This is a genomic window from Pseudomonas entomophila, from assembly GCF_013523165.1.
In the GTDB taxonomy this organism is placed as follows: domain Bacteria; phylum Pseudomonadota; class Gammaproteobacteria; order Pseudomonadales; family Pseudomonadaceae; genus Aquipseudomonas; species Aquipseudomonas entomophila_A.
Window position 1 is genome coordinate 1 of the sequence record NZ_JAAMQI010000002.1, and the last position, 56,555, is coordinate 56,555.

Consider the following 56,555-nt stretch of genomic DNA (forward strand, 5'->3'; position numbering starts at 1 on the left):
GGGCAGGGCATTGCAAGGCAGGCAGTGCCTCTGTGGCTCGGTCCCGTTTGCCCGACCCGCCATGGCACCTGCCCCTGCGGTTCCAGCCAGCTCGATCGTAGCGAGCAGACAACCACGGTCCTGTGTTCCCCTCCCTCCATCCGCCTTGTCCGTTCCCGATTGCGCTTTTGTGCTGCTCGCTGCGCATTGCTTGCCGCTCACCCTTTGCAGCGTGCAACTGATCCCTGTCTTGGCCCTCGATTCTCTTCCAGTCCCGCCCCCCTCGATTTCATCTTTTTTAAAAAAAATTCAACAGGGGTGTTGACTTAGCGTCGGTACCTGCGTAAATTTCGCGGCCTCAGCGAAGCAAACGCAACAAGCGGGTGATTAGCTCAGCCGGGAGAGCATCTGCCTTACAAGCAGAGGGTCGGCGGTTCGATCCCGTCATCACCCACCACTTCACTGAGATTGTTCCTGACCCAGCCGATTCGCAAGATGACGCTATTGAGAGGAACCGGACGCAAGTCCACATGCGCAGCGGTAGTTCAGTCGGTTAGAATACCGGCCTGTCACGCCGGGGGTCGCGGGTTCGAGTCCCGTCCGCTGCGCCACTTTTTATCCAGATGGGTGCTTGCACCGGTCTGAGGCCAGAAGTCCAGGTAGAAGGTTTACCGAAGCTTCCAGGCCAGATCCCAGTTTCAATCGGGCGCAAGCCTGAGCGATACGCAGCGGTAGTTCAGTCGGTTAGAATACCGGCCTGTCACGCCGGGGGTCGCGGGTTCGAGTCCCGTCCGCTGCGCCATATCCGCTTCGAGGTCACTGAACGCCTTGAAGCACAGAAAAAGCGACCTTCGGGTCGCTTTTTTTGTTTCTGCCCGCAGCCACCGCCCGACGGGTGATCAGACTCGCGCTTGACGACGTTCATGGACGAATGGTTTCAGCAGGTGCGCGATGTCATGCACAATACCCGTCCGCCTTGTCCCGGAATCCGTAATGTCTGGAAAACCGCTCTTCAGTACGCTTGGGTTGGCTTTGCTGCTGGCAGGCCTGGCAGGCTGCGCCTCGAAAAAATCCGCCATCTACGAACATGAGCATTTCGACGACTCGGGCACCTTTTCGCGTGCCTTCTCGGTCAACGAGGCCAGCTCCTGCGAAGCGGCACGGCGGGCACTGCTGAGCCAGGGCTACATCATCACCAGCAGCAACGCCAACCAGGTCGCCGGCAACAAGAGCTTCCAGCAGAACAGCGAGAACCACCTGCAGATCAGCTTCAACATCACCTGTGCGCCGGACAGCGGCGACACCGGGGGCTCCACCCTGTTCGCCAATGCCCTGCAGGATCGCTACAGCCTGAAGAAGTCCAATACCTCGGCCAGCCTCGGGGTGGGGGTGCTGGGGTCGGTCTCGATGCCAATCGGCTCGAGCGACGACTCGATGGTCAAGGTGGCCAGCGAGACCGTCACCGCGCCGCAGTTCTACGAGCGCTACTTCGCCCTGGTGGAAAGCTACCTGCCCAAGCCGCGCAAGGCCGTCGCCAAGACGGCGCCCGACAAGCCGTCTGCGCCAGCGCCGTCGCTCGGCCTGCCAGGCTCGAACCCAAGCCTGAACCCAGGTGCGACCTCTCTGGCGCCTGAACCCTCGACGTCCGTCCCCCCGATCACGCCCGTCGAGGCGCCTCAGGCCAGCGCCACGCCGTCCACGCCCAGCGAGACCGGCACGGCGCCTGTCGAGGCACCTGCCGTCGATTCGAGCACGCAGGCCGTTCAGGGCACGCCAGAGACCCCAGGCGCCGCGCCAGCCGCGTCCGACACCTCGAGCACTCAACCCGTGTCCATGCCTGCGCAAGAAGACCCGCAGGGATCGCAACCGATGGCGCCACCTGCCGACGCCGCGCCGATTCACGTCGAGGTTCAGGAGCCGGAGGTTCCAGCGACGGTGCCCCTGGCGTCCCCTCCAGTCGATACGAGCGCGCCGTCTTCCTGAAAGGGTCTGATACAGGCAAGCCAGACAGCCTGTCGAACCTCTGCGCTTTTCATCGCTCCTAACACTGTCACGGCTTTTTCATCATCGCGTTGTAGCGTGATGTTATGAAGCCGACGTGTGAAACGATCAGGAGCCAGACCCATGGATGATTATCAGGAAGAGTTGCTCGAGTCCCGCGCTGTCGAATGGGACACCGCCGAACTGGCCGAAGACGCCACCGAGCTCTAGGCGGTGGGCGTCGCACACCGCAGCTGGCGACGGTAGTCGCCCGGTGTGTGGCCGGTCCAGCGCTTGAACGCACGCTGGAACGCCTCGGCCGAGGCGAACCCCAGCAGGTAGGCGATTTCGCCAAAGCTCGACGTGGTGTCGCGGATGTAGGCTTCGGCCAGATCGCGCCGTGTGTCGTTCAGCAGTGCGCGAAATCGAGTGCCCTCGCTGGCCAGCCGACGCCGTACGGTCCAGGCCGGCAGCTGCAGGTGCCGGGCGACGGTCTCCAGGTCCGGCTCTCGCCCACCGCTGAGCAAGGGCCCGAGGCAGCGGATGACGTGCTCCGACACACTGCGCAGGCGCGTGCGCTGTTCGAGTTCAGCCTCGCACAGCTGCACCAGGTGCTGCCACGTGCCCGGGCAATGCCAGGCATTGGGCAGGTCCAGCAGCGCCTGGCTCAGGTGCAGCCGATTGCCGGGCGCGGCGAAGCGCACGTTCGAGCTGCACAGGTCCGCGTAATGCGCAGCGTAGCCTGGCGCCTCGAAAGCGATTTCCAGCCGATCGGCCTGCACAGGTACCGTCACCAGGCCACTGAGCTGCGCCAGCCAGCCGCTCAGGACCGAATCGACCACGAACCGGTTGTAGTCGTTGTACGGGTCGATGGCGTAGAAGCACAACCAGGCGCCCTGTGCATCGGGCTGGTAGGACGACTGCCCGCGGTAGTTGACGGCGTACAACGGTTCGAAGCGCAGCAGGGTGCGGGCAGCCTCGCCCAGGGTCGGCGCCTGGGCCGCCGCCATGCCCGCCAGACCGGCCTGGGGCAGGCGGCTCAGCCGACCCATGTGCAGGCCCAGGGCGGGCTCACCGCTCAGTGAGAGGGCGGCATGCCCCAGGTGCATGTAGCGAGGGATCGACAGCCGCGCGCCGGGCTGTGCCAGACGCGCGTCGCTCACGCCATAGCGCTGCAGCAAGGCCTTGGCATCGTGCCCCCGCTGCGTCAAGGCCTCGGCCAGGGGCAAGGTGAAGGCGACCGACAGGTCGCCCAGACGCACCCGTGGGGTCGGCATGCGCTACAGCCAGACGTTCAGCAGACGCGCGCCAGCGTGCGGCGGGCCGCTGAGCAGCTGGTCGCCAACCCCGGCGAAGCCTTGCCCATCGCTGCCCATCTCCCAGAACTGCCCGCGCAGAAAGACCGTCATGCGCGTCGTCTGGTGGGCGGGTACGCCGAGCAGTGTCTGCCAGGCGGCCTGCTCGCTGACCGTGCCGGGCTGCACGGGCAGCTGGGCACTCAGCGGCTGATGCCGGTTGCCACGCCAGGGGGCCATCCAGCGGTTGCGCCCGCCGAGAAAGGCAGGGTTGGCGACCAGGTCGACCGACTGCGCGGCGAGTTGCCGATGATTCTGAGGGTACCAGCTGTCGCTACCGACCAGGATGCCCAAGGTGCCTGCCGGTGTGGCGAAGGTGTGCAGCGGTGCCTGGTGTTCACCCTGGATGAAGCGCCGCACTTCGCCATCGGGAAAGCGCTGGCGTTGCGGCTGCCCCAGCACCGCCCCCGTGGCATCGAACACCACGCTGCAGTTGAACAGGGCGCCCGTGCCGGGGTACAGCGTCCCCTGTTCGGCGTAGGGGGCCGGCAGCACGATCGAGCCGGCCACCAGGGTCACGCCGAACTCCTTGGCCAGCCCACCGAACAAGGCCTGATAATCGGCCGCCATCTGTCCGGCCTTCATGCGCAGGTGCGCATCGCCCCGGCGGTCCTCGCCTTCGGCCATCAGCACGGCCAGGCCGTAGCGCACGGGGTTGCTGATTTCGAGCCACTGCAGGGCTTCACGGCGCCGAGGCACCTGGTACAGCTCGTTCTTCTCGCCGCGCGCCCACAGCCACGTACCCACGTGTTCCGGCAAGACCACCACGGTCTTGGGCGTCAGCATGCCCAGTGCCCGGGCGTGTTCGAGGTAGGCGGCCAGCTTGCGGTGCAGGCGTTGCAGGTTCTGGTAGTCGACCGGGTAGAGCAGCGGCTCGATCCCCAGCAGATTGCCCCGTTCACTGGGGGTGCCATGATCGAGGGCGACGGTGATGCGCAGGTCGGACAGGTAATGACCTTCCGGACGCTGCAGTGTCCAGACGCCGTAACTGCCCAGGGCGAGGAAGAGTGTCAGTACGAACGCACCGACCAGGAATTTACGCATGTGCACGTCACTGAAAGAAGCGATGCCGTACCCCGCTCGTTGCCAACCGATCGGCCTTCGAGGTCGATGACGGACGGCAGGACGCGCGCAGGTCAGCCTGGTGGCTCACCATACCATTGCACAAGGGGTCGGGTCATGCCTCTGCCTGCCGTGCGCGTCACGAACGCATCGGCATCAATCGGCCCAGGGCCAGGTCGAGACAAGGGTGCGCTCGTCAAGGCACGGCTGACGGCGTGCAGGCAGGGTCAGTCGCGTGCAGGGACGAGCGGCGCAGCGAAGCCGCCGGTCAGGAGCTGCCGCGGGTCGGCAACGGCCAGTTGATCGCCGATCAGCGTATTGAAATCCTGCATGGACCAGGGCTTGGGCAGGAAGTCGACATTCGGAGGGAGCGGGGACGCCAGCTTGTTGTGGTAGCCGCTCATGACCACGATGTTCAGGCCAGGCGTCTGTTGTCGAGCCAGGCATGCGAGTTCGAGCCCGTCGAGCTTGCCAGGGGTGCGCACGTCGGTGAGCAGCAACGCCCAGGTCTGGCGGGTGAGCATGGCTGCGCCTTCATCGGCTGTAGCGACGGCCGTCACGTCGGCGCCCAGGTCTTCCAGGGCCATGACGATGAGTTCTCGAAGACTGGGTTCGTCTTCGATCAGCAACACGGTCGGTGAAGCGTTCATAGTGATCAGTGATTCCATGTTGCATCGAGCGCGGAGCGCTTCTCCCACGAATAACGGCATGCGGACTCCTCGCTTGCTGAAACGGCGTAGCGCCGCGGAGCGCGCTTGCAAACGAGTCAGACACCCGTTGCCGACATTAGATTCCCTGACTCGGCGTTTGGCGACCAACAAAGTTTTCCGATCGGGCCGATAGAGACTGTCGTGCAGGGCCGTGACCCTCAGTCGACGCGTGCCGTGCGGCTTAAGTTGTATCGCCTTTCGTACGGGACGACGATCGGTCGTCGTACACGGGTTTATCGTGCCTTGAAACAGGGGTGCGAGTCGTTCAGAGCATGGGCCGAGACGGTCCTGGAACAGGCCACGCCAGGACCGACGCCGATAATCCCGTGGCGACCGCTGCCGGGCCTCGACAGGCCTGGCGCCGGCTGGAGCGAGACAACAAAAACAACCGCAAAGGGGCTCAGATGGCTACGCAACCGAACGACGAGGCCATGGGCCTTGGGGTGACCGACCCTTCCAACACCGCCGAGGCCCGACAGGACCGCTCGCTCGAAGGCCGCCTCGACGGCTGGGTGTTCGGCGTGACCAGTGTCATCGCCGTGGCGTTCATCCTGTGGGGTTTCCTCAATCAGGCCAACCTCGCCGCCAGCGCCTCCACGGCCCAGTCCTGGGTCATCGTGAACTTCGGCTGGTTCTTCGTGCTCACCTCGACCTTGATCGTGGTCTTCGTGCTGTGGCTGGCCGCCAGCCGATACGGGCGAATCCCGCTCGGTTGCGACGGCGAACCTCCGGAGTTTCGTACCATTTCCTGGGTGGCCATGATGTTCAGCGCCGGCATGGGCATCGGCCTGATGTTCTTCGGCGTGGCCGAGCCGCTCTCGCATTACGTCAACCCGCCACCCGGCACGGTGGCAGGCCAGTCCAACGAGGCGTTGCAGGTGGCGATGGCCACCACGCTGTTCCACTGGACGCTGCACCCCTGGGCCATGTACGCCATCGTCGGGCTGGTGATCGCCTACGGCACCTTCCGCCGTGGCCGTTCGCAGCTGATTTCCGCCGCGTTCCGCCCGCTGATCGGCCGGCATGCCAACGGGCCGGCCGGGCGCATGATCGACATGATGGCCATCTTCGCCACGCTGTTCGGTTCGGCCGCGTCGCTGGGCCTGGGCGCCCTGCAGATCGCCGGTGGGCTCGAGTACAACGGCTGGATCGAGCACCCTGGCAAGCTGTTGCACATCCTGATCATCGCCGGGCTGACGGTGGCCTTCGTGGCGTCGGCGGTCTCCGGCATCGGCAAGGGCATCCAGTGGCTGTCCAACACCAACATGGTGCTGGCCCTGGTCCTGGCGCTGTTCGTGTTCATGGTCGGGCCGACCTTGCTGATGCTCAACCTGCTGCCGACCTCGATCGGCATCTACGTCAAGTTGCTGCCCGAAATGATGGCGCGCACCACCGCCAGCGGCGGCGCGCAGATGGGTGACTGGCTGGCCGGGTGGACGGTGTTCTACTGGGCCTGGTGGGTGTCCTGGACGCCCTTCGTCGGCATGTTCATCGCCCGCATCAGCCGCGGCCGCACCATTCGACAGTTCGTCAGCGGTGTGCTGCTGGTGCCCAGCCTGGTCAGCCTGATCTGGTTCGCCATCTTCGGCGGCGCCAGCATCGATGCGCTGCGCGAGGGCGCCTTCCAGCTCACCAACGGCGCAGTCAACAGCAACCATGCGTTGTACGAGTTGCTGGCCACGTACCCCTGGGCCTCGGCCACCTCGGTGCTGGTGATGATCCTGGTGGCCATCTTCTTCGTCTCGGGGGCCGACGCTGCCTCGCTGGTCATGGGCACGCTGTCCGAGCACGGCACCACCGAACCCTCGCGGCGCACGGTGATCTTCTGGGGCGGGCTGACCGGTACCGTCGCGGCGATCATGCTGGCGATCGGCGATCCGTCCGATCCGGGTGCGGCGCTGACCGGGCTGCAGAACCTCACCATCGTGGTGGCGCTGCCGTTCGTCATCGTGATGGTCCTGCTGTGCCTGGCCCTGTACCGCGACCTGCGCAAGGACCCGATGATGCTGCGGCACCTGCGCGGCAGCGAGCTGATCGAGAAGGCGGTGCTGTACGGCGCAGTGAAGCACGGCGAGGAGTTCCACATCGTGGTCAAGGAAACCAAGGTCACCCCGGCGCCTGCTCCGGTCGAGCCACCAGCGCCACTCTCGGAGCACTGACCGGTACCCTCTCCACGCACACTGTTCGAAATGATCATAAAGTTGTCACTTTCGGTCATTGAGGCGCGTGCGTGGGGTGGGTAATGTCGGCACATGACGACGGGCCCGACCCATAAGGCGCCTGCGTTCCGTGTTCGCCGACTCTGGAGATGCCCGATGGCCGCCGCCCCTTACCCCCACCTGCTGGCCCCGCTGGACCTGGGCTTCACGACCCTGCGCAACCGTACCCTGATGGGCTCCATGCACACCGGGCTCGAGGAGCGCCCGGAGGGTTTCGAGCGCATGGCCGCGTATTTCGCCGAACGGGCCCGCGGCGGTGTGGGCCTGATGGTGACCGGGGGCATCGCGCCGAACGAAGAAGGCGCGGTGTACGCCGGGGCCGCCAAGCTCACCACCGAGCAAGAGGCCGAACGCCACCGTGTGGTGACCGAGGCCGTGCATGAGGCGGGCGGCAAGATCTGCCTGCAGATCCTGCATGCCGGGCGCTACGCCTACAGCCCCAAGCAGGTCGCACCCAGTGCCATCCGTGCGCCGATCAATCCGTTCACGCCCCATGCGCTGGACGAGCAGGGCATCGAGAAACAGATCGCCGATTTCGTTCGCTGCGCCGAGCTGGCGCAGCAGGCCGGTTACGACGGCGTCGAGATCATGGGGTCGGAAGGCTACTTCATCAACCAGTTCCTGGTTGCCCAGACCAACCAGCGCGACGACCGCTGGGGCGGCAGCTATGCCAATCGCATGCGCCTGGCGGTGGAGATCGTGCGCCGCGTGCGTGAAGCGGTCGGCGTGCGCTTCATCCTGATCTTCCGCCTGTCGATGCTCGACCTGGTGCAGCAGGGCAGCGACTGGGACGAAGTGGTGACGCTGGCCAAGGCCATCGAGCAGGCCGGCGCTACCTTGATCAACACCGGCATCGGCTGGCACGAGGCGCGCATTCCGACCATCGCCACCAAGGTCCCGCGCGCGGCGTTCACCCAGGTCACCGCCAAGTTGCGCGGCGAGGTGAGCATCCCCCTGATCACCACCAACCGGATCAACACGCCCGAGGTGGCCGAGGCCGTGCTGGCGGCGGGCGACGCCGACATGGTGTCCATGGCGCGACCGTTTCTGGCCGACCCCGAGTTCGTCAACAAGGCCGCCGCCGGCCTGGCGTCGCGCATCAACACCTGCATCGGCTGCAACCAGGCCTGCCTGGACCACACCTTCGCCGGCAAGCTGACCAGTTGCCTGGTCAACCCGCGGGCTTGTCATGAAACCGAGCTCACCTACGGGCCGGCCCTGGTGCCGCGTCGCATCGCCGTGGTGGGCGCCGGCCCGGCAGGCCTGGCCTGCGCCAGCGTGGCTGCCGAGCGCGGGCATCAGGTGACCTTGTTCGACGCGGCGCCCGAGATCGGCGGCCAGTTCAACGTGGCCAAGCGGGTGCCGGGCAAGGAGGAGTTCGCCGAGACCCTGCGCTATTTCGACCACCGCCTGCGCGACCTTGACGTGCAGGTACGCTTGGGGCAGCGGGTCGACGCCGAGACGCTGCTGGCCGGCGCGTACGACGAGGTGGTCCTGGCCACCGGGATCACCCCCCGCGTACCGGCGATTCCGGGGATCGATCACCCCAAGGTGCTGAGCTACCTGGACGTGCTGCGTGAGCGCCGTCCGGTCGGGCAGCGCGTCGCGGTGATCGGAGCCGGCGGCATCGGGTTCGACACCAGCGAGTACCTGGTGCACGCCGGGCCTGCCACCAGCCTGGACCGCGAGGCGTTCTGGGCCGAGTGGGGCATCGACACCCGGCTCGAAGCCCGTGGCGGGGTAGCGGGCGTGACGCCCCGGCCGGCACCGGCGGCGCGTGAGGTGTACCTGTTGCAGCGCAGCGCATCCAAGGTCGGCGATGGCCTGGGCAAGACCACCGGGTGGATCCACCGGGCCGGTCTGAAGCAGCGCGGGGTGCACATGCTCAACAGCGTGGACTACCTGAAGATCGACGATGCCGGGCTGCACGTGCGCATCGCCGGCGGCGAGCCCCAGGTGCTCGAGGTCGACCACGTGGTGATCTGTGCCGGTCAGGAGCCGCTGCGCGACCTGCACGCAGCGCTGGTCGGCGCCGGGCAGTCGACCCACCTGATCGGTGGCGCGGACGTCGCGGCCGAGCTCGACGCCAAGCGGGCCATCAACCAGGCGTCGAGGTTGGCGGCGACGTTGTGAGTAGCGAGGGCAGGGGATCGCTCGAAGCAGATGGCGGTCGCTTGCTACACTCACGCGCTTTTCGCCCTCTCGATGCGCATGGACACTGACTGCTTCGAACTGCCGCAAGCGCCCCTGCACCCCTTGAACCTGCCCTGGCTCGCCACTGCCGGGGTCCAGGTCGCGGTCTTGCGCCTGGATCTCGTCGATCCGCTGATCACCGGCAACAAGGGCTTCAAGCTGCACCACCACCTGCGCCAGGCGCGCCGTGCCGGGGCACCTGGGTTGCTGAGCCTGGGCGGCGCTCACTCCAATCATCTGCACGCCCTGGCGGCGGCGGGCAAGCGCTTCGGCTTCGCCACCGCCGGCCTGCTGCGTGGCCAGGACCAAGACACCCCGACGGTGCGCGACCTCCAGGCGTTCGGCATGCACCTGCATTGGCTGGGGCATGGCGGCTATCGCGCCCGACACGAGGCTGGCTTCTGGCACCCCTGGCAGGCGCACTATCCCGGTTGGCACTGCATCCCCGAAGGCGGTGGGAGCGCGTTGGGCATGGGCGGCTGCGCGGTGCTGCTGGAGCACGTTCGCGCACAACTGCCCCGGCTGGGTTGGGACGATCATGACGCCTGGTGGCTGGCGGTTGGTACCGGCACCACGCTTGCCGGTCTGGTGCAGGCCGAGCGGGGACGTCACCGGGTGCACGGCGCCTTGGCCGTGCCGGCCCGTTACGGCGTGGCGCGAGACGTTCAGGCGTTGGTGGGGGAGGATGGGTATCGCCTGCACGAGGCCTGCGGGGCCGGGTTCGGCCAGGTCGACCAGGCGTTGCGGCAGTTCATGGACGACTGCGAGCGTGACAGCGGCGTGCCTCTGGAAGGGGTGTACACCGGCAAGGCGTTGCTGGCGTTGCAGCGTGAGGTCCAAGCCGGTGGCTTCGCCCCGGGCACGCGCGTGGTGTTCGTGCACACCGGGGGGTTGCAGGGACGGCGGGGGTATGAGGCGTAGGCGTACGTTTCGAGCATTTGCACCGTTGGTTTTGTGGGCCTGTAGGGCCAGGGCTCTCAACGTCCTTGCCCAACACGAGGTGGACCCCCTCGCTGATCTGGCATGATGGTTCATCCCTCCCTGTGGGAGCGGGCTTGCCCGCGATGCAGGCGGTGATGGGCCGGACGCTATCGCGGGCAAGCCCGCTCCCACAGGATGGATTGCGTGGTTCAGGATTTTGTGGGCCCTGCGGGCCCAATCGCGGCACGGGGGCCGCTCCCACAGGTGACCGCGATTGCCTGTGCCACAGCGGCGGGTGAGCGGCCCCAGCCGGGGCGCCGGACCGGCCGCGATCGGGCCCGCAGGGCCCGTGAAATCCGCCCACCCCATGCATCAGTCAAACCTGTGCCAATGCGGCCCAACGGACCAGCGCCTCCATCACCTGCTACGCAATCCCGCTGCCGCCTGGTTCGGCCAATCCTGCGCCACTAGAAACACACGCTCGGCCTCGACCCAGTGCCCGGCGTCATCCATCACCAGCCGCACCAGCAGGCGTGCTTCGGCATCGGGCGGCAACGCCTCTAGCCAAGCCTCGAACGGCGGCATCGCCGCCAGGTCCGTTGCCTCGACACGAAAAGGCGCCAGCCAGCGCTCGCGTGGCAGCACCTGCCACGCACCGGTGCCCGCCGCCAAACGGTAGGCGGCGAAATCGCCCTGGCGCACCCAATGGCCTTGCAGGTGCGCCGGGTTGCTGCCCGTCGGCGGGCTCGCCTGGCCCGGCCAACGGTAGAACAGGTAACCACCCAGCCACAGGTGCGACCGCGCCGCCCCGATACCCAGGGCCTCCAGCGCCGTACGGCTTTCGGGGCGGGAAGCCATCGGCAGTTGATGCCCGACCAGGTGATCGAGCTTGCTGCCGAGCCGGTCGCGACATCCAGGCCCGAGCCACCGCTGCGCATCGCGGCCGTCCTCGGTCGTCGGTCCCAGGTAGAACTTGATCGCCAGTTCCAGGTGGTGCACACCCTCGCGGTCGCGCAGCAGCAGGTCCAGCTCGCCCAGGGTCTGCCGACCTTGGCGGATGGGCAGGTTGGCCGCCAGCACCTCGACCCCCGGCGCCTGGCGCAGGGCGAACTGCCAGAGCCCTTCGTAGTACACCCCCAGGCGCCGACTGCTGGCCTGCGCCAGCCAGGCCAGCAGCGGTCGGCTATCCTCATCGAGCCGCTTCAGCCAATGGACCAACCCCTCAGGGTCGCGCGCCCAGTCGCTGCCGGCCAGCGGGTGGCGCTGCGAGGCCGGGGCCTCGCGCAGCAGCGCCGGGGCGACGAGCGCCCAGGCCAGGTCGCGGACCACCGGTTGGCGCAAGGCGAGGGGCAGGGCAGCGTGGTGGGCGAAGGGCGTCATGCTGCGAGCATAGCCGGTTTGCCGCTGGCCGGCGCTTTCGACCATAATTCCAGGCACCCGGCGCCTGGCGCCCTTTCACCTGTCGCACAGTCTTGCAGGAGTTCCATGGAGCAGTTTCGCAATATCGGTATCATCGGGCGCCTCGGCAGTTCGCAGGTGCTCGACACCATCCGCCGGCTGAAGACCTTCCTGGTCGAACGCCACCTGCACGTGATCCTCGAAGACACCATCGCCGAAGTGTTGCCCGGCCATGGCCTGCAGACGTCCAGCCGCAAGATGCTCGGCGAGGTCTGCGACCTGGTGATCGTGGTCGGCGGTGACGGCAGCCTGCTCGGCGCCGCCCGTGCCCTGGCCCGCCACAACACACCGGTGCTCGGGATCAACCGCGGCAGCCTGGGCTTTCTGACCGACATCCGCCCGGACGAGCTGGAAGTGAAGGTCGCCGAAGTGCTCGACGGCCACTACCTGGTCGAGAACCGCTTCCTGCTGCAAGCCGAGGCACGCCGCCATGGCGAGGCCATCGGCCAGGGGGATGCGCTCAACGACGTGGTCCTGCACCCCGGCAAGTCGACCCGGATGATCGAGTTCGAGATCTACATCGACGGCCAGTTCGTCTGCAGCCAGAAGGCCGACGGGCTGATCGTCGCCACGCCGACCGGCTCGACCGCCTACGCCCTGTCGGCCGGCGGGCCGATCATGCACCCCAAGCTCGACGCCATCGTCATCGTGCCGATGTACCCGCACACCTTGTCGGGCCGCCCGATCGTGGTCGACGGCAACAGCGAGCTGAAGATCGTCGTCGCCAAGGACATGCAGATCTACCCCCAGGTGTCCTGCGACGGCCAGAACCACTTCACCTGCGCGCCCGGCGACACCATCACGGTCAACAAGAAGTCGCAGAAGCTGCGCCTGATCCACCCGCTGGACCACAACTACTACGAGGTGTGCCGCACCAAGCTGGGCTGGGGCAGCCGTCTGGGCGGCAGGGGCGACTGATGCTCGATCCGGCGCGCGGTTTCGACATCATCGGCGACGTCCATGGCTGTGCCCTGACGCTCGCCCACCTGCTCGACACCCTGGGCTACCAGAAGCGCAGCGGGGTGTGGCGGCATCCACGTCGGCAGGCCCTGTTCCTGGGCGACATCGTCGACCGTGGCCCGCGGATCCGCGAGGCTCTGCACCTGGTGCACGCCATGGTCGAGGCCGGGCAGGCGCACTGCATCATGGGCAACCATGAATACAACGCCCTGGGCTGGGTCACACCTGCGCTGCCGGGCAGCGGCAAGACGTACGTGCGCGAGCACACGCCGCGACACGCCCGCCTGATCGACGACACCTTGAGCCAGTTCGCCCAGCATCCGGGCGAGTGGCAGGCGTTCGTCCAGTGGTTCCAGCAGCTGCCCCTGTTCCTCGACGCAGGCCGCTTCCGCCTGGTGCATGCCTGCTGGGACGCCGCGCTGATCGAGCGACTGCGCACGCAGTACCCCGACGGACGGGTGGACGAGCACTTCATCCAGGCTTCCTCGGTGCCTGGCAGCTTCGCCGCCACGGTGTGCAATCGGTTGCTGCGCGGCACCGACATGCGCCTGCCGGACGGCCTGACGCTGACCGGTGGCGATGGCCTGACCCGTGCCTTCTTCCGCACCAAGTTCTGGGAAGACGACCCGCAGACCTATGGTGACATCGTGTTCCAGCCCGATGCCTTGCCTGACGAGGTGGCCCGCACGCCCTTGGACACCACGCAGAAAAACGCCCTGCTGCGCTACGGCGCGGACGAGCCGCTGCTGTTCGTCGGCCATTACTGGCGCAGTGGCCGGCCGGCGATGATCCGGCCCAACCTGGCCTGCCTGGATTACAGCGCCGTGCTCTACGGCAAGCTGGTGGCCTACCGCCTGGACGCGGAAACCTGCATCGACCCGCGCAAGTTCGTCTGGGTCGATGTCGATCGCCCGCAGGGGACACGGTGAGCGCGGCGCAGGCCTTGCGCCTGCCCCTGGACGTCGACCTGTCCGGCTTCATCGACCTGTTGCGGCGTCTGCAGGTCCCGCACCGGGTCAGCCTGGAGGGCGAGGAGCAGGTGCTCTGGGTGCCCCAGGCCCAGGCCGATGACGTGCGCGGCCTGTACCAGCGGTTTCCCGACGGTCAGGCCGAGGTGCAAGTCCCGCTGACGCTCGAGGCCGAACCCCAGGCGCCGGCGCGGGGCAGTCTGGCCGAGCAGGCACGCGGCACCTGGATGTGCAGCCTGATCCTGATCGTCAGCCTGGTGGTGGCCATCGTTACCGGCCTGGGCGACAACCTGTCGACGATCCGTTGGCTGACGTTCCTCGGGTTCCAGGTGCAGGGCGACTACCTGCAGTTCACCTCGCTGGCGCAGGGGTTGGCCGAAGGGCAGTGGTGGCGGTTGATTTCACCGATCTTCCTGCACTTCGGTTTCCTGCACCTGTCGATGAACGCCCTGTGGTTCTGGGAGCTGGGCCGACGCATCGAGCAGCGTCAGGGGCCATGGGCGCTGCTGGGGCTGACCCTGGTCTTCGGCCTGGTGTCGAACCTGGCGCAGCACCTGGCCAGCGGCCCTACGCTGTTCGGTGGCCTGTCGGGCGTGCTGTTCGGGTTGCTCGGCTACCTCTGGCTGTTCCAGCGCCTGGCGCCGAACGACGCGTTCCGCCTGCCGCGTGGCACCTTGGCGAGCATGCTGATCTGGCTGCTGGTGTGCCTGTCCGGGGTGATCAGTGCCCTGGGCCTGGGCGCCATCGCCAATGCCGCCCACGTCGGCGGGCTGCTGGTCGGTTGCCTGGTCGGGCTCTTGGGCGGGGCGCTGGCTCGGCGTAGACTGTCGCACTGACTCAGGCTTTCTGGAGACGCCATGTCCACCTTTGCGCAAATGATCGAAAACATCACCCCGGAAATCTACGAAAGCCTGAAGACGGCCGTGGAGCTGGGCAAATGGTCCGATGGCCGGCGCCTGACCCAGGAGCAGAAAGAGCTGTCGATGCAGGCGCTGATCGCCTGGGAGCTGCAGAACCTGCCCGAGGACCAGCGCACCGGCTACATGGGCGTCCAGGAGTGCGCGTCGAAGTCCGCGCCCATCCCCAACATCCTGTTCAAGTCGGACTCGGTACATTGATCGAACTCGCTCGTGGCTCGTTGAGCAAGATGACGGTGCGCCTCGACGCGCCCGTCGTGCAGTACCATTTTCGCCTGGGCGAGCAGGAGATCGCGGTCAACCCGCTGATCGGGCAACGGTTGCGCCTGGAGTACCTGGGCGCCATCCACTGCACCCATTGCGGGCGGCGGACCAAGACCAGCTTCAGCCAAGGCTACTGCTACCCGTGCATGACCCAGCTGGCGCAGTGCGATGTCTGCATCATGGCGCCGGAGCGTTGCCATTACGACGCCGGTACCTGCCGCGACCCGTCCTGGGGCGAGCGGTTCTGCATGACCGACCACGTGGTGTACCTGGCCAATTCCTCCGGCATCAAGGTCGGCATCACCCGCGCCACCCAATTGCCGACCCGCTGGCTCGACCAGGGGGCCAGCCAGGCGCTGCCGATCCTGCGCGTGGCCACCCGTCAGCAGTCGGGCCTGGTCGAAGACCTGCTGCGCACCCAGGTGTCGGACCGTACCAACTGGCGCGCGCTGCTCAAGGGCGAGGCCGAGGTGCTCGACCTGCCGGCCATTCGCGACCAGTTGCTCGCCACCTGCAGCGAAGGCCTGCGCGCCTTGCAGGACCGGTTCGGCCTGCAGGCCATCCAGCCGCTGCAAGACGCCGAGGTAGTGCAGATGCGGTACCCGGTCGAGGCCTACCCGACCAAGGTGGTCAGCTTCAACCTGGACAAGAACCCGGTGGTCGAAGGCACGCTGAAGGGCATCAAGGGCCAGTACCTGATCTTCGACACCGGTGTGATCAACATTCGCAAGTACACGGCCTACCAGCTGGCCGTGCTTCAGTAAAAGGACCGCCGCATGCCTACCGCACAACCGCACGTGATCTACCTCAAGGACTACCAGGCGCCCGACTACCTGATCGACGAGACGCACCTGACCTTCGAGCTGTTCGAAGACCACAGCCTGGTGCACGCGCAACTGGTCCTGCGCCGCAACCCGGCACGCGGGGCCGGGCTGCCGCCGCTGGTCCTGGACGGCCAGCAGCTGGAACTGCTGTCGGTGCAGCTCGACGATCGTCTGCTGGAGGCCGGCGAGTACCAGGTAGACGCCGACAGCCTGACCCTGCAACCGCGCGCCGAACGGTTCGTGCTCGACACCAGCGTGAAGATCCACCCGGAAACCAACACCGCGCTCGAAGGCCTGTACAAATCCGGCACGATGTTCTGCACCCAGTGCGAGGCCGAAGGCTTTCGCAAGATCACCTACTACCTCGATCGCCCGGATGTGATGAGCCGTTTCACCACCACGGTGATCGCCGAGCAGCAGCGTTACCCCATCCTGCTGTCCAACGGCAACCCGGTCGGTCATGGCCCGGCCGAGGACGGTCGTCACTGGGCGACCTGGGAAGACCCGTTCGTCAAGCCAGCCTACCTGTTCGCCCTGGTCGCCGGTGACCTCTGGTGCGTGGAGGACACCTTCACCCGCCAGTCTGGGCGCGACGTGGCCCTGCGCATCTATGTCGAGCCGGAGAACATCGACAAGTGCGACCACGCCATGGTCAGCCTGAAGAAGTCGATGCGCTGGGACGAGGAGGTGTATGGCCGCGAGTACGACCTGGACATCTTCATGATCGTCGCGGTCAACGACTTCAACATGGGCGCCATGGAAAACAAGGGCCTGAACATCTTCAACTCCAGCTGTGTGCTGGCCCGTGCCGAAACCGCCACCGATGCCGCCCACCAGCGGGTCGAGGCCGTGGTCGCGCACGAGTACTTCCACAACTGGTCGGGCAACCGCGTCACCTGCCGCGACTGGTTCCAGCTGTCGCTCAAGGAAGGCTTCACGGTGTTCCGCGACGCCGAGTTCAGCGCCGACATGAACTCGCGCACGGTCAAGCGCATCGAGGACGTCGCCTACCTGCGCACCCACCAGTTCGCCGAGGATGCCGGCCCCATGGCCCACCCGGTGCGCCCGGACAGCTTCATCGAGATCTCCAACTTCTACACCCTGACGGTGTACGAGAAGGGCGCCGAAGTCGTGCGCATGGTCAGCACGCTGCTGGGCGCCGAAGGCTTCCGCAAGGGCAGCGACCTGTACTTCGAGCGTCACGATGGGCAGGCGGTGACCTGCGACGACTTCATCCAGGCCATGCAGGACGCCAACGGGGTCGACCTGACCCAGTTCAAGCGCTGGTACACCCAGGCCGGCACACCGCGCCTGGACGTCAGCGAGCACTACGACGCGGCGACCCAGCGCTACAGCCTGACCTTCCGCCAAGGCTACCCGCAGACGCCTGACAAGGCCGAGAAGCAGCCTTTCGTGATCCCGGTCGAGCTGGGCCTGCTGGATGCCGAGGGCCGTGACCTGCCACTGCGTTTGGTGGGCGAGCCCGAAGCGGTGCATGGCAGCCGCGTGCTGTCGGTGACCGAGGCCGAGCAGACCTTCACCTTCGAAGGCCTGGCGGCCAGGCCGCTGCCGTCGCTGCTGCGCGGCTTCAGCGCGCCGGTCAAGCTGAGCTTCCCGTACGATCGCGACCAGCTGATGTTCCTGATGCAGTACGACAGCGATGGGTTCAACCGCTGGGAGGCGGGGCAGCAGCTGTCGGTGCAGGTCTTGCAGGAACTGATCGGGCAGCATCAGCGTGGTGAAGCGCTGGCACTCGACCCGCGCCTGATTACCGCACTGGGCACCGTGCTCGGCAACACATCGCTGGACCCGGCCATGGTCGCCGAGATGCTGTCGCTGCCGGGCGAGGCCTACCTCACCGAGATCAGCCAGGTGGCCGACGTGGACGCCATTCACGCAGCCCGCGAGTTCGCCCGCCAGCAGATCGCCACGCAGCTGTTCGACGCCCTGTGGACGCGCTACCAGGCCAACCGCGAGGTGTCGCGCGTCACCGCGTACGTGGCGTCCGCCGAGCATTTCGCTCGTCGCAGCCTGCAGAACATCGCGTTGTCCTACCTGATGCTCAGCGGCAAGCCGCAGGTGCTGGAAGCGACGCTGGAGCAGTTCGACCAGTGCGACAACATGACCGAGCGCCTCACCGCCCTGGCCGTGCTGGTCAACTCGCCCTTCGAGACAGAGCGGGCCAAGGCGCTGGGCAGCTTCGCCGAGCACTTCAAGGACAACCCCCTGGTCATGGACCAATGGTTCAGCGTCCAGGCGGCGAGCACGCAGCCTGGCGGCCTGGCGCGGGTCAAGGCGTTGATGCAGCACCCGGCCTTCACCTTGAAGAACCCCAACAAGGTGCGGGCACTGATCGGCGCCTTCGCCGGGCAGAACCTGGTCAACTTCCATGCGGTCGATGGCTCGGGCTATCGCTTCCTGGCCGATCTGGTGATCGAGCTGAACGCCCTCAACCCGCAGATCGCCTCGCGGCTGCTGGCCCCGCTGACCCGCTGGCGCAAGTATGGCGAGCAGCGTCAGGTGCTTATGAAGGGTGAACTGGAGCGGATTCTCGCCTCCGGCGCGCTGTCCAGCGATGTGTACGAGGTGGTGAGCAAGAGCTTGGCATAGGGGCTGTTTGCCTATTCGCGGATGTTTTGCAGGCTCTGCGGGGCTTGCCAGCGACACGGCCAGGCCGCGCGCTGCCTGCCTCGCGGGCAGGCCCGTTTTCACGGGCTGGGCGGTGCGGCCCAGGTTTGCCTGATGTACGGAATGTGCTGATTTCGTGGGTCCTTCGGACCCAATCGCGGCACAGGGGCCGCTCCTACAGTGGGACCGCGATGATCTGCAACGCCGCGGTGTAACTACGGGTGTAGGAGCGGCCCCTGTGCCGCGATTGGGCCCGCAGGGCCCACAAAGCCCATCACCACGGTCCATGGATTGAAATGACAGCAGTTCGCAGAAACGTGCTGATTGCCCGTCGCGACGCAACGCCTGCCACAAGCATGACTCTGCCAGCAATAGGGCCAGGGCATATGCCGCCTGTATCGCGGGCAAGTCCGCTCCCGCAAGGTTCACGTATCCTTCCAATTCATTTGGATAAAAATCCTTTTGCTCAGGCTCGGACGATTTTTCAGTCACGCCGCTCCAGCCCCTCCCATCCCCCCACACAACCCATTACACTGCGCATCCGTGACACTATTTGTCGCATTACCATAACCTTTGGTAAAACCGCGTATGGCGCTGTAACAAGTTGTCGCTTGACGACAAGGTCAGCCGCCTAGCAGTCCCTACAATCCCCCCAACGCTCGCCGACCCAGGCCAGCGGTCCGCTTCAGGAGACTCCGATGTCCGTTGAGCAAGCCCCGGTGCACCGTGCCGATTTTGACCAGGTGATGGTCCCCAATTACGCGCCCGCCGGGTTCATTCCGGTGCGGGGCGAGGGCTCGCGTGTCTGGGACCAGTCGGGGCGCGAGCTGATCGACTTCGCCGGTGGCATTGCGGTCAACGCGCTCGGACATGCCCATCCGGCTTTGGTCAAGGCGCTGACCGACCAGGCCGGCAAGCTGTGGCACGTGTCCAACGTCTTCACCAACGAGCCGGCCCTGCGCCTGGCGCGCAAGCTGGTCGACGCGACCTTCGCCGACCGGGCGTTCTTCTGCAACTCCGGCGCCGAGGCCAACGAGGCCGCTTTCAAGCTTGCCCGGCGTGTGGCCCATGACCGTTTCGGCCCCGAGAAGCACGAGATCATCGCCACCCTCAACAGCTTCCACGGGCGCACCTTGTTCACCGTGAGCGTCGGCGGGCAACCGAAGTACTCCGATGGCTTCGGCCCGAAGATCACCGGGATCAGCCATGTGCCGTACAACGACCTGGAGGCCTTGAAAGCGCAGATCTCCGACAAGACCTGCGCGGTGGTCATCGAGCCGATCCAGGGCGAGAGCGGCGTGGTACCGGCCGACCAGGCCTACCTCGAAGGCGCGCGGGCCCTGTGCGACCAGCACGATGCCCTGTTGATCTTCGACGAAGTGCAGACCGGCGTCGGCCGCACCGGCTCGCTGTACGCCTACCAGCACTATGGCGTGACGCCGGACATCCTCACCAGCGCCAAGAGCCTGGGTGGCGGTTTCCCGATCGGGGCCATGCTCACCACCGAGGCGCTGGCCAGCCATTTGACGGTCGGTACCCATGGCACCACCTACGGGGGCAACGCGCTCGGGTGCGCCGTGGCCTGCGCGGTGCTGGACGTGATCAATACGCCCCAGGCGCTGGCGGCGATCCGGGCCAAGCACGACCGGTTCAGCACGCGCCTGGCGCAGATCGGCCAGCACCATGGTCTGTTCGGTCAGGTGCGCGGGCTGGGCCTGCTGATCGGTTGCGTCCTGGCCGAGCCGTGGAAAGGCAAGGCCAAGCAGGTTGTGGATGCCGCTGAGGCCGAAGGCCTGATGGTCCTGCAAGCCGGCCCCGACGTGGTGCGTCTCGCGCCGAGCCTGGTGATCGATGACGCCGACATCGACGAAGGCCTGGACCGTTTCGAGCGCGCGGTCGCCACCTTGACCCAGCGTTGAGCGACAGGCGCCGTCGTCCCCGGCGGGGCGGCGGCGACCGAATTCATACGGCGGTGACCGACAGGTGGCCGCCACTTCCCGCGCCGCTGCCGGCGACGCGTGTTTTCAAAGGAGTGACACCATGCTGGTGATGCGCCCTGCGCAGATGGCTGACCTGAACGACGTGCAGCGCATGGCCGCCGACAGCCCGGTGGGTGTCACCTCGTTGCCCGACGACGCGACCCGGCTGGGCGACAAGATCGCCGCGTCGGAAGCCTCGTTCGCCGCCGAGGTCAGCTTCAATGGCGAGGAGAGCTATTTCTTCGTGCTCGAGGACACCGCCACCGGTACGCTGGCCGGCTGTTCGGCGATCGTCGCCTCGGCCGGTTACTCCGAGCCGTTCTACAGCTTTCGCAACGAGACGTTCATGCACGCCTCGCGCGAGCTGAAGATCCACAACAAGATCCATGTGCTGTCGCTGTGCCACGACCTGACCGGCAACAGCCTGCTGACCAGTTTCTACGTGGTGCCCGAGCACGTCGACTCGGCCTGGGCCGAGCTCAACTCGCGAGGGCGGCTGTTGTTCATGGCCGACCACCCCGAGCGGTTCGCCGAGTCGGTGGTGACCGAGATCGTCGGGCACAGCGACGAGCAGGGCCAGTCACCGTTCTGGGATGCCATCGGGCGCCACTTCTTCGACATGCATTATGCCGAGGCCGAACGCCTCTGCGGGCTCAAGAGCCGCACGTTCCTGGCCGAGCTGATGCCCCATTACCCGATCTACGTCCCGTTGCTGCCCGACGAAGCCCAGGAAGCCATGGGCCTGGTGCACCCGCGGGCGCAGGTCACCTTCGACATCCTCATGCGCGAAGGTTTCGAGGCCGAGCATTACGTCGACATCTTCGACGGTGGCCCGACCCTGCATGCGCGGGTGTCGAGCATCCGTTCGATTGCCCAGAGCCAGTCGGTGCCGGTCGAGATCGCCGAGCAGGTGGTGGCGGGCAGCCGTGCCTACCTGGTCAGCAACGGCCAGTTGCAGACGTTTCGCGCCGTGTTGCTGAAGCTGGACTGGACGCCCGGTCAGCCGGTCACGCTCGACCGGCAGAGCGCCGACGCCCTGTTGCTCGACGCCGGCGCACACGTGCGCCTGGTGGCCGTCTGATGCCGGTGGCCGACGTGCCCCAGGCCGAGTTTCGCGGCAGCCGCCCAGCGCCGCCCAAGGAGAGAGCATGATCGTCCGTCCCGTACGCAGCAGCGACCTGCCGGCGCTGATCGAGTTGGCACGCAGCACCGGCAAGACCGGGCTGACCACCTTGCCGGCCAACGAGGAGCGCCTGGCCCAGCGCATCACCTGGGCCGAGAAGAGCTTCGCCGGGCAGGCCGAGCGCCCCGACACCGACTACCTGTTCGTGCTCGAGGACGACGAGGGCCTGGTGGTGGGCATCAGCGCCATCGCCGGTGGCGTCGGCCTGCGCGAGCCGTGCTACAACTTCCGGGTCGGCCTGACGGTCAGCGCGTCCCACGAGCTGAACATCTTTCGGGAAATCCCCACGCTGTTCCTGGCCAACGACCTGACCGGCAACGCCGAACTGTGCTCGCTGTTCCTGCACGGCGATCACCGCAGTGGCCTCAACGGACGGCTGCTGTCCAAGGCGCGCCTGCTGTTCATCGCCGAGTTCCCCGAGCTGTTCGGGCGCAAGGTCATGGCCGAGATGCGCGGGATCTGCGACGAGGCGGGCCGTTCGCCGTTCTGGGAAAGCCTGGGGCGGCACTTCTTCAAGATGGAGTTCAGCCAGGCCGACTACCTCACCGGCGTGGGCAACAAGTCGTTCATCGCCGAACTGATGCCGCGCTTTCCGCTGTACACCTGCTTCCTGTCGCCTGCGGCCCGCGACGTGATCGGCCAGGTGCACGCCGACACGCAGCCGGCGCTGAGCATCCTCAGCGGCGAGGGTTTCAACTACCAGGGGTATGTCGACATCTTCGACGCCGGGCCGGCGATCGAGTGCGAGACCGGCAAGATCCGCGCGGTGCGCGACAGCCAGACCCTGGTGCTGGCGATCGGCACGCCGGGCGACGATGCGCCGGTCTACCTGATCCACAACCGCAAGCGCGAAGCCTGTCGCATCGCTGCAGGGCCTGCCCGCCTGGCGGCCGGTACTCTGGTGGTCGATCCACTCACCGCCCGGCGCCTGCGCCTGGGGGCGGGTGACCATGTCCGTGCGGTGCCGTTGTCTTCGGGCCGGGAGTCGCCAGTGTGAAGGGCGCCGCTTCGCGCCTGGGGCGGGCCGTGGGCGAGGGCCTGCGATGAAGGCCCATGAAGTGAATTTCGATGGCCTGGTCGGGCCGACGCACAACTACGGTGGGCTGTCCCAGGGCAACGTCGCCTCGCAGCGCAACAGCCAGCAGGCATCCAACCCGCGTGAAGCGGCGCGCCAGGGGTTGGCGAAGATGAAGATGCTGATGGACCTGGGCTTCGTGCAGGGCGTTCTGGCGCCCCAGGAGCGCCCGGACATCGCCACCTTGCGGGGCCTTGGGTTCACCGGCAGCGACGCCGACGTGATCCGCCGCGCCGCGCGCGAGGCGATGCCCGTGCTGCTCGCCAGCTGTTCGGCCTCGAGCATGTGGGTCGCCAACGCCGCCACCGTCAGCCCCAGTGCCGACACGGCCGACGGGCGCGTGCACTTCACCGCGGCCAACCTCAATTGCAAGTACCACCGCAGCCTGGAGCACCCGACCACCAGCCGCCTCTTGGCGGCCATGTTCGCCGACCCGGCGCACTTCGCCCATCACCCGGCCTTGCCGGGGGTCATGCAGTTCGGCGACGAAGGCGCCGCCAACCACACCCGGCTGTGCCGCGACCCCGGCGAGCCGGGCCTGGAATTCTTCGTGTTCGGGCGCAGTGCGTTCGATGCGCGCTACCCGGCCCCGCAGCGCTACCCGGCCCGTCAGACCCTCGAAGCGTCGCAGGCGGTGGCCCGGCTGCACGGGCTGGACCCGGCGCGGGTAGTCTATGCCCAGCAGAACCCCGCCGTGATCGATCAGGGCGTGTTCCACAACGACGTGATCGCCGTGGGCAGTGGCGAGGTGCTGTTCCATCATCAGGACGCCTTCCTCGAGGGCGAGGCGGTGCTGGAGCAGCTGCGCGACGGCCTGGACCGTCTCGGCGGTGCATTGCGCGCCGTGCAAGTGCCACGCGCTGCCGTGCCGGTCGAGGACGCGGTGCGTTCTTACCTGTTCAATAGCCAGTTGCTGGGCCGCGCCGACGGGTCGATGCTGCTGCTGGTGCCCGAGGAGTGCCGTCACCACCCGCGCGTCTGGGCCTACCTGCAGCACCTGCTGGCCGAGGGCGGCCCGATCGCCGAGGTCAAGGTCATCGACCTCAAGCAGAGCATGCAGAACGGCGGTGGCCCGGCCTGCCTGCGGCTACGCGTCGCGCTCAAGGACACCGAGCTGGCGGCGGTCAACCCAGGGGTTATCATGACCCCGACGCTGCACGACACCTTGGTGCGCTGGGTCGACCGGCACTACCGCGACCGTTTGAGCGACGCCGACCTGGCCGACCCGGGCCTGCTGGACGAATGCCGTACCGCCCTCGACGAATTGACCCAGCTCCTGTGCCTGGGCAGCGTCTATCCTTTCCAATGTCACCCTTGAAGAGAGAACCCGATATGTCCGATGCCCTGCGCCTGATCCTCGAAGACGACGACGGCACCCAGTTGGAAACGTCCTGCACCCGCATGGCGGTGGTCTGGCAAGGCAAGGAGGTGTGGATCCAGCAGGACGGCCGTGGCCAGTTGCTGATCGGCGTGGACGTCGAGGAAGGCGACACCGAGTACGCCAACCTGCTGCTGCGTCCCATGGCCACCAACCTGGTCAGCCTGCAGCTGGAAATGGAACCGGCCGACCTGGGTGAGGAGGACGATCACGTCCACGGCCCGGACTGCGGTCACGCACACTGAGGGAGACCCGCCATGCTCGCCCTGGGCCGCCTGCTCGACCTGACGCTCGCCGACCATGAGCCGGCGGACAAGGTGCAGGTGACGGTCCAGGGCACACGGTTGCGCTGGTGGGGCAGCGGGGTGCTGGAAGTGCGCCCGCCCCAGGGCCAGGACAGTGGGTGTGACGTGCTGCTGTCGGCCGGCATCCACGGTCATCAGACGGCGCCGCCCGCGTTGCTCGATCGCCTGCTGCGGCGCATCGCCCATGGCCTGTTCATCCCGCAGGCACGCCTGTTGTTCGTGCTCGGCAACCCTGAAGCGATGCGGCGCGCCCAGCGCCATGCCGAGCAGGACCTCAACGGCCTGTTCAACGGGCGGCACGCCTCCACCAGCGGCATCGAGGCGTTGCGCGCTGCCGAGCTGGAGCAGCATGCCCGGGTGTTCTTCGGCGAGCCGGGGCGCCGACGCGCCCACTACGACCTGCACACGTTGGCGCGCGATGCCCGGTTCATGCCCTTTGCCGTCTGCGCGTTCACCCCGGCACGCGCGCCGTCGCGCCAGGCCTTGCTGCGCATGCAGGCTGCCGGCGTGCAGGCCGTGGTGTTGCAGGACAAACCGTCGTTCACCTTCAGTGCCTTCACCCGCGAACACCTGGCGGCCGAAGCCTTCACGCTCGAACTGGGCCGGGACGATGCCCTTGACCTTGACCCGATGGAAGAGCACCTGCGCCGGATGATCGACGCGGACGACGCCAGCCTGGGAGCAGGCGAGGCGACAGTGCCGCTGTTTCGCGTATCGCGGGAGATCGTCAAGCACAGCGAGCGGTTTCGCCTGCACCTGCCGCCTGACATCGAGCATTTCACTCCGGTGAGCCGCGGGACGCTGCTGGCCGAAGACCTGGCCAACGTACGCTGGGTGGTCGAGACGCACGGCGCACGGATCCTGTTCGCCAATGCCCAGGTGCGTCCAGGCGCGCGAGCGGGAATCCTGGTAGTGCCGGAGGCAGGCGAGTGGTTAGCGTGAGCGAGCGCTGTAACCGGAACAGGGCTGGCGTCCGCGCGGTGTCGCCGTGACCGGCCGCGTCAGGTGGGCCAGGTGCTCGGGCCGTCACGTGCCGGGCATGAGGTGACGCCCGGCCCTGTGCCACTCGCCCGTCGAGCACCGCCCTCCGTTCTGAAGGCCGGCCCCTGCGTGCCCACCTGCGACATTTTCCCCCACCCGTGCCCTCGCAAAGCGCCAGGCGAGGCGGGTATCGTATAAAACACACTGCATCACGCGTGCAGGACCGATATAATGCGGCCCTTTGCCTTGCCTCAAGGCCGCCGTTTCCGTGGAAGAATCTATGAAAAGCGCAGAAATCCGTGAAGCCTTCCTTCGCTTCTTCGAAGAGCAAGGGCATACCCGCGTCGCCTCCAGTTCGCTGATTCCGAACAACGACCCGACCTTGCTGTTCACCAACGCCGGCATGAACCAGTTCAAGGACTGCTTCCTGGGCCAGGAAAAGCGCGCCTACACCCGCGCCGTGAGCAGCCAGAAGTGCGTGCGTGCCGGGGGCAAGCACAACGACCTGGAAAACGTCGGCTACACCGCGCGCCACCACACGTTCTTCGAGATGCTCGGCAACTTCAGCTTCGGTGACTACTTCAAGCGTGATGCGATCACCTTCGCCTGGACCTTCCTGACCTCGGAACAGTGGCTGGGCCTGCCCAAGGACAAGCTGTGGGTCACCGTCTACGCCACCGACGACGAGGCCTACGACATCTGGACCCAGGAAATCGGCGTCCCGGCCGAGCGCATGGTGCGCATCGGCGACAACAAGGGCGCGCCGTATGCGTCCGACAACTTCTGGACCATGGGCGACACCGGCCCGTGCGGCCCGTGCACCGAGATCTTCTATGACCACGGTGCCGACATCTGGGGCGGCCCACCCGGCTCGCCCGAGGAAGACGGCGATCGCTACATCGAGATCTGGAACAACGTCTTCATGCAGTTCAACCGCACCGCCGACGGCGTGCTGCACCCGCTGCCCGCGCCATCGGTGGACACCGGCATGGGCCTGGAGCGCATCAGCGCCGTGCTGCAGCACGTGCACTCGAACTACGAGATCGACCTGTTCCAGAACCTGCTGGCCGCCGCTGCCCAGGCCATTGGCTGCAGCAACGATGCCCAGCCGTCGCTCAAGGTCGTGGCCGACCATATCCGCTCCTGCGGCTTCCTGATCGCCGACGGCGTGCTGCCGTCCAACGAAGGTCGCGGCTATGTGCTGCGCCGCATCATTCGCCGGGCATGCCGCCATGGCAACAAGCTCGGCGCCAAGGGCAGCTTCTTCTACCAGATCGTCGCCGCGCTGGTGGCCGAGATGGGCGAGGCCTTCCCCGAGCTCAAGAGCCAGCAGGCGCACATCGAGCGCGTCCTGAAGGCCGAGGAAGAGCAGTTCGCCAAGACCCTGGAGCAGGGCCTGCGCATCCTCGAGCAGGACCTGAGCCAGCTGCAGGGCGACGTGGTCCCGGGCGACGTGGTGTTCAAGCTGTACGACACCTACGGTTTCCCGATGGACCTGACCGCCGACATCGCCCGCGAGCGCAGCCTGACCATCGACGAAGCCGGCTTCGAGCAGGAAATGAACGCCCAGCGCGAGCGTGCGCGTTCGGCCAGCGCCTTCGGCATGGACTACAACAGCCTGGTCAAGGTCGACGTGGCCACCGAGTTCCTGGGGTATGCCGCCACCGAAGGCGAGGCCCGCGTGGTCGCGCTGTACAAGGACGGTGCCGCGGTCGAGCACCTGGGCGAAGGCGAGCAGGGCGTGGTCGTGCTCGACCGCACGCCGTTCTATGCCGAGTCCGGTGGCCAGATCGGCGACATGGGCTACCTGGAGGCAGGCGACGTGCGCTTCGACGTGCGTGACACCACCAAGACCGGCGGCGCCTTCCTGCACCACGGCGTGGTCGCCAGCGGCAGCCTGCAGGTCGGTGTCCAGGTCCAGACCTGGGTCGACGCCGACGTGCAGCAGGCCACCGCCTTGAACCACTCGGCCACCCACCTGCTGCACGCTGCGTTGCGCCAGGTGCTGGGCGATCACGTGCAGCAGAAAGGCTCGCTGGTCGACAGTCAGCGCCTGCGTTTCGACTTCAGTCACTTCGAGGCCATCAAGCCCGAGCAGCTCAAGGCGCTGGAAGACATCGTCAACCGCGAAGTGCGTCGCAACACCCCGGTCCTGACCGAAGAAACCGACGTCGAGACCGCCAAGCGCCGTGGCGCCATGGCCCTGTTCGGCGAGAAGTACGGTGACACCGTGCGCGTGCTGAGCATGGGCGGCGACTTCTCGGTCGAGCTGTGCGGCGGTATCCACGCCAAGCGCACCGGTGACATCAGCGTCTTCAAGATCGTCAGCGAAAGCGGCGTCGCCTCGGGCGTGCGTCGGATCGAGGCGGTCACCGGCGCCGCTGCGCTGGCGTGGTTGAACGCGGCCGAAGAGCAGGTCAAGGAAGTCGCGCAGCTGGTCAAGGGCAACCGTGACAACCTGATCGACAAGCTGTCGGCGGTGCTCGAGCGCAACCGTCAGCTGGAAAAGCAACTGGAACAACTGCAGGCCAAGGCCGCCAGCGCCGCCGGGGACGATCTCTCCAGTGCCGCGCAGGACGTCAAGGGCGCCAAGGTCCTGGCCGCACGCCTGGACGGGCAGGACGGCAAGGCCCTGCTGGCGCTGGTCGACCAGTTGAAGAACAAGCTCGGCCACGCAGTGATCCTGCTCGGCAGCGAGCACGAGGGCAAGGTCGTGCTGGTAGCCGGCGTGACCAAGGACCTCTCCAGCCAACTCAAGGCCGGTGAACTGATGAAGCAGGCCGCTGCGGCGGTGGGAGGCAAGGGCGGTGGTCGTCCGGACATGGCCCAGGGCGGTGGCGTCGACGTCGCGGCCCTCGACCAGGCCCTGGCCCTGGCCGTGCCTTTCGTCGAGCAAGGGCTTTGACCGACGCGGCCCGTCGGCAGCGACGGGCCGCGGCACCATGGATTGTTTATTGGGCGCCCTTCGTGGGCTGAGGCAGCTTTGAAATGGCGTTGATCGTACAGAAATTTGGCGGCACCTCTGTCGGATCCATCGAGCGGATCGAGCAGGTTGCCGACAAGGTCAAGAAATTCCGTGAGTCGGGCGACGACCTGGTGGTCGTGCTGTCGGCCATGAGCGGTGAAACCAACCGGTTGATCGAGCTGGCCAGACAGGTCACCGAGCACCCGGATCCGCGCGAACTCGATGTGATCGTGTCGACCGGCGAGCAGGTCACCATCGGCCTGCTGGCCATGGCGCTGAACAAGCGTGGCGTCCCGGCGGTGTCGTACACCGGTGCGCAGGTCCGCATCCTGACCGACAGTGCGCACAACAAGGCGCGCATCCTGCAGATCGACGACCAGAAGATCCGCGCCGACCTCAAGGCCGGGCGCGTGGTCGTGGTCGCCGGGTTCCAGGGGGTCGACGAGCAGGGCAACATCACCACGCTGGGCCGTGGCGGTTCGGACACCACCGGCGTGGCCCTGGCGGCGGCGCTGAAGGCCGACGAATGCCAGATCTACACCGACGTCGACGGCGTCTACACCACCGACCCGCGGGTCGTGGCGCAGGCGCGTCGTCTGGAGAAGATCACCTTCGAAGAGATGCTGGAAATGGCCAGCCTGGGTTCGAAGGTCCTGCAGATCCGCTCGGTGGAGTTCGCCGGCAAGTACAATGTCCCGCTGCGCGTGCTGCACAGCTTCAAGGAGGGTCCGGGGACCCTCATCACCATCGATGAAGAGGAATCCATGGAACAGCCGATCATTTCCGGTATCGCCTTCAACCGCGATGAAGCCAAGCTGACCATTCGTGGCGTACCGGACACCCCGGGCGTGGCGTTCAAGATCCTCGGCCCGATCAGCGCCTCGAACATCGAAGTGGACATGATCGTGCAAAATGTATCGCACGATAACACCACCGATTTCACCTTCACCGTGCACCGCAACGAGTACGAGAAGGCCCTGTCGGTGCTGCAGAACACGGCGCGCGAGATCGGCGCCCGCGAGACCACCGGCGACCTGAAGATCGCCAAGGTGTCCATCGTCGGCGTCGGCATGCGTTCGCACGCCGGTGTCGCCAGCCGCATGTTCGAAGCGCTGGCCAAGGAAAGCATCAACATCCAGATGATCTCCACCTCCGAGATCAAGGTCTCGGTGGTGATCGAGGAGAAGTACCTCGAGCTGGCGGTGCGTGCGCTGCACACGGCCTTCGAGCTGGACGCGCCATCGCGACAGAGTGAGTGAAGGACGGCCTCAAGGGGCGCGGCTTGCCGCGCCCTTCGTGTTTCTGGCCATCGGGGGCGACTCATCGCCCATGACGGCCATGTTTCGGCCATGGCGAGCCCCTGACCAGGGGCGGGCATGGCCACAGCGTCAAAGACTGTTATCCCTGAAATGATTTGCGTGAGGAAAGCGTATGTTGATTTTGACTCGTCGGTGCGCCGAGAGCTTGATCATTGGCGACGGTGAGATCACCGTGACCGTCCTGGGTGTCAAGGGCAACCAGGTACGTATCGGGGTCAGCGCACCCAAGGAAGTCGCCGTGCACCGTGAAGAAATCTACCTGAGAATCAAGAACGAGAAAGACGAAGAACCAACCCTTTAATTTTTCTCGGTTTTTTTTCGAAAAAGGGTTTGCAAACGGGGAGGGGTCTGGTTATTATACGCCCCGTGTTGCGGTGAGGTGGCCGAGTGGCCGAAGGCGCTCCCCTGCTAAGGGAGTATACCTCATAAGGGTATCGGGGGTTCGAATCCCCCCCTCACCGCCATTATTCGTGTAGGGCGCTTCATGCGGGTAAATGCTTAAGTCGTTGATGTATAACGAAAAAGTGATTGCCAAAAACGCACAGCGACCTATAATGCGCGGCAAGACACGGACCCATAGCTCAGCTGGATAGAGTACTCGGCTACGAACCGAGCGGTCAGAGGTTCGAATCCTCTTGGGTCCGCCATACAATGAAGCTGGTCTGCCAGTCAGATCAGCGTCATTATTACCAGTGGTAATCTGGTCTAAAACTACCGATCTGGACCCATAGCTCAGCTGGATAGAGTACTCGGCTACGAACCGAGCGGTCAGAGGTTCGAATCCTCTTGGGTCCGCCATACAAGATGATGCTGGTCGCTTGTCGATCAGCGTGATCCCACCAGTGGTAATCTGGTCTAAAACTACCGTATCGGACCCATAGCTCAGCTGGATAGAGTACTCGGCTACGAACCGAGCGGTCAGAGGTTCGAATCCTCTTGGGTCCGCCACATCCTGAAAAGCCCGCGCTTGTCGCGGGCTTTTTGCTGTCTGCGATACACGCATTCGCAAACGCCTGTTTTCTCCAACGCACGGCTTCTTGCCTACACGACAGATCATGCCCGTCGACAGAATCGATGGCACTGATCGACGTCTTTCCGGTCAGATCACTGACACGCAAACGATTGTTTCACCAAAAAATTTAGGCGATCTGGCTACGCAGTCCGTGTATGATTGCGCCCGTCAGCCCCGCCGGGGCTTGTGGACTCCCACCATGGACTTACCCAGTCGTTACTCACCCGATCCTTTCAGCCAGCTGAATCCGTCAGATTGATTATCCCGGCGTGCCCCACTGCTGGGAGTGGAGCACGCCTATGACCGAAGTAGAAGTCAAGAAAGCGCAGGAAAGCCTGCAGGACCGCCTGGCCCAGGTGGTCGAGCTGCTGCAGCGTCAGCGCGTCGTGGAAGACCTGACCCACCGTCAGGAAGGTCACCACCAGGACCGGGTGGAAAACCTCGTCCACCGGCAGAACCTCGTCGAGTTGCAACGCAAGCTCGATGACCTGCACCCCGCCGACATCGCCTACATCCTCGAAGCGCTGCCGTTGGAAGACCGCTTGACGGTCTGGCAGCTGGTGCGCTCGGACCGTGATGGCGACATCCTGCTCGAAGTCTCGGACGCGGTGCGTGAAAACCTGATCGCCGACATGGACAACCATGAGCTGCTGGCGGCAGCTCGCGAGATGGACGCCGACGAACTTGCTGACCTGGCTGCCGAGCTGCCGCGAGACGTCGTCCACGAGCTGATGGAAACCCTCGATGCGCAGCAGCGTGAGCGTGTTCGCTCGGCGTTGAGCTACGAGGAAGACCAGGTCGGTGCCTTGATGGACTTCGAGATGGTGACGATCCGTGAGGACGTCAGCCTCGAAGTGGTGCTGCGCTACCTGCGTCGTCTCAAGGAACTGCCTGGCCACACCGACAAACTCTTCGTCGTCGATCATGACGGCATCTTGCGCGGTGTCTTGCCGATCAAGCGGCTGTTGGTCACTGACCCCGAGCGTCAGGTCTCCGACGTCATGGCCAATGACCCGGTCAGCTTCGTGCCGGACGAAGACGCCTACGAGGCTGCCCAGGCGTTCGAGCGCTATGACCTGGTCTCGGCGCCAGTCGTCGACAAGAACGGGCGTCTGATCGGCCGATTGACCATCGACGAAATGGTCGACCTGATCCGTGAGGAAAGCGAGAGCGAAGTGCTCAACATGGCCGGTCTGCGCGAAGAAGAAGACATCTTCGCCTCGGTCTGGCGCTCGTTGCGCAACCGTTGGGCCTGGCTGGCCATCAACCTGATCACGGCCTTCCTCGCTTCGCGGGTCATCGGCCTGTTCGAAGGCTCGATCGAGAAACTGGTCGCGCTGGCCGCGCTGATGCCGATCGTGGCCGGTATCGGTGGCAACTCCGGCAACCAGACCATCACCATGATCGTCCGCGCCATGGCGTTGGACCAGGTCGCGCCTGGCAATACACGGCGGCTGATGCGCAAGGAGCTGGCGGTGTCCTTGATCAACGGTCTGGTCTGGGGTGGGGTGATCGGTGCAGTGGCCTTCGCGCTCTATGGCAGTTGGTCGCTGGGCGTGGTCATGACCGCTGCCATGACGCTCAACCTGCTGCTGGCCGCGCTCATGGGTGTCTTGATCCCGATGACCCTGGTGCGCCTGGGGCGCGACCCGGCGATGGGGTCGAGCGTGATGATCACGGCCGTGACCGACAGCGGCGGGTTCTTCATCTTCCTGGGCTTGGCCACGGTCTTCCTGCTCTGACCGACAGACATGAAAAAAGCCAGCGAACGCTGGCTTTTTTCATAGCGTGGACGCGGTGGTGATCAGGACGCGTCGGCGGCCATCTCGGCATCGTGGGCGATCAACGAAACCAGCGCATTCTGTTGGCGGTGGGACAGCTGGCGGAAACGTTGCAGCAGCTCGCGCTCGTGCAGGGACAGCTCCGGGCTGTCCAGGCGCATGCTCAACTCGTCACCCAGGGCACCCTCTTGGATGAGGCTCTGCTCCAGGCGGGCGATGATTTCCGAGTTCATGCTGCGATGATGATTGCGCGCCACCTCGGCAATGCGCTCGCGCATCCCGTCTGGCAGGCGTACGACAAACTTGTCTGCAGTGCGGCTCGAGTAGATAGCCTGTTTCATTGGGCGCATAGTATTGACCGGATTTTTTCTAGTTCAAGGGGGAAGCGGTTCTCGAAATGGGCCGCGCGGTGGGACTACGACAGTGCGGATGGCAAAACGTTCAACCGTGACCGTTACGAGCCGCTCATCTTGCCTCAAGGTCGCCGTTTCCTTGGCGTCAAATCTGTGACAAATAGTGAGCTGGGTACAGGCTCTTTGCCAGTACCAATTATCAGAAATGCGGACTGGTTTGAAAAGTGATCGATTTTTTAAGGTCGCTCTCAAAGCGTCAGACGACTGCCGCCAGAAAAGCATTGCCTGTCGCCGACCCTGGGCTCAGACAGGGCGGAGTGTGCTTCTGACTTGTCCGGCGACCCATTCAACCGTGGAGTGACCATGCCTGATCCTGTGCGCGAAATGCCGTCTGGTTCGTGGGGAACCATCATTTATCTGGTCGGCCCTTCCGGGTCGGGGAAGGATTCGCTCATCGAGGCTGCCGAGCCGTACCTGGCTCGCCTGGGCGTGCGCCGTGCGCGTCGGGTGATCACGCGCTCGGCCGAGGCCAAGGGCGAGCAGGCCACAGGCGTCAGCCGCGATGCATTCGACGCGTACGCGCGCGATGGGGCTTTCGCCTTGCACTGGCAGGCCAATGGCCTGGCCTATGGCATTCCTGCGCACATCGACACCTGGCTGGCCCAGGGACAGAGCGTGCTGGTCAATGGCTCGCGTGCGCATCAGGCGCAGGCCCTGCAACGCTATCCGGGCATGATCACGCTGCAGCTGCAGGTGTCACACGCCGTGTTGCGTCAGCGTCTGGAGGCAAGAGGACGGGAATCGAACGAGGACATCGAGCAGCGGCTGGCACGCAGTGCGGCATTGCAGCCGTTGGAAGGGGAGGCGGTGTACGTGCTGGACAATTCTGGCGATCTGAACGACACGGTGAAGGCGTTGGTAGCGTTACTGGAGCGCCTGGGCATCACGCATCGGGGCTGATGGCTTCAGAAAGCCACACGGTCGGACAAGCGTGTCTGGATGACAGGAGCGCCTTCGCCCATGACGGCCTGACGCATGCCTTGGCCGACGTGGTAATCGAGCCCGGCGACCTGAGCCGGTTGACTGTCGACGACGCCCAGGGCAACGACACAGGTCAGGGCCAGGGTGTTGAGGGCGATCAGCAGACGGGTCATGGCAGGCTCCTTCGAAGCAATGAGTAGCAGGCATTCGAGTAGTGCAGACACCGTGCCAACTGTCCGATGCGCGTTTCAGTCAATGAATCGGGCGCATGGACGGAACTTTTCGAACGGTGCCGATTGCACTTTGCATTCTGCACGCACAGGGCTCGTGCAAAATGCCCGGAACTTCTGCTGCCTTTTGCTGACAGGCCATTTGGAAACGGCTGACAGCCAGCATTTCAGGCGGTGACATAGCATGGTCTCCCTCGACACGACCTGGACGCGTCGCTCGAAATCACCGATTCATTCTTGCCAACCCACCGGGAAACACGCATTATTCGCGACCGACGGCGCCGCTCGTACCGTCGCTGTCAGCACTGACGTGGTCTGCTGAAACAAGTCCCTGTAGTTTAATGGATAGAACGGCCCCCTCCTAAGGGGTCGGTGCAGGTTCGATTCCTGCCGGGGACGCCATGACCTTCAGGTCGAGGCGCATGTTCTGCGCGATGCCTCCTTTCACACTTTACCCCTCATCCAAACGCACCCTTGCGCCCCTTGCAGGTCCGAAGAACACATTCTTCGTATCGAGGCACCGCCATGGCCATCTCCGTAACCAAGCTGACGGGCGAGCACATCCCGGCGCACCTGCGACGTCCCAACCTGACCGAACTGTTCGCCGTCACCGATGACGACGGCACCGTGTACCACCTGGAGGACGATGTCGAAGCCGCGCGTCTGGCGGTGCAATTGAGCGACGAGGCCCGTCAGGATGAGCCCACGCAAACAGGCGAGTGAGCAGGCTCAGCCCGTGGGTCAGCGGTATCCCCGCACGCCCGACGGACGTTACTTCGTGGTCAAGCAGCAGTTGTGGCGCTGCACCGACCCGTCTCTGCCTGAAGATCGCCGGCAGGCGCTGGTCAGCGAGTTGATGACGGCGCGGCGTGAGGTCAGGCAGGCCAAGCAGCTGGATGACGCTGAACGTTTGCGCCAGGCCCGGGCACGGGTGAACGCTGCCAAAGTGGCGTTGGGGGAGCGGGGGCCGGTCTGGTGGAACGACGGAGCGCCGGATTTAAATCGGCGGAACGTGACGCAGACGCCTTATGCGGGGTGGTTCGAGGCGCAGGGGGAGCAGGGGTGAGGTGCGCAGCGTGAGCCGCGCGCTGGAGTGTGTCTGATCCCGATAGGCAAAATGCAGAAGACGTATGGCTGATTTTGTGGGCCCTGCGGGCCCAATCGCGGCCGGTCCGGCGCTCCGGCAGGGGCTGCTCCTACACCCGCCGCAGTGGCACAGGCAATCGCGGTCCCATGTGGGAGATTCTATGGTTTCTGCCAAGTGCTAATGTGGGCCCTGCGGGCCCAATCGCGGCACAGGGGCCGCTCCTACACCCGTAGCCCCATCGCGGCATGGCAGGCCTGTGCGGCCCCAGTGCCGCGATGGGCCGCAAAGCGGCCCCAAAATTCGCAAAATCGACACAAAGCCCGAAGATTTCAGAATCCCCCAATCCAATACCGCTCACCGCTCACCGCCCTTCACACATGCAACGCATGCCCCAACGCCCTCAAGGCCGCCTCCTGCACCGCTTCCCCCAATGTCGGGTGCGCATGAATGGTACCGGCCACATCCTCCAGCCGCGCGCCCATCTCCAAGGACTGCGCGAACGCCGTGGACAGCTCGGACACCCCCACCCCGACCGCCTGCCACCCCAGGATCAGGTGGTTGTCCCGCCGGGCCACCACGCGCACGAAGCCGCGCTTGGACTCCAAGGTCATCGCCCGGCCATTGGCCGCGAACGGGAATTGCGCCGTCAGGCAGTCCACGCCCTGGTCACCGGCCTGCTCCGGGGTCAGGCCCGCCACCACCACTTCGGGGTCGGTGAAACACACGGCTGCAATGGCGCGCGGTTCGAAGCGCCGCTGCCGGCCGGCGATCAGCTCGGCGACCAGCTCGCCCTGGGCCATGGCCCGGTGCGCCAGCATCGGTTCACCGGTCACATCGCCGATCGCCCAGACGTTGCGCATGCTGGTCTGGCAGCGATCGTCCACGGCGATGGCCGCGCCGCGCATGTCCAGGCTCAGCCCTTCGAGGCCAAAGCCCCGGGTGCGCGGCGTACGCCCGACCGCCACCAGGATACGATCGCCTTCCAGCTCGAGGGTCTGACCCTCGGGGTCACGTACCCGCAAACGACCCTGTTCAGGGTCGTGCCCCTCGACGGTATGGCCCAGGTACAACGCGATCCCCAACTGCCGGGCGGCCTCGGCCACCGGCTGGGTCAGCTCGGCATCGTAGGCCGGCAAGACCTGCGTGCGCGACTCGACCACACTGACGGCGACCCCGAGCTTGCGGTAGGCGATCCCCAGCTCCAGGCCGATGTAGCCGGCCCCTACCACGACCAGGTGGCGCGGCAAGGTCTGCGGCGCCAGGGCTTCGGTGGAGGACACGACGGCGCCGCCCAACGGCAGCATCGGCAGCTCCACACTGCTGGACCCGGTGGCCAGCACCAGGTGTTCGCAACGGATGCGCCGGCCGTCGACCTCGACCTGCTTGCCATCGAGCAGCCGCGCCCAGCCATGGATCACCGTCACGCCATGCTTTTTCAGCAGCGCCGCCACGCCTGTGGTCAGGCGGTCGACGATGCCGTCCTTCCACGCCACGCTACGGGTGATGTCCAGGCGGGGCGAGGACACGTCGATGCCGAGTTCACCTCGCTCGGCGTGCCGGCAGGCCTGATGGAACTGTTCGGCCACGTGGATCAGGGCCTTGGACGGGATGCAGCCCACGTTCAGGCACGTACCGCCCAGCGCACTGCCTTCGACCAGCACCGTCGCGATGCCGAGCTGCGCCGCACGAATCGCCGCCACGTAGCCGCCAGGGCCGCCACCGAGGATCAGCAGTTGGGTATCGAGCATGTCAGACATCGGTCACTCCACGAACAGGCAGGCAGGTTGCTCGAGCAGGCCGCGCACGGCCTGGATGAAGCGGGCGGCGTCCATGCCGTCGACCACGCGGTGGTCGAAGGAGCTGGACAGGTTCATCAGGGTCCGGACCACGATCTGCCCGTCGACCACCACCGGCCGCTGGACCATGCGGTTGACGCCGACGATGGCCACTTCCGGCACGTTGATCACCGGCGTGCTGGCGATGCCGCCCAGGGCGCCGAGGCTGGTCAGGGTGATGGTGGAGCCGGAGAGCATGTCGCGGCTGGCCTTGCCCTGGCGCGCAGCCTGGGCCACGCGGACGATCTCGGCCGCGTTGTCCCACAGGCCACCGGCTTCGGCGTGGCGCAGCACAGGCACCATCAGGCCGTTGTCGCCCTGGGTGGCGATGCCCACGTGCACGGCGCCGTGCTGGGTGATCATCTGGGCCTGATCGTCGTAGGTGGCGTTGATCTGCGGGAAGTCGCGCAGCGCCACGACCAGCGCGCGCACCAGCAGCGGCAGCAAGGTCAGCTTGCCGCGGCGCTCGCCCCAAGTGTCGTTGAGCTGCTTGCGCAGCGCTTCCAGTGCCGTCACGTCGACTTCCTCGACGTAGCTGAAGTGCGCGACCCGACGCTTGGCATCCTGCATCCGCTCGGCGATCTTGCGCCGTAGCCCGATCACCGGGATCTGACGGCTGTCGGTGCGTGGCGCAGGACCAGCGTGCCGGGGGGCGCCTGTGGCAGGGCGCTGCAGGAAGCTGTCGAGATCTTCGTGCAGGATCCGGCCGGCCGGGCCGCTACCCTGTACATAGCGCAGCTCGACGCCGGCCTCCAGGGCACGCTTGCGCACGGCCGGCGAGGCGAGCGGCTTCTCGGCGGGCAGCGCCTGCCGCGTCGAGGACGGAATCCTGGGCGCGTCGAGCGCGGGTGCGGGCGCAGCGGGCGCCGGCTGGGCCGGGGCCGGGGGTGCAGCACAAACGGCAGGCGCAGCGTCGGCCGGGGCAGGGTGCGCAGCAGGAGAGACGTCCGCGCGGGGCGTGTCCGCGGCATTGCCGGCGCCCTGGACCTCGATGCGGATCAGCTCGCTGCCGACCGCCATGACTTCCCCTGGCGTGCCGCCCAGGGCCAGCACCGTGCCCGCCACGGGCGACGGGATCTCCACGGTGGCCTTGTCGGTCATGACGTCGGCCACGACCTGGTCTTCGCCGATCACATCGCCGACCTTGACGAACCATTCCACCAGTTCGACCTGAGCGATGCCTTCGCCGATGTCCGGCATCTTGATGACGTGCGTGCCCATTCAGACCTCCATGACCCGTTTCAATGCGGCGCCCACGCGGGCAGGGCCGGGGAAGTAGGCCCACTCCTGCGCGTGGGGGTAAGGGGTGTCCCAGCCGGTGACGCGCTCGATCGGCGCTTCCAGGTGATGGAAACAGTGCTCCTGCACCAGCGCGACCAGTTCGGCGCCGAAGCCGCAGGTACGCGTGGCCTCGTGCACGATGACGCAGCGGCCGGTCTTCTTCACCGACGCGACCAGGGTGTCGAGGTCCAGCGGCCAGAGGCTGCGCAAGTCGATCACCTCGGCGTCCACGCCGCTTTCCTCGGCCGCGACCTGGGCCACGTAGACCGTGGTGCCGTAGGTGATCACCGTGACCTCGTCGCCAGGGCGGACGATCGCCGCCTTGTCCAGCGGCACCTGGTAGTAACCCTCCGGGACCGCGCTTAGCGGGTGCTTGGACCAGGGTGTCACCGGCCGGTCGTGATGGCCGTCGAACGGCCCGTTGTACAGGCGCTTGGGCTCCAGGAAGATCACCGGGTCATCGCATTCGATCGAGGCGATCAACAACCCCTTGGCGTCGTACGGGTTGGACGGCATCACCGTGCGCAGGCCGCAGACTTGGGTGAACATCGCTTCCGGGCTCTGGCTGTGGGTCTGCCCACCATAGATGCCGCCGCCGCAGGGCATGCGCAGGGTCAGCGGCGAGATGAACTGGCCGGCGGAGCGGTAGCGCAGCCGCGCCATCTCCGAGACGATCTGGTCGGACGCCGGGTAGAAGTAGTCGGCGAACTGGATTTCCACCACCGGGCGCAGCCCGTAGGCGCCCATGCCCACGGCGGTGCCGACGATGCCGCTCTCGGAGATCGGGGCATCGAACACCCGCGACGCGCCATACTTGGCCTGCAGGCCTTCGGTGCAGCGGAACACACCGCCGAAGTAGCCCACGTCCTGGCCGTAGATCACCACGTCGTCATCGCGCTCGAGCATGAGGTCCATGGCCGAGCGCAAGGCCTGGATCATGGTCATGTCCCGGGTGCGCACGGCGGTGTCCAGGTCGATGCCACTGTTGCAATCGTTCATCGTCAAACCCCCATCTGCTGGCGCTGGCGGCGCAGGTGTTCGGGCATCTCTTTGTAGACGTCCTCGAACATCGACGCGGCGCTGGGAATGTGGCCATTGGCAAGCGTGCCATGGCGCTCGGCTTCCTTCTGCGCGGCGATCACCTCAGCCTCGAGTTCGGCGCTGACCGCCTCGTGCTCCTCGCTCGACCAGAGGCCGAGGGCTTCGAGGTGCTGGCGCAGGCGCGCGATCGGGTCGCCCAGCGGGAAGTGGCGCCAGTCGTCGGCAGGGCGGTACTTGGACGGGTCGTCGGAGGTGGAGTGGGGGCCGGCACGGTAGGTCACCCATTCGATCAGCGTCGGGCCATGGCCACGGCGTGCACGTTCGGTGGCCCAGCACGAGGCGGCGTAGACGGCCAGGAAGTCGTTGCCGTCCACCCGCAGCGACGCGATGCCGCAGCCCACGCCACGGCCGGCGAAGGTGGTCGCCTCACCCCCGGCGATGGCCTGGAAGGTCGAGATCGCCCACTGGTTGTTGACCACGTTGAGGATCACCGGAGCCCGGTACACGTGGGCGAAGGTCAGGGCGGTGTGGAAGTCGGATTCGGCGGTGGCGCCATCGCCGATCCAGGCCGAGGCGATTCGCGTGTCGCCCTTGATCGCCGAGGCCATGGCCCAGCCGACCGCCTGGACGAACTGCGTGGCCAGGTTGCCGCTGATGGTGAAGAAGCCGGCGTCGCGAACCGAATACATGATCGGCAACTGACGGCCCTTGAGCGGGTCGCGCTCGTTGGACAGCAGTTGGCAGATCATCTCCACCAGCGACACGTCGCGCGCCATCAGGATGCTCTGCTGGCGATAGGTCGGGAAACACATGTCGTCACGGTTCAGCGCCAGGGCCTGGGCTGTGCCGATGGCTTCCTCGCCCAGGCTCTGCATGTAGAAGGACATCTTCTTCTGTCGTTGGGCGACCACCATGCGGTTGTCGAAGATCCGCGTCTTGAGCATGGCGCGCAGGCCCTGGCGCAGGACGTCCGGCGCGATGCCCTCGGCCCAGGGGCCGAGCGCGTTGCCCTGGCCATCGAGCACGCGGATTAGCCCGTGGCTGAGGTCGGCGGTGTCGGCCGGTTCGACGTCGATCGGGGGTTTGCGAACCTGGCCTGCATCGTTCAGGCGCAGGTAGGAAAAATCGGTCTGGCAGCCGGGCCGGCCCGTAGGCTCAGGCACGTGCAGGCGCAGCGGTGCGTACTCGTTCATGCTGTCCACGCTCGCTCGGGATTATTGTTGTGAGCTTCGAAGTCGTGCCGACCTGCCGAAAGATGGGCGGCAGGTCCTGGTCACCTCAATGATAGGAGCAGTCGGGAAGAATATTTCTCTGATGTGCGTTGCCTTTGTGCCATGCAACGGATAAATATTCTGCATAACCACAAGAACAAGGTGAGTTTCTCTGATGCGAAAACTCGATCGCACCGACATCGGCATTCTCAACCAGTTGCAGGAGAACGCCCGGATCACCAACGCCGACCTGGCGCGTGCCGTCAACCTGTCGCCGACCCCCTGCTTCAACCGCGTCAAGGCCATGGAGCAGGCCGGCGTGATCCGTCAGCAAGTCACCCTGCTGGCGCCCGACGTGCTGGGCCTGGACGTCAATGTGTTCATCCACGTGAGCCTGGAAAAACAGGTCGAGCAGTCGCTGCACCGCTTCGAGGAAGAGATCGCCGAACGCCCCGAGGTCATGGAGTGCTACCTGATGACCGGCGACCCGGACTACCTGTTGCGCGTGCTGCTGCCCAGCATCCAGGCGCTGGAGCGGTTTCTCGATTACCTGACGCGCCTGCCGGGCGTGGCCAACATCCGCTCCAGCTTCGCGCTCAAGCAGGTGCGCTACAAGACCGCACTGCCTTTGCCCGGCAATGGCCTGACCCTGCGCGAGTGACGACAGGGCCGCACGTGATCGACGAGGCATTGTCCCTGGTCCGGGAACTGTTGCCCAAGGCGTTCATCGAACCTGTGTTCGTGCGCAGCGTGGCGCCCTCGTGGGCCCTCTGCGACCCTGCGTCCAATGATGTTTTTTTGCCTGGCCGGGCCTGCGGCATTCGGCGTTAGCCCTTATGCTCTTGGTTTGCCACTTGCCCCGGCCAATCGTTTCTTTCACCTGCACCAAGGAGCCTACGGGACGCCGATGCGACAGATCTGGAAGTCATTTCGCTCGCTGTATTTCGCTGCCCTGATGATGTTGATCGGCTCCGGCCTGCTCAGCACCTACCTGGCCCTGCGCCTGGCCGCCGAGCAGGTCGACAGCCTGTGGGTCGGTGCGCTGATGGCCGCCAACTACTTCGGCCTGGCGGTCGGGGGCAAGATCGGTCACCGGCTGATCGCCCGCGTCGGGCACATCCGCGCCTATGCGACGTGCGCCGGCATCGTCGGGGCCGCCGTGCTCGGGCATGGCATGACCGACTGGCTACCGGCCTGGGTCGGGCTACGGATGATCGTCGGCATGGGCATGATGTGCCAGTACATGGTGCTGGAGAGCTGGCTCAACGAACAGGCCGATGCCAAGCAGCGCGGCGCGGTGTTCAGTGGCTACATGATCTTCTCCTACCTGGGGCTGGTGCTCGGCCAGCTGATCCTGGTGGTGCACCCCGAACTGGGCCCTGAACTGCTGATGCTGGTCGCGATGTGCTTCGCCCTGTGCCTGGTGCCGGTGGCCATGACCCGGCGCATTCACCCGGCGCCCTTGCGCCCGGCCCCGATGGAGCCACGCTTCTTCATCAAGCGTGTGCCGCAATCGTTGAGTACCGTGCTGGGCGCGGGGCTGATCGTCGGGTCGTTCTACGGCCTGGCACCGGTATATGCCGCAGGGCAGGGGTTGAGTACCGAGCAGGTCGGTCTGTTCATGGGCTTCTGCATCTTCGCAGGCCTGGTGGTGCAGTGGCCGCTGGGCTGGCTGTCCGACCGCTATGACCGTGCCGTGCTGATCCGCACCGTCGCCACGGGCATGGCGCTCAGTTCGCTGCCCCTGGCCTTGCTGCCAGTGGTGCCTCTGGAAGTCCTGTTCGGCATCGGTTTCTTGATTTCGCTGCTGCAGTTCTGCCTGTACCCGCTGGCCGTGGCGTTTTCCAACGACCACGTCGAGAGCGAACGCCGGGTTTCGCTGACGGCCATGCTGCTGGTGACCTACGGCGTCGGCGCCAGCATCGGCCCACTGGTCGCCGGTGTACTGATGAAACTGCTCGGCCCGCAGATGCTGTATGCCTTCTTCGTGTTCTTCGCGCTGGTGCTGGTATGGCGGATCCGCCCGAAAGCCGTGACCGGGCTGCACCAGGTCGAGGATGCACCGTTGCACCACGTGGCCATGCCGGCGGCCGGCTCGCCGTTGTCGGCCGCGCTGGACCCACGCGTGGACGAGCAGGTGGTGCACGACGTGATGCAGGCGCCGGTAGCGGCGGAAGACACCGAGGAGGAGGACCCGGAACAGGGGGGCGTGCCGGAGACGGAGGTCGTCGAGGAGGAACCGCGCAAGTAAGGAGTGCAGGTCAGTGGGTGCTGTTCTTTGCATCGACTGATGCTGCGGGATGTTGCGGGCCCTTTGGGCCCAATCGCGGCACAGGGTCCGCTCCTACAGTTGACCGCGTCGCTGATCTGCCAGCCCGGCGCGACCTTCCTGTAGGAGCGGCCCCTGCCGGGACGCCGGACTGGCCGCGATGGGCCCGAAAGGCCCTGAAGCTCAATAATCGTCCTGATCGAACCGCCGCGCCTCGCGCTGCAGCTGGTACACGAAACTCTCGACGCGCCGCTGCACCTGGCCATTGAGGTTGTGGAAGCGCACCCCGGCGAACGTGGTGTTGAACCGCTCTTCGTAATGCAGGTGCCGCAGCTCCACCATCACCTGGGACATGCCCAGTGGCTTGCTGGCGCTGAACCGGTCGTAGACCTGGCCCAGTTGCAGGTAGTCCTCCACGTTGCCGTCGAAGCGAAGCTTGCAACCGGTGGCCGAGATGTCCAGCAGCTTGCCGCGCAGCAGGCCACTGCCCTTGAGCCGGTCGCCATCGAGCACGATGTCCACCAGTTGCGACAGCTTGAGCGCGGCCCGGAAGGCATTGCGGCGCTGGTGGTAGACGATCTGCTCCGGGAGGCTGCCTTTGTAGCAGCGGCCCTGGCCGCACTGGCTGATGGTCAGCGCCGTGGTGCATTCCCAGGCGATGCGCACGCCGTCGTGGAAGCCTTCGACCCGGAAGGCTTCACCGTTCTCGATGAATTTCTCGCCGTCGCGTGGAATCAGCTCGTCCAGCGCCAGCGTGCCGCTGTCCCGATCGACGTCCACCACATAGCTTTGAAAACGCTGCGCGCGGTCATGGAAGGTGATGATCAGCGGGTCATGGCTGTCTTGCAGGGCGCGCAGGTTGGACACCACCTCCAGAGGTGTGGTCAGCACCTGGGGCGGCTGAGGGGCATCGGCATCATCGAACACGGGTAATCAATCTCCAGGCAAAAACGACACACGCAAGGCGAGGCATTCTGCCAGCATGTATCGCGCCTTGACAGCAGTATTCACACTTGGCTGAGCGTGCGAGGGCCGGCAAGTGGGGCGGTGGTGCCACGGCTGTTGTAGAGCGACGGGGATTCACCCCCCATGAGGATGCGGACCTGGGTCGCGGTCGCCTGCTGCTGCATCTGGATGACCCGGCCATTGGTCTCGTTGATCGCCTGGCAGGCCTCCATCAACCCCGTGAGCACGTCGAGCTGCTGCAGCAGCACCTCGCCCAGGGAAGACTGCGCGGCAACGGCCTGCACCCCTGCGCGGTCGGCCGACAGGCCGAGGCTGTTCAGCAGGTGGTTGCGGCGACGGCCTTGCTGCTCGAGCAGCACGATCAGCGATTGCTTGCGTGCCAGGATGTTCTCCAGCACGACCATGTCCCGACCATGCAGGGCGACCGCCTCGTTCTGCAACAAGGTCAGCAGCTCCTGGGTCGGGGCGATGTCGTCTTCGATCAGTTGCAGCAAGCTGGTGTCGTGCATGGCAGGCTCTTGGCGTGAACGTACGGGACGTCAGGGCGACGAAAGGTCAGCGCTGCGCTTCGAAACCGAGCAGTTTGCTGGCGACTCGACCGGCATCGACCTGGTAGCTGCCATCGGCGATGGCCTGCTTCAGCGCCGCCACGCGGCCCTTGTCCACGACCGGCTGATCGCGCAGGTTGTCGGTGATCTTCTGCAACTGCTGGGCCTCCTGGCTCAGATGCACGGCTTCGCCGCTGACGCTGGCACGCGGCGCGGTGGCGCTGGTGTCGGCAGTTTTTTCGGTGCTGTTGGCGGAGCCCACGGCACGCGTACCGCCGACGGATGGTGAATTGTTCAAACGACTGAAGTCGATGACCATGATCAGAAACCTCTGGGTTCAGGACGCTTGCCTTGTTTTCGGCCATCGGTGCAAAAACTTTAGGCACGAAAAGGCAACCGCTTGTCAGCAGGGTTCGATTAAACCCTAGCGGCACAGTGTAGGAAAAGCCGGCCTGAACCGCCAGCCCGGTCTACATGGCCACCTCGACCTGCCCTGGCCCCACGACCATGGCCTTCACCACCCGGTTGGAGTTGAGATTGCGCACGCGGATCTGCTCGCTCAGACCACCCTTGACCAGCGCCTCGCCCGGCATGCGCACGCTCAGGCTGCCGCTGCGGGCGATGATCACCACGTGATCGCCCTTGCGGATCACCTCGGCCTGCTCCAGGTGTTGAGGCGTCAAGACTTGATCGAGCACGGTCGGGCGCACCAGCTTCATGCCGACGGCCTGGTCGAGCTGGCTGAGAAAACCCCGGTTCAGGCTGCCCACGTCGCGTTCGCGCAGAACGACGTCACCTTCGCCGATGACGCTTTCGCGCTTGAGCGGCCGGCTCATCACCACCACCTCACGGTACAGGTGCACCTGTGCCGGGACGAACACCGTCCAAGGCGCCGCGCCGTTGCAGCGTACGCGCACCGTCACCCGGCCCATGGGCTGCGCGGGGCTTTCCAGCGACGCGTCGAGGTCGCGGTCGCACAGGGGCATGCGCAGGCGCGGGTCGATCGTGTTGACCTCCACCTCGTAACGGCCCTCGGTCTGGCTGGTCGCCAGATAATCCTCGACGGCGTACTCAAGAAACCCCTGGGCCACGCCGATAAGCTGTTCAGGCGCGGTGAACGTGTCGGCGTGCGGGCGCAGGCCGGGTGCAAGCAGACACGTCGCGGCCACCAGGGCAGGCAACTGGCGCATCATTCGTCGGGATACTGTCGTTTTCTCAGGCATACCGCTCGAATAGCAAAGCTCGTGCCGACTTGCACGAAGCGCTCATCGAGGAAGGAGCAAGGCATGGCAGGTGTAATGGATTCGGTCAACCAGCGCACGCAGCTGGTCGGGCAGAATCGGCTGGAGCTGCTGCTGTTTCGCCTCAATGGCGCACAGCTCTATGGAATCAACGTGTTCAAGGTTCGCGAAGTGCTGCAGTGCCCTGACCTGACGCTGCTGCCTCGGTCCCATTCGGTGGTGCGCGGCGTGGCCAACATCCGCGGCGCGACCATCCCGATCATCGACCTGTCGCTGGCGACCGGGCTGCCGGCGCTGCGCGAGGAAACGCGCAACAGCTTCGTGATCATCACCGAGTACAACACCAAGACTCAGGGCTTTCTGGTGCACTCGGTCGAGCGCATCGTCAACATGAACTGGGAGGAGATCCATCCGCCACCCAAGGGCACCGGTCGCGACCACTACCTCACCGCCGTGACGCACCTGGACAACCGCATGGTCGAGATCATCGACGTGGAGAAGGTGCTGGCCGAAGTCGCGCCGACGTCCGAGTCCATCTCCGAAGGCGTGATCGACGCCGAGGTGCAGGACAAGGCAGTGATGCAGCGCGTGCTGATCGTCGACGACTCATCGGTGGCGCGCAAGCAGGTCAGCCGGTGCCTGCAGACGGTCGGGGTCGAGGTGGTGGCGCTCAACGACGGGCGTCAGGCGCTGAATTACCTGCACGCGCTGGCGGACGAGGGCAAGCGCCCGGAGGAGGAATTCCTGATGATGATCTCCGACATCGAGATGCCCGAAATGGACGGCTATACCCTGACGGCGGAGATTCGCAGCGATCCGCGCATGCAGAAACTGCACATCCTGCTGCATACTTCGCTTTCTGGCGTGTTCAACCATGCCATGGTCAAGAAGGTCGGCGCGGATGACTTCTTGGCCAAATTCAGGCCGGATGACCTGGCACAACGCGTAGTCGATCGTATCAAGGCTGCGTATTAAATGGCCGAGCATGCTCTGGCGCGACATGAGATTCGAGGGACGGCCACTGTGTCTACGGGTAATTTGGATTTCGAGCAGTTCCGGGTCTTCCTGGAGAAAGCCTGTGGGATTCTGTTGGGCGAGAACAAGCAGTACCTGGTCTCCAGCCGTCTCAACAAGCTGATGGAGCAACAGGGCATCAAGTCGCTGGGCGAACTGGTGCAGCGCTTGCAGACCCAGCCACGTGGCGGCTTGCGCGAGCAGGTGGTGGACGCCATGACCACCAACGAGACCTTGTGGTTCAGGGATACCTACCCGTTCGAGGTGTTCAAGAACAAGGTGATTCCCGAGTTCATCCGCAAGAACCCGGGCCAGCGCCTGCGTGTCTGGTCGGCGGCGTGCTCGTCGGGTCAGGAACCGTACTCGCTGTCGATGTCCATCGACGAGTTCGAGCGGACCAACCTCGGGCAACTCAAGGCCGGCGCGCAGATCGTCGCCACCGACCTGTCCGGCGCCATGCTCGCCAACTGCAAGACCGGCGAGTACGACAGCCTGGCGATCGCCCGCGGTCTGTCGCAGGAGCGCCTGCAGCGCTACTTCGACAGCCGTGGGGCCGGGCGCTGGGCGATCAAGGCGCCGATTCGCAGCCGCGTCGAGTTCCGCCCGTTCAACCTGCTCGACAGCTATGCCAGCCTGGGCAAGTTCGATGTGGTGTTCTGCCGCAACGTGCTGATCTACTTCTCGGCGCAGGTGAAGAAAGACATCCTGTTGCGCATCCACAGCACCCTCAAGCCGGGCGGGTACCTGTTCCTTGGTGCGTCCGAGGCGCTCAACGGGTTGCCGGACCATTTCCAGATGGTGCAATGCAGCCCGGGGATCATCTACCAGGCCAAGTGAAGGAGGGCGGCCCTCGGCGGCCGCCTGTTTCGTGGCTGTAGAAGCGTCGTTCCAGCCGTGGACGGCGTGGCTGATGTTGCGGGCCCTGCGGGCCCGATCGCGGCACTGGGGCCGCTCCCACAGGAACCGCGGTGGCCTGCCACGCCGCGGTGAGGCTGTGGGTGTAGGAACCGCGATGGCCTGCCACGCCGCGGTGAGGCTACGGGTGTAGGAGCGGCCCCAGTGCCGCGATTGGGCCCGCAGGGCCCACAAAGGCAGCCACGCCCTCGTCACACGTTCACCTCCATGGCCCAGCCATGATCCTTGTAGCTCGTAGCCCACCACCTGCCATTGCCGCTTTCCCGTCACCCTGCGGAAAAAAATTGCCGCTTTTCTGGCAGCCATCTCGACACTTTCACGCACAGACCCCGCATTCATTGCCTCCTGCCATATTGGCACAAGCCTTGCTAATACATCGCATCCGACCATTCTGGCCGTCCTGCGAAGGTTTTCTGACATGAGCATCAGTTTCGACAAGGCGCTCGGCATCCATGAAAAAGCCCTGGGCTTTCGGGCCCAGCGGGCCGAGGTGCTGGCCAACAACATCGCCAACGCCGACACGCCGAACTACAAAGCGCGCGACCTGGACTTCTCGTCGGTGCTCGCCGCCGAGTCGCAGAAGACCCAGGGCGGCCGCATGACCCTGGAGCGCACCAGCAATCGCCACATCGAGGCCGAAGGGCTGGCGTCCGCGACCGACGACGTCTTGCAGTACCGCACCCCGTTGCAGCCGTCGCTGGACCAGAACACCGTCGACGCCCAGCTCGAGCAGTCGAGCTACGCCGAGAACGCCATCGGCTTCCAGGCCAGCTTCACCTTGCTCAACAACAAATTCAAAGGGCTGATGTCGGCCCTGCGCGGAGAATGACCATGTCCCTCGCCAACGTCTTCAACATCGCCGGCAGCGGCATGAGTGCGCAGAACACCCGCCTCAACACGGTGGCGTCGAACATCGCCAACGCCGAAACGGTGTCGTCGAGCGTCGACCAGACCTACCGTGCCCGGCACCCGGTGTTCGCCACCACCTTCCAGCAGGCGCAGTCCGGCATGGGCCAGTCGCTGTTCGAAGACCAGGGCGAAGCCGGGCAGGGCGTACAGGTGACCGGGATCGTCGAGGACCAGAGCAACCTGGAAGCGCGCTACGAACCCAACCACCCGGCGGCGAACAAGGACGGCTACGTCTACTACCCCAACGTCAACGTGGTCGAGGAGATGGCTGACATGATCTCCGCCAGCCGGTCGTTCCAGACCAACGCCGAGCTGATGAACACCGCCAAGACAATGATGCAGAAAGTCCTGACCCTCGGTCAGTGATAGGGAACCCCGGCCATGGCAGTCGATAGCACCAGCGCGGTCAACCTGACGGACGTCCTCAAAGCGTCCACCGTGACCAGCGCCACCCCCAGCAGCACCAGCAAGAGCGCCAGCCTCACCGGCGCCAGCCAGCAGGCGCTCGGCAAGGACGCGTTCCTGCAGTTGCTGGTCACCCAGATGCAGAACCAGAACCCGCTCGACCCGCAGGACAACAGCGAGTTCGTCGCCCAGCTGGCGCAGTTCAGCAGCCTGGAAGGCATCTCCTCGCTCAACGAGTCGGTGACCTCCATTTCCAGCGCGCTCGGCTCGTCCCGCGCCCTGCAGGCCTCGTCCCTGGTCGGGCGGTCGGTGGTGGTGCAGAACGACCAGGCCGTGGTCGACACCAGCAAGAGCCTGAACGGCAGCGTGGTGTTGCCGCAGTCGGTGAGCGGCGCCACGGTCAGCGTCAGCGACGCCAGCGGCAAGGTGATCAAGACCCTCGAGCTGGGCCCGCAGAGCGCCGGCAATGCCAGTTTCATCTGGGACGGCACCAACGCCAGCGGCGAGAAGGTCGACCCCGGCACCTACCACTTCGACGCCAAGACCACCGTCGATGGCGCGTCGGTAGCCCTGGGCACCTTGCTGCCCGCTACCGTCACCAGTGTGACCCTCAGCCAGACCGGCGGGGAAATGATGCTCAACCTGTCCGGTGTCGGTCAGGTCGCGTTGTCCAAAGTGCAAACCATCGGTATTTGACGCCGGTTCACGGCATCAGGAGTGAAACATGTCGTACAACATCGGCCTGAGTGGCCTTTACGCCGCCAACAAGCAGCTGGACGTGACCGGCAACAACATCGCCAACGCCAACACCACGGGGTTCAAGTCCTCGCGTGCCGAGTTCGCCGACGTCTACGCCGGGGCCAACCGGCTGGGCACCGCGGGCAAGCAGATCGGCAGCGGTGTGAACCTGGCGGCCGTGTCCCAGCAGTTCAACCAGGGTGACGTGACCAACACCGGCAACGTGCTGGACATGGGCATCCAGGGCCAGGGCTACTTCATCCTCAACGATGGCAACTCGACCAGCTACACCCGTGCCGGTGCGTTCCAGACCGACAAGGACAGCTACATCGTCAGCGCCGACGGCGACCGCCTGCAAGGCTACGCCGCCGATGCCTCGGGCAAGATCCTCAAGACCGGCCTGACCGACCTGAAGATCGACACCTCGGCGCTGCAGCCCAAGGCCACCACCAAGGTCGACCAGGGCCTGAACCTGGACTCCTCGGCCACCTCGATCCCGCTGCAGGTGTCCGACGGCAACACGCCGCCGGCGATGGTCGCCAACAAGCCGTTCGACCCGTCGGACGACTCGACCTACAGCCGCTCGTTCCCGACCAAGGTCTACGACAGCCAGGGCAACGAGCACACGCTGGAGCAGTTCTACCGCAAGACCGACACCAACCAGTGGTCGATGTACACCCTGATCGACGGTCGCAACCCGATGGACCCGACCAGCACGCAGCCGCTGACCGGCTCGCTCGCTTTCAACAGTGACGGCTCGATCAACAGCATGACCGCCAACAACACCGGCCTGCCTACCGGTGCGTCGTTCACCGTGGCGGACAACACCTTCACCCTGGCGGGCTGGGTCCCGGCCGAGAAGAACGGTGCCGGCGTGTGGGCGGCCAACGGCGCGGCGGGCGATGCCAAGGGCATCAAGCTGGGCATGGGCACGACCACGTCGTACAACAGCGACACCGCGCGCGTCTCGCAATCCCAGGACGGCTACGCCACCGGCACGCTGTCGAGCCTGAGCGTCGACCCGTCGGGCGTGCTGTTCGCCAGCTTCAGCAACCAGCAGTCCCGGGCCATCGGCCAGGTGGCCGTCGCCAGCTTCGCCAACGACCAAGGCCTGGCCAAGATCGGCGGCACCCGCTGGCAGGCCACCTATGCTTCGGGCGCAGCAGGCGTCGACACGCCGAAGACCGGCAGCCTGGGCTCGATCGAGTCCGGCTCGCTGGAATCCTCGAACGTCAACCTGACCCAGGAGCTGGTCGATCTGATCAAGGCGCAGAGCTACTACCAGGCCAACGCCAAGACCATTTCTACCGAAAGCACCCTGATGCAGACCACCATCCAGATGACCTGATGGGGGTCAGCGCCTGGTGTGCCGCAGCCACGAGCCCGGCACACCAGGCGCTCGCGTCGCCGTGGTCTTCACGTCATTTTCGTAGGGGGTAGTGCCTGTATGCGCGCGTCGCTCCTTGTGTCTGCCCTTGCCGGCGCCGTGCTGTTGGCTCAGGCCCACGCCGCCGCTGCGCCCTGGTTCCGTTGGGAAAGCCAGGTCGATGGGCATCTGGTCTGCTCACAATGGTCGCCCGGCGAGGGCTGGAAGCGGTTTGCCGGCCCCTTCAACAACGCAGCCTGTCGCGACCACTGAGAGCCCGTTGCGGTTGGGCCGGTACCTGCATCGCCGGCAAGCCGGCTCCCACACCCGCTCTGCACCGTCCGGGTCGTCAGCGACACGTCCATGGCTCCAGTGCCGAGCGTGCAGCGGTAGGGCTGTTGTGGGAGCCGGCTTGCCGGCGATAGGGCCGGTACGTTCAACAGCTGCATTGCCGGCTACCGGCAAGCGGCAAACAACCGCCGGATAACCGTCATCGCGGTCCCGACCGTTCATCCCCAGGCCCCGTGAACACGGGGTCTTTCCGTGTTTTCGCAGAGTTGGCGCAAAGCTTGCTTAACAGCCAGCACAGCAACGGCCAGCGGCAATCGCTTGCCCGTGCAGCGGAGGATCGAAGTGGACAAATTGCTCTACGTGGCCATGAGTGGCGCCAGCCAGAACGCGCTGGCGCAACAGGCCCATGCCAACAACCTGGCGAACGTCTCGACCAGCGGCTTCCAGCGTGATCTGGAGCAGGCACGCTCGATGCCGGTGTTCGGTGACAGCTTTCCGGCGCGGGCCTATGCGATGACCGAGCGGCCCGCCACCGACTTCACCCCAGGCGCCCTGCAGGAAACCGGGCGTGACCTGGACGTGGCGGTCAGCGGCGATGGCCTGATCGCGGTGCAGGCACCCGATGGCAGCGAAGCCTACGTGCGCACCGCCAGCCTGAACATCGACGCCCTGGGCGTGCTGCGTGCCGGCAACGGCATGGCGGTGATGGGCAATGGCGGCCCGATCGCCATCCCGCCACAGCAGAAGGTCGAGATCGGCGAGGACGGCACCATCAGCATCCGCGGCATGGGCGAGGACCCTCGCGTCATCGCCGAAGTCGACCGGATCAAGCTGGTCAAGCCGGACATCAAGGCCGTCAGCAAAGGCACCGACGGCCTGCTGCACACCGGCGACGGCCAGCCCGCGCCGGCCGACGGCACCGTGCGCATGGTCTCGGGGTTTCTCGAGGCGAGCAACGTCAACGCCGTCGAGGAGATGACCTCGGTCCTGGCGCTGTCCCGGCAATTCGAACTGCACATCAAGATGATGAACACGGCCAAGGAAGGCGATGAAGCCATGGCCCGCGTCTTGCAAATCGGCTAATCACACCTGAACACGTGCCGTAAAACAGGCACACGAGGAGAATCCCATGCTTCCGGCTCTGTGGGTCGCCAAGACCGGCCTGTCCGCCCAGGACACCAACCTGACGGTCATTTCCAACAACCTGGCCAACGTCTCGACCACCGGCTTCAAGCGCGATCGCGCCGAGTTCCAGGACCTGCTGTACCAGACCAAGCGCCAGCCTGGTGCCCAGTCCACCCAGGACAGCCAGCTGCCCTCCGGCCTGCAGGTCGGTACCGGTGTGCGCATCGTCGGCACCCAGAAGAACTTCGCGGTCGGCAGCCTGCAGACCACCGAGAACCCGCTGGACATGGCGGTCAACGGGCGCGGCTTCTTCCAGGTGCTGCAACCCGACGGCACGGTCTCCTATACCCGTGACGGTACCTTCCACCTCAACTCCGATGGCCAGATCGTCACCGCCAACGGGTTGTCGCTGGAGCCGGCCATCGTCGTGCCGCCCGATGCCATGACCTTCACCGTCGGCCAGGACGGCACCGTGTCGATCACCACCTCCGGCAACGCTGCCTCCCAGGTGATCGGCAACCTGCAGACCGCCGACTTCATCAACCCCGCCGGCCTGCAGGCGATCGGCAACAACCTGTTCCTGGAAACTGCCGCCAGCGGTGCGCCGCAGGTCGGTACGCCAGGCCTGAACGGCTTCGGCACCACCTTGCAGCAGACCCTGGAGAACTCCAACGTCAGCACCGTGGAAGAGCTGGTGAACATGATCACCACCCAGCGCGCCTACGAGATGAACTCCAAGGTCATCTCCACCGCCGACCAGATGCTGTCGTTCGTGACTCAACAGCTGTAACCCTTGAAAGCGATCCGGCTGCGCCCGCAGCGTCCGTCACACCGTGAGGTAAGCGTCATGCATCGTCTGTTTTCCGTGTTCGCCCTGGGCAGTGCGTTGGTGCTGACCGGTTGCGTGGCGCCGGCAGCCAAGCCCAACGATCCCTACTACGCGCCGGTGCTGCCGCGCACGCCGCTGCCGGCGGCGGCCAACAACGGGTCGATCTACCAGGCCGGGTTCGAGCAGAACTTCTACAGCGACCGCAAGGCGTTCCGGGTCGGTGACATCATCACCATCACCCTCAACGAGCGCACCTCGGCGAGCAAGAACGCCGGCTCGCAGATCGCCAAGAACAGCAGCGCCAAGCTGGGCCTGACCTCGCTGTTCGGCGGCTCGGCCACCACCAACAACCCGTTCGGCGGCGGCGATCTGTCGCTCGACGCCGGCTACAGCGGTGACCGCACCACCAAGGGCGACAGCAAGGCGGCCCAAGGCAACACGTTGACCGGCTCGGTCACCGTGACCGTGGCCGAGGTGCTGCCCAACGGCATCATCGCCGTGCGCGGCGAGAAGTGGATGACCCTGAACACCGGCGACGAGCTGGTGCGTATCGCCGGGCTGGTCCGTGCCGACGACATCGCCACCGACAACACCGTGCCCTCGACCCGGGTCGCCGATGCGCGCATCACCTACTCGGGCACGGGCTCGTTCGCCGAGGCCAGCCAGCCCGGCTGGTTCGACCGCTTCTTCCTCAGCCCGCTGTTCCCCTTCTGAGTGCGCACGACCATGCTCAACGTTAGGCACCTGATTGTCGCGACCCTGCTGCTGACCTGTGCATTCGGTGCCCAGGCCGAACGGCTGAAGGACATCGCCAGCATTTCCGGCGTGCGGACCAACCAGCTGATCGGCTACGGCCTGGTCGTGGGGCTCAACGGCACGGGTGACCAGACCACGCAGACGCCGTTCACCCTGCAGACCTTCAACAACATGCTGTCGCAGTTTGGCATCAAGGTGCCGCCAGGGTCGGGCAACGTGCAGCTCAAGAACGTCGCGGCGGTGTCGGTGCACGCCGATCTGCCGGCGTTCGCCAAGCCGGGCCAGGTGATCGACATCACCGTGTCGTCCATCGGCAACTCCAAGAGCCTGCGCGGCGGCAGCCTGCTGATGACGCCGCTCAAGGGGATCGACGGCAATGTCTACGCCATCGCCCAGGGCAACCTGGTGGTCGGCGGCTTCGACGCCGAAGGTCGCGACGGCTCGCGCATCACCGTCAACGTTCCGTCGGCCGGGCGCATCCCCGGTGGCGCATCGGTCGAGCGTGCGGTGCCGAGCGGTTTCAACCAGGGCAACAGCCTGACCTTGAACCTCAACCGCCCGGACTTCACCACCGCCAAGCACATCGTCGACAAGGTCAACGAGCTGCTCGGCCCAGGTGTGGCCCAGGCCATCGATGGCGGCTCGGTGCAGGTCACCGCGCCGATGGACCCGAGCCAGCGCGTCGACTACCTGTCGATCCTGGAAAACCTGGAGGTCGATCCAGGCCAGGCCGTGGCCAAGGTGATCATCAACTCGCGCACCGGCACCATCGTGATCGGGCAGAACGTCAAGGTATCGCCGGCAGCGGTGACCCATGGCAGCCTGACCGTGACCATCACCGAGGACCCGATCGTCAGCCAGCCGGGCGCCTTGTCCGGTGGCCAGACCGCCGTGGTGCCGCGCTCGCGGGTCAACGCCCAGCAAGAAGCCAAGCCCATGTTCAAGTTCGGCCCCGGCACCACGCTCGACGAGATCGTCCGCGCGGTGAACCAAGTCGGCGCTGCGCCCGGTGACCTGATGGCGATCCTCGAAGCCTTGAAACAGGCCGGGGCGCTGCAGGCCGACCTGATCGTGATTTGAGGACCGTACGATGAACAACGCCAAGAGCCTGGTTTCCAGTCAAGCCGACAGCGGTGCCTACACCGACCTCAACCGCCTGAGCTCGCTCAAGCACGGTGATCGCGACAGCGAAGGCAACCTGCGCAAGGTGGCCCAGGAATTCGAGTCGTTGTTCGTCAGCGAAATGCTCAAGGCCTCGCGCAAGGCCAGCAACGTGCTGGCCGACGACAACCCGATGAACACCGAGACGGTCAAGCAGTACCAGGACATGTACGACCAGCAGATGGCGGTGAGCATGTCGCGCCAGGGCGGCGGCATCGGCCTGCAGGACGTGCTGATGCGTCAGCTGTCCAAGCAGAAGAGCCCGGCCGTGGGCAACACCAGCCCGTTCCCGCGGGGCGAGGGCAGCGCGCCGACCCTGTGGGGCCGGCAGGGCGTGGCCGGTGCCCATTCGGCGGTCAGTGGCGACGTCCACGGGCGCAACGACGTCGCGGCGCTCAACGCCCGGCGCCTGGCCCTGCCGGGCAAGCTGACCGACCGTCTGCTGGCGGGCATCGTGCCGTCGGCCACGGCGGCCACGGCGGCCGCTACGACGACCAACACCGCCGCGCTGCCGGCGCGCGAAGGCGTGGCTGCCGTCGCGTCCACGGCCCGTGCCTTCGCCGCGCCGGACCGCACGCAGTTGCAAGGGCTCAGCCGCAGCGTCGCGCAGCCGCCACTGGCGCCACAAAAGGCCTTCTCCGGCAGCGACGACTTCGTCGCCACCATGCTGCCGATGGCCGAAGCGGCCGCCAAGCGCATCGGCGTCGACCCGCGTTACCTGGTCGCCCAGGCGGCGCTGGAAACCGGCTGGGGCAAGTCGGTGATGCGCAACGCCGACGGCAGCAACAGCCACAACCTGTTCGGCATCAAGGCCAGCGGCAACTGGGAAGGCGACAAGGCGCGGGCGATCACCAGCGAGTTCCGCGACGGCAAGTTCGTCAAGGAAACGGCATCGTTCCGGTCCTACGCGTCGTACCAGGACAGCTTCCACGACCTGGTCAGCCTGCTGCAGAACAACGCGCGCTATAAAGATGCGGTCGCGTCTGCCGATAAACCAGAACAGTTCGTCAAAGAGCTGCAAAAGGCCGGGTACGCCACCGACCCTGCCTATGCCAGCAAGATTTCGCAGATAGCCAAGCAGATGAAGTCGACCGAGAGCTATGCGGCTCTGACGACCACTCGGCAACTATAAGGGCCCGCAACCATGGCGAGTTTGATCAATATCGGCATCTCCGGCCTGAACGCCGCGCAGTCGGGGTTGCACACCCTGGGCAACAACATTGCCAATGCCGACGTGGCCAGCTATTCGCGCCAGCAGATCGTCCAGCAGACCAAGGGCTCGCAGCAATACGGCAACGTCTACATCGGCACCGGTACCACCCTGGCCGACGTGCGCCGCGTGTACAATTCGTTCCTCGAGAACCAGCTGCGCACCACCACCAGCCTGAGCAGCGACTCGACCGCCTACCTCAACCAGATCACCCCGCTGGACAAGTCGCTGTCGAGCACCGACACCGGCGTCACCTCGGCCCTGCAGAGCTTCTTCAGCGCCTTGCAGGAAGTCTCCGCGCGCCCGACCGAGGACGCCTCGCGGCAGTTGCTGCTGACCAGTGCCCAGACCCTGGGCAAGCGCTTCAACGCGTTGTC

Annotated in this window: 52 protein-coding genes and 8 tRNA genes (1 of these 60 running past the window's edge); 46 read left to right on the top strand and 14 right to left on the bottom strand. The window is 65.7% G+C overall.

Features of this window, described 5'->3' with window-relative positions; all coding sequences use genetic code 11:
* Positions 1–360: 360 nt before the first annotated feature.
* The 4 genes from G7Z99_RS01770 to G7Z99_RS01785 all read left to right on the top strand — a co-directional run bounded on the left by G7Z99_RS01770 (position 361) and on the right by G7Z99_RS01785 (position 1,962).
* Positions 361–436: transfer RNA gene (locus G7Z99_RS01770), tRNA-Val, on the top strand.
* A gap of 77 nt (positions 437–513) precedes the next feature.
* A tRNA-Asp gene (locus G7Z99_RS01775) sits at positions 514–590 on the top strand.
* A 114-nt stretch (positions 591–704) separates the two neighbouring features.
* Positions 705–781: transfer RNA gene (locus G7Z99_RS01780), tRNA-Asp, on the top strand.
* Between the two features lie 191 nt (positions 782–972).
* Positions 973–1,962, top strand: a complete 990-nt coding sequence (locus G7Z99_RS01785; protein WP_181091485.1) for a DUF2242 domain-containing protein — start codon at positions 973–975, stop codon at positions 1,960–1,962.
* A gap of 224 nt (positions 1,963–2,186) precedes the next feature.
* Here the strand turns inward: G7Z99_RS01785 and G7Z99_RS01790 are convergent, their stop codons facing one another.
* From G7Z99_RS01790 to G7Z99_RS01800, 3 genes are all read right to left on the bottom strand, one after another.
* On the bottom strand, positions 2,187–3,236 hold the full coding sequence (locus tag G7Z99_RS01790; protein ID WP_181091486.1) for an AraC family transcriptional regulator: 1,050 nt from the start codon (positions 3,234–3,236) through the stop codon (positions 2,187–2,189).
* A gap of 3 nt (positions 3,237–3,239) precedes the next feature.
* Complete coding sequence (locus G7Z99_RS01795; protein ID WP_181091488.1) at positions 3,240–4,358, bottom strand: nitrilase-related carbon-nitrogen hydrolase; 1,119 nt, start codon at positions 4,356–4,358, stop codon at positions 3,240–3,242.
* Positions 4,359–4,603: 245 nt separating this feature from the next.
* Complete coding sequence (locus G7Z99_RS01800) at positions 4,604–5,044, bottom strand: response regulator (protein ID WP_181091490.1); 441 nt, start codon at positions 5,042–5,044, stop codon at positions 4,604–4,606.
* A gap of 446 nt (positions 5,045–5,490) precedes the next feature.
* On the opposite strand from G7Z99_RS01800, the gene G7Z99_RS01805 reads away from it, so the two are divergent.
* The 3 genes from G7Z99_RS01805 (at position 5,491) to G7Z99_RS01815 (ending at position 10,419) form a co-directional block, all read left to right on the top strand.
* Positions 5,491–7,245, top strand: a complete 1,755-nt coding sequence (locus G7Z99_RS01805) for a BCCT family transporter (RefSeq protein WP_181091492.1) — start codon at positions 5,491–5,493, stop codon at positions 7,243–7,245.
* Positions 7,246–7,401: 156 nt separating this feature from the next.
* Positions 7,402–9,438: an NADPH-dependent 2,4-dienoyl-CoA reductase gene (locus G7Z99_RS01810; RefSeq protein ID WP_181091494.1), complete on the top strand. Its 2,037-nt coding sequence runs from the start codon at positions 7,402–7,404 to the stop codon at positions 9,436–9,438.
* A 78-nt stretch (positions 9,439–9,516) separates the two neighbouring features.
* Positions 9,517–10,419 carry a 1-aminocyclopropane-1-carboxylate deaminase/D-cysteine desulfhydrase gene (locus G7Z99_RS01815; RefSeq protein ID WP_181091496.1) on the top strand — a complete coding sequence of 301 codons (903 nt, stop codon included), beginning with the start codon at positions 9,517–9,519 and terminating at the stop codon, positions 10,417–10,419.
* A gap of 417 nt (positions 10,420–10,836) precedes the next feature.
* Here the strand turns inward: G7Z99_RS01815 and G7Z99_RS01820 are convergent, their stop codons facing one another.
* Positions 10,837–11,844 (bottom strand): DUF1853 family protein, encoded by a 1,008-nt coding sequence (locus G7Z99_RS01820; RefSeq protein ID WP_181091498.1) that lies wholly within the window; start codon positions 11,842–11,844, stop codon positions 10,837–10,839.
* Between the two features lie 60 nt (positions 11,845–11,904).
* Between G7Z99_RS01820 and G7Z99_RS01825 the strand changes: the two genes are divergently transcribed.
* From G7Z99_RS01825 to mgtE, 20 genes are all read left to right on the top strand, one after another.
* Positions 11,905–12,795, top strand: coding sequence for an NAD(+) kinase (locus G7Z99_RS01825; RefSeq protein WP_060394461.1), 891 nt, complete (start codon positions 11,905–11,907; stop codon positions 12,793–12,795).
* Positions 12,795–13,766, top strand: coding sequence for a metallophosphoesterase (locus G7Z99_RS01830; protein ID WP_181091500.1), 972 nt, complete (start codon positions 12,795–12,797; stop codon positions 13,764–13,766). Before G7Z99_RS01825 ends, G7Z99_RS01830 begins: the two co-directional genes overlap by 1 nt.
* Positions 13,763–14,641: a rhomboid family intramembrane serine protease gene (locus G7Z99_RS01835; protein ID WP_181091502.1), complete on the top strand. Its 879-nt coding sequence runs from the start codon at positions 13,763–13,765 to the stop codon at positions 14,639–14,641. Before G7Z99_RS01830 ends, G7Z99_RS01835 begins: the two co-directional genes overlap by 4 nt.
* Before the next feature lie 21 nt (positions 14,642–14,662).
* Positions 14,663–14,923, top strand: a complete 261-nt coding sequence (locus tag G7Z99_RS01840) for a YeaC family protein (RefSeq protein WP_181091504.1) — start codon at positions 14,663–14,665, stop codon at positions 14,921–14,923.
* Positions 14,920–15,750 (top strand): DUF2797 domain-containing protein, encoded by an 831-nt coding sequence (locus tag G7Z99_RS01845; RefSeq protein WP_181091506.1) that lies wholly within the window; start codon positions 14,920–14,922, stop codon positions 15,748–15,750. The genes G7Z99_RS01840 and G7Z99_RS01845 overlap by 4 nt, the downstream gene beginning before the upstream one ends.
* A gap of 12 nt (positions 15,751–15,762) precedes the next feature.
* Positions 15,763–18,420: an aminopeptidase N gene (gene pepN, locus G7Z99_RS01850; RefSeq protein ID WP_181091508.1), complete on the top strand. Its 2,658-nt coding sequence runs from the start codon at positions 15,763–15,765 to the stop codon at positions 18,418–18,420.
* A gap of 716 nt (positions 18,421–19,136) precedes the next feature.
* Entirely contained in the window at positions 19,137–20,357 is a 1,221-nt protein-coding gene (locus G7Z99_RS01855) for an aspartate aminotransferase family protein (protein ID WP_181091510.1), read from the top strand.
* Between the two features lie 121 nt (positions 20,358–20,478).
* On the top strand, positions 20,479–21,498 hold the full coding sequence (gene aruF, locus G7Z99_RS01860) for an arginine/ornithine succinyltransferase subunit alpha (RefSeq protein ID WP_181091512.1): 1,020 nt from the start codon (positions 20,479–20,481) through the stop codon (positions 21,496–21,498).
* 67 nt (positions 21,499–21,565) lie between these two features.
* Positions 21,566–22,597, top strand: a complete 1,032-nt coding sequence (gene astA, locus G7Z99_RS01865) for an arginine N-succinyltransferase (RefSeq protein ID WP_181091514.1) — start codon at positions 21,566–21,568, stop codon at positions 22,595–22,597.
* Between the two features lie 46 nt (positions 22,598–22,643).
* Entirely contained in the window at positions 22,644–23,993 is a 1,350-nt protein-coding gene (gene astB, locus G7Z99_RS01870; protein WP_181091516.1) for an N-succinylarginine dihydrolase, read from the top strand.
* Between the two features lie 14 nt (positions 23,994–24,007).
* Positions 24,008–24,298, top strand: a complete 291-nt coding sequence (locus G7Z99_RS01875; RefSeq protein ID WP_181091518.1) for a topoisomerase II — start codon at positions 24,008–24,010, stop codon at positions 24,296–24,298.
* A 12-nt stretch (positions 24,299–24,310) separates the two neighbouring features.
* Positions 24,311–25,300: a succinylglutamate desuccinylase gene (locus G7Z99_RS01880; protein WP_181091520.1), complete on the top strand. Its 990-nt coding sequence runs from the start codon at positions 24,311–24,313 to the stop codon at positions 25,298–25,300.
* A gap of 319 nt (positions 25,301–25,619) precedes the next feature.
* Positions 25,620–28,244: an alanine--tRNA ligase gene (gene alaS / locus G7Z99_RS01885; protein ID WP_181091522.1), complete on the top strand. Its 2,625-nt coding sequence runs from the start codon at positions 25,620–25,622 to the stop codon at positions 28,242–28,244.
* Positions 28,245–28,327: 83 nt separating this feature from the next.
* Positions 28,328–29,563, top strand: a complete 1,236-nt coding sequence (locus G7Z99_RS01890) for an aspartate kinase (RefSeq protein ID WP_181091524.1) — start codon at positions 28,328–28,330, stop codon at positions 29,561–29,563.
* Positions 29,564–29,735: 172 nt separating this feature from the next.
* Positions 29,736–29,924, top strand: a complete 189-nt coding sequence (gene csrA / locus G7Z99_RS01895; RefSeq protein ID WP_181091526.1) for a carbon storage regulator CsrA — start codon at positions 29,736–29,738, stop codon at positions 29,922–29,924.
* Between the two features lie 72 nt (positions 29,925–29,996).
* Positions 29,997–30,087: transfer RNA gene (locus G7Z99_RS01900), tRNA-Ser, on the top strand.
* 106 nt (positions 30,088–30,193) lie between these two features.
* Positions 30,194–30,270, top strand: a tRNA-Arg gene (locus G7Z99_RS01905).
* 74 nt (positions 30,271–30,344) lie between these two features.
* Positions 30,345–30,421: transfer RNA gene (locus G7Z99_RS01910), tRNA-Arg, on the top strand.
* Between the two features lie 73 nt (positions 30,422–30,494).
* Positions 30,495–30,571, top strand: a tRNA-Arg gene (locus G7Z99_RS01915).
* A 363-nt stretch (positions 30,572–30,934) separates the two neighbouring features.
* Positions 30,935–32,377 carry a magnesium transporter gene (gene mgtE / locus G7Z99_RS01920; protein ID WP_181091528.1) on the top strand — a complete coding sequence of 481 codons (1,443 nt, stop codon included), beginning with the start codon at positions 30,935–30,937 and terminating at the stop codon, positions 32,375–32,377.
* Positions 32,378–32,439: 62 nt separating this feature from the next.
* On the opposite strand, the gene G7Z99_RS01925 is transcribed toward mgtE, so the two are convergent.
* Positions 32,440–32,766 carry an Arc family DNA-binding protein gene (locus G7Z99_RS01925; protein WP_060394444.1) on the bottom strand — a complete coding sequence of 109 codons (327 nt, stop codon included), beginning with the start codon at positions 32,764–32,766 and terminating at the stop codon, positions 32,440–32,442.
* Positions 32,767–33,132: 366 nt separating this feature from the next.
* On the opposite strand from G7Z99_RS01925, the gene phnN reads away from it, so the two are divergent.
* Positions 33,133–33,729 carry a phosphonate metabolism protein/1,5-bisphosphokinase (PRPP-forming) PhnN gene (gene phnN / locus G7Z99_RS01930; RefSeq protein ID WP_181091530.1) on the top strand — a complete coding sequence of 199 codons (597 nt, stop codon included), beginning with the start codon at positions 33,133–33,135 and terminating at the stop codon, positions 33,727–33,729.
* 5 nt (positions 33,730–33,734) lie between these two features.
* Here phnN and G7Z99_RS01935 read toward each other — a convergent pair whose 3' ends face one another.
* A complete protein-coding gene (locus G7Z99_RS01935; RefSeq protein ID WP_181091532.1) occupies positions 33,735–33,923 on the bottom strand; it encodes a hypothetical protein in 189 nt (62 codons plus the stop codon).
* Between the two features lie 384 nt (positions 33,924–34,307).
* Here G7Z99_RS01935 and G7Z99_RS01940 point away from each other — a divergent pair.
* From G7Z99_RS01940 to G7Z99_RS01950, 3 genes are all read left to right on the top strand, one after another.
* Positions 34,308–34,382, top strand: a tRNA-Arg gene (locus G7Z99_RS01940).
* A gap of 123 nt (positions 34,383–34,505) precedes the next feature.
* A complete protein-coding gene (locus tag G7Z99_RS01945; protein ID WP_181091534.1) occupies positions 34,506–34,703 on the top strand; it encodes a hypothetical protein in 198 nt (65 codons plus the stop codon).
* Positions 34,678–35,046 (top strand): hypothetical protein, encoded by a 369-nt coding sequence (locus tag G7Z99_RS01950; RefSeq protein WP_181091536.1) that lies wholly within the window; start codon positions 34,678–34,680, stop codon positions 35,044–35,046. Before G7Z99_RS01945 ends, G7Z99_RS01950 begins: the two co-directional genes overlap by 26 nt.
* Before the next feature lie 392 nt (positions 35,047–35,438).
* Here the strand turns inward: G7Z99_RS01950 and lpdA are convergent, their stop codons facing one another.
* From lpdA to G7Z99_RS01970, 4 genes are read right to left on the bottom strand one after another with little or no spacing between them, the layout of a single operon-like run.
* Positions 35,439–36,824 (bottom strand): dihydrolipoyl dehydrogenase, encoded by a 1,386-nt coding sequence (gene lpdA / locus G7Z99_RS01955; RefSeq protein ID WP_181091538.1) that lies wholly within the window; start codon positions 36,822–36,824, stop codon positions 35,439–35,441.
* A 3-nt stretch (positions 36,825–36,827) separates the two neighbouring features.
* Entirely contained in the window at positions 36,828–38,123 is a 1,296-nt protein-coding gene (locus G7Z99_RS01960) for a dihydrolipoamide acetyltransferase family protein (protein WP_181091540.1), read from the bottom strand.
* Entirely contained in the window at positions 38,124–39,182 is a 1,059-nt protein-coding gene (locus tag G7Z99_RS01965; protein WP_181091542.1) for an alpha-ketoacid dehydrogenase subunit beta, read from the bottom strand.
* Between the two features lie 2 nt (positions 39,183–39,184).
* On the bottom strand, positions 39,185–40,417 hold the full coding sequence (locus tag G7Z99_RS01970; RefSeq protein ID WP_181091544.1) for a 3-methyl-2-oxobutanoate dehydrogenase (2-methylpropanoyl-transferring) subunit alpha: 1,233 nt from the start codon (positions 40,415–40,417) through the stop codon (positions 39,185–39,187).
* 193 nt (positions 40,418–40,610) lie between these two features.
* Between G7Z99_RS01970 and bkdR the strand changes: the two genes are divergently transcribed.
* Positions 40,611–41,096 (top strand): Bkd operon transcriptional regulator BkdR, encoded by a 486-nt coding sequence (bkdR, locus tag G7Z99_RS01975; RefSeq protein WP_181091546.1) that lies wholly within the window; start codon positions 40,611–40,613, stop codon positions 41,094–41,096.
* A 246-nt stretch (positions 41,097–41,342) separates the two neighbouring features.
* Positions 41,343–42,686, top strand: a complete 1,344-nt coding sequence (locus tag G7Z99_RS01980; protein WP_181091548.1) for an MFS transporter — start codon at positions 41,343–41,345, stop codon at positions 42,684–42,686.
* A 201-nt stretch (positions 42,687–42,887) separates the two neighbouring features.
* Here the strand turns inward: G7Z99_RS01980 and G7Z99_RS01985 are convergent, their stop codons facing one another.
* From G7Z99_RS01985 to flgA, 4 genes are all read right to left on the bottom strand, one after another.
* Complete coding sequence (locus tag G7Z99_RS01985; protein ID WP_181091550.1) at positions 42,888–43,631, bottom strand: flagellar brake protein; 744 nt, start codon at positions 43,629–43,631, stop codon at positions 42,888–42,890.
* A gap of 80 nt (positions 43,632–43,711) precedes the next feature.
* Entirely contained in the window at positions 43,712–44,179 is a 468-nt protein-coding gene (locus tag G7Z99_RS01990) for a flagella synthesis protein FlgN (protein WP_181091552.1), read from the bottom strand.
* Between the two features lie 46 nt (positions 44,180–44,225).
* The gene (gene flgM, locus G7Z99_RS01995) at positions 44,226–44,537 is read right to left on the bottom strand and encodes a flagellar biosynthesis anti-sigma factor FlgM (RefSeq protein ID WP_181091554.1); all 312 of its coding nucleotides are present in this window, start codon (positions 44,535–44,537) and stop codon (positions 44,226–44,228) included.
* A 151-nt stretch (positions 44,538–44,688) separates the two neighbouring features.
* Entirely contained in the window at positions 44,689–45,441 is a 753-nt protein-coding gene (flgA, locus tag G7Z99_RS02000) for a flagellar basal body P-ring formation chaperone FlgA (RefSeq protein WP_181091556.1), read from the bottom strand.
* 63 nt (positions 45,442–45,504) lie between these two features.
* On the opposite strand from flgA, the gene G7Z99_RS02005 reads away from it, so the two are divergent.
* From G7Z99_RS02005 to flgK, 13 genes are all read left to right on the top strand, one after another.
* Positions 45,505–46,434: a chemotaxis protein CheV gene (locus G7Z99_RS02005; protein WP_181091558.1), complete on the top strand. Its 930-nt coding sequence runs from the start codon at positions 45,505–45,507 to the stop codon at positions 46,432–46,434.
* A gap of 48 nt (positions 46,435–46,482) precedes the next feature.
* Positions 46,483–47,310, top strand: coding sequence for a protein-glutamate O-methyltransferase CheR (gene cheR / locus G7Z99_RS02010; protein ID WP_181091560.1), 828 nt, complete (start codon positions 46,483–46,485; stop codon positions 47,308–47,310).
* Positions 47,311–47,806: 496 nt separating this feature from the next.
* Complete coding sequence (gene flgB, locus G7Z99_RS02015) at positions 47,807–48,217, top strand: flagellar basal body rod protein FlgB (protein WP_181091562.1); 411 nt, start codon at positions 47,807–47,809, stop codon at positions 48,215–48,217.
* 2 nt (positions 48,218–48,219) lie between these two features.
* Complete coding sequence (gene flgC, locus G7Z99_RS02020; protein WP_144938713.1) at positions 48,220–48,663, top strand: flagellar basal body rod protein FlgC; 444 nt, start codon at positions 48,220–48,222, stop codon at positions 48,661–48,663.
* 15 nt (positions 48,664–48,678) lie between these two features.
* Positions 48,679–49,398, top strand: coding sequence for a flagellar hook assembly protein FlgD (gene flgD / locus G7Z99_RS02025; RefSeq protein ID WP_181091564.1), 720 nt, complete (start codon positions 48,679–48,681; stop codon positions 49,396–49,398).
* Positions 49,399–49,426: 28 nt separating this feature from the next.
* Positions 49,427–50,788 (top strand): flagellar hook protein FlgE, encoded by a 1,362-nt coding sequence (flgE, locus tag G7Z99_RS02030; RefSeq protein WP_181091566.1) that lies wholly within the window; start codon positions 49,427–49,429, stop codon positions 50,786–50,788.
* Between the two features lie 99 nt (positions 50,789–50,887).
* Positions 50,888–51,079 (top strand): hypothetical protein, encoded by a 192-nt coding sequence (locus G7Z99_RS19770; RefSeq protein ID WP_060394424.1) that lies wholly within the window; start codon positions 50,888–50,890, stop codon positions 51,077–51,079.
* Between the two features lie 360 nt (positions 51,080–51,439).
* A complete protein-coding gene (locus tag G7Z99_RS02035; RefSeq protein ID WP_181091567.1) occupies positions 51,440–52,180 on the top strand; it encodes a flagellar basal body rod protein FlgF in 741 nt (246 codons plus the stop codon).
* Positions 52,181–52,226: 46 nt separating this feature from the next.
* A complete protein-coding gene (flgG, locus tag G7Z99_RS02040) occupies positions 52,227–53,012 on the top strand; it encodes a flagellar basal-body rod protein FlgG (protein ID WP_060394422.1) in 786 nt (261 codons plus the stop codon).
* A 57-nt stretch (positions 53,013–53,069) separates the two neighbouring features.
* Positions 53,070–53,765 (top strand): flagellar basal body L-ring protein FlgH, encoded by a 696-nt coding sequence (gene flgH, locus G7Z99_RS02045; RefSeq protein WP_181091569.1) that lies wholly within the window; start codon positions 53,070–53,072, stop codon positions 53,763–53,765.
* A 12-nt stretch (positions 53,766–53,777) separates the two neighbouring features.
* On the top strand, positions 53,778–54,887 hold the full coding sequence (locus G7Z99_RS02050) for a flagellar basal body P-ring protein FlgI (RefSeq protein ID WP_181091571.1): 1,110 nt from the start codon (positions 53,778–53,780) through the stop codon (positions 54,885–54,887).
* A gap of 10 nt (positions 54,888–54,897) precedes the next feature.
* Positions 54,898–56,100: a flagellar assembly peptidoglycan hydrolase FlgJ gene (gene flgJ / locus G7Z99_RS02055; RefSeq protein ID WP_181091574.1), complete on the top strand. Its 1,203-nt coding sequence runs from the start codon at positions 54,898–54,900 to the stop codon at positions 56,098–56,100.
* Positions 56,101–56,112: 12 nt separating this feature from the next.
* A protein-coding gene (gene flgK / locus G7Z99_RS02060; RefSeq protein WP_181091575.1) for a flagellar hook-associated protein FlgK crosses the window boundary here: on the top strand, positions 56,113–56,555 show its start. 1,603 nt of this gene lie beyond the right edge of the window; 443 of the gene's 2,046 nt are visible here — the first part of the coding sequence; its start codon is at positions 56,113–56,115; its stop codon lies beyond the right edge, outside the window.

Coding starts and splice junctions, on each gene's coding strand:
- G7Z99_RS01785 (WP_181091485.1), top strand. CDS start 973: ATGTCTGGAAAACCGCTCTTCAGTACGCTTGGGTTGGCTTTGCTGCTG.
- G7Z99_RS01790 (WP_181091486.1), bottom strand. CDS start 3,236: ATGCCGACCCCACGGGTGCGTCTGGGCGACCTGTCGGTCGCCTTCACC.
- G7Z99_RS01795 (WP_181091488.1), bottom strand. CDS start 4,358: ATGCGTAAATTCCTGGTCGGTGCGTTCGTACTGACACTCTTCCTCGCC.
- G7Z99_RS01800 (WP_181091490.1), bottom strand. CDS start 5,044: ATGGAATCACTGATCACTATGAACGCTTCACCGACCGTGTTGCTGATC.
- G7Z99_RS01805 (WP_181091492.1), top strand. CDS start 5,491: ATGGCTACGCAACCGAACGACGAGGCCATGGGCCTTGGGGTGACCGAC.
- G7Z99_RS01810 (WP_181091494.1), top strand. CDS start 7,402: ATGGCCGCCGCCCCTTACCCCCACCTGCTGGCCCCGCTGGACCTGGGC.
- G7Z99_RS01815 (WP_181091496.1), top strand. CDS start 9,517: ATGGACACTGACTGCTTCGAACTGCCGCAAGCGCCCCTGCACCCCTTG.
- G7Z99_RS01820 (WP_181091498.1), bottom strand. CDS start 11,844: ATGGTCGAAAGCGCCGGCCAGCGGCAAACCGGCTATGCTCGCAGCATG.
- G7Z99_RS01825 (WP_060394461.1), top strand. CDS start 11,905: ATGGAGCAGTTTCGCAATATCGGTATCATCGGGCGCCTCGGCAGTTCG.
- G7Z99_RS01830 (WP_181091500.1), top strand. CDS start 12,795: ATGCTCGATCCGGCGCGCGGTTTCGACATCATCGGCGACGTCCATGGC.
- G7Z99_RS01840 (WP_181091504.1), top strand. CDS start 14,663: ATGTCCACCTTTGCGCAAATGATCGAAAACATCACCCCGGAAATCTAC.
- pepN (WP_181091508.1), top strand. CDS start 15,763: ATGCCTACCGCACAACCGCACGTGATCTACCTCAAGGACTACCAGGCG.
- G7Z99_RS01855 (WP_181091510.1), top strand. CDS start 19,137: ATGTCCGTTGAGCAAGCCCCGGTGCACCGTGCCGATTTTGACCAGGTG.
- aruF (WP_181091512.1), top strand. CDS start 20,479: ATGCTGGTGATGCGCCCTGCGCAGATGGCTGACCTGAACGACGTGCAG.
- astA (WP_181091514.1), top strand. CDS start 21,566: ATGATCGTCCGTCCCGTACGCAGCAGCGACCTGCCGGCGCTGATCGAG.
- astB (WP_181091516.1), top strand. CDS start 22,644: ATGAAGGCCCATGAAGTGAATTTCGATGGCCTGGTCGGGCCGACGCAC.
- G7Z99_RS01875 (WP_181091518.1), top strand. CDS start 24,008: ATGTCCGATGCCCTGCGCCTGATCCTCGAAGACGACGACGGCACCCAG.
- G7Z99_RS01880 (WP_181091520.1), top strand. CDS start 24,311: ATGCTCGCCCTGGGCCGCCTGCTCGACCTGACGCTCGCCGACCATGAG.
- alaS (WP_181091522.1), top strand. CDS start 25,620: ATGAAAAGCGCAGAAATCCGTGAAGCCTTCCTTCGCTTCTTCGAAGAG.
- G7Z99_RS01890 (WP_181091524.1), top strand. CDS start 28,328: ATGGCGTTGATCGTACAGAAATTTGGCGGCACCTCTGTCGGATCCATC.
- csrA (WP_181091526.1), top strand. CDS start 29,736: ATGTTGATTTTGACTCGTCGGTGCGCCGAGAGCTTGATCATTGGCGAC.
- mgtE (WP_181091528.1), top strand. CDS start 30,935: ATGACCGAAGTAGAAGTCAAGAAAGCGCAGGAAAGCCTGCAGGACCGC.
- G7Z99_RS01925 (WP_060394444.1), bottom strand. CDS start 32,766: ATGCGCCCAATGAAACAGGCTATCTACTCGAGCCGCACTGCAGACAAG.
- phnN (WP_181091530.1), top strand. CDS start 33,133: ATGCCTGATCCTGTGCGCGAAATGCCGTCTGGTTCGTGGGGAACCATC.
- G7Z99_RS01935 (WP_181091532.1), bottom strand. CDS start 33,923: ATGACCCGTCTGCTGATCGCCCTCAACACCCTGGCCCTGACCTGTGTC.
- G7Z99_RS01945 (WP_181091534.1), top strand. CDS start 34,506: ATGGCCATCTCCGTAACCAAGCTGACGGGCGAGCACATCCCGGCGCAC.
- G7Z99_RS01950 (WP_181091536.1), top strand. CDS start 34,678: ATGAGCCCACGCAAACAGGCGAGTGAGCAGGCTCAGCCCGTGGGTCAG.
- lpdA (WP_181091538.1), bottom strand. CDS start 36,824: ATGTCTGACATGCTCGATACCCAACTGCTGATCCTCGGTGGCGGCCCT.
- G7Z99_RS01960 (WP_181091540.1), bottom strand. CDS start 38,123: ATGGGCACGCACGTCATCAAGATGCCGGACATCGGCGAAGGCATCGCT.
- G7Z99_RS01965 (WP_181091542.1), bottom strand. CDS start 39,182: ATGAACGATTGCAACAGTGGCATCGACCTGGACACCGCCGTGCGCACC.
- G7Z99_RS01970 (WP_181091544.1), bottom strand. CDS start 40,417: ATGAACGAGTACGCACCGCTGCGCCTGCACGTGCCTGAGCCTACGGGC.
- bkdR (WP_181091546.1), top strand. CDS start 40,611: ATGCGAAAACTCGATCGCACCGACATCGGCATTCTCAACCAGTTGCAG.
- G7Z99_RS01980 (WP_181091548.1), top strand. CDS start 41,343: ATGCGACAGATCTGGAAGTCATTTCGCTCGCTGTATTTCGCTGCCCTG.
- G7Z99_RS01990 (WP_181091552.1), bottom strand. CDS start 44,179: ATGCACGACACCAGCTTGCTGCAACTGATCGAAGACGACATCGCCCCG.
- flgM (WP_181091554.1), bottom strand. CDS start 44,537: ATGGTCATCGACTTCAGTCGTTTGAACAATTCACCATCCGTCGGCGGT.
- flgA (WP_181091556.1), bottom strand. CDS start 45,441: ATGCCTGAGAAAACGACAGTATCCCGACGAATGATGCGCCAGTTGCCT.
- G7Z99_RS02005 (WP_181091558.1), top strand. CDS start 45,505: ATGGCAGGTGTAATGGATTCGGTCAACCAGCGCACGCAGCTGGTCGGG.
- flgB (WP_181091562.1), top strand. CDS start 47,807: ATGAGCATCAGTTTCGACAAGGCGCTCGGCATCCATGAAAAAGCCCTG.
- flgC (WP_144938713.1), top strand. CDS start 48,220: ATGTCCCTCGCCAACGTCTTCAACATCGCCGGCAGCGGCATGAGTGCG.
- flgD (WP_181091564.1), top strand. CDS start 48,679: ATGGCAGTCGATAGCACCAGCGCGGTCAACCTGACGGACGTCCTCAAA.
- flgE (WP_181091566.1), top strand. CDS start 49,427: ATGTCGTACAACATCGGCCTGAGTGGCCTTTACGCCGCCAACAAGCAG.
- G7Z99_RS19770 (WP_060394424.1), top strand. CDS start 50,888: ATGCGCGCGTCGCTCCTTGTGTCTGCCCTTGCCGGCGCCGTGCTGTTG.
- flgG (WP_060394422.1), top strand. CDS start 52,227: ATGCTTCCGGCTCTGTGGGTCGCCAAGACCGGCCTGTCCGCCCAGGAC.
- flgH (WP_181091569.1), top strand. CDS start 53,070: ATGCATCGTCTGTTTTCCGTGTTCGCCCTGGGCAGTGCGTTGGTGCTG.
- G7Z99_RS02050 (WP_181091571.1), top strand. CDS start 53,778: ATGCTCAACGTTAGGCACCTGATTGTCGCGACCCTGCTGCTGACCTGT.
- flgJ (WP_181091574.1), top strand. CDS start 54,898: ATGAACAACGCCAAGAGCCTGGTTTCCAGTCAAGCCGACAGCGGTGCC.